A 57397-nucleotide genomic window follows, 5' to 3' on the forward strand; every position below is an offset into this window, starting at 1 on the left:
CTGAGTTCGGCCCGCTCAGGCCTACGGACCCCCGGAAATGCTCAGTCTGCTACAGGCTGTGATGTTTCTGAATGCCAATCACAGAACTATTCCGAGGCCCCATGCGATTAATTGATCTCCCAGGCCGCACGCCACACACTCACCACACGCCCCACCAGGCCGAATGACGCCAACACAAGGCAAAGCACCGCGAGTTGAACAACCAAGGATCTAGGCCAGCGCGGCCCCCTCCCTGTCGGCACAGAGAGGGGGCCGCATTCTTACGGGCTCAACCGCCGCCACAGTCCGTCAGTACAGGTACGAGCCCACGACCCAGCCGACATAACCGCCCGGCAGACCACCCGCTGAACCGCCGCTCAAGGCCACCCGATACCAGGACTGTCCGCCGCTGTCCTGCTTCAGCCCGATCAGCTTCATCCGGTCACCCGTGTAGAGCTGACCCAGGACCCCGTAGTTGGTACTCGGGCCCGTACGCATCCGCAGCCCGTTGACCGTGGCCCGCACGTGCTCACCGCGCGTCAAGCGCCCGTCCGCCAGACCGTTGTCGGCAGTGTTGTGCGGAGCCACAGCGGCACCACTGGAGCCGTTCGGCCCCGGAAGGGGCATTGCGGACGCTCCCGCCGCCCCGACGGTACCCAGCCCCAACACAGCCGCACCAGCAACGACCAGCGCGCGCAGACCCTTGCGGTTTCCCATCATCTGACTGCCTCTCGGTTCGCAACATGACGAGCAGCCACCGACGCGTTCACCGGTTGACCACTCATCCGAATGTGTCATCAGAATGGAGCAGCCGCGACGCGCGGTCAACCACTTATCCGAATGAGTGGCCCGGAAAGGCAATGCGTCGTCCTGCGGCCACGGGCAGAGGGACGCATACGCAGGGGTACAGGCATTCCGTGGCCTATCGGGCAAACCCCAGGCGGGAGTAGCCTTTGGCGTAGTCCGTGGGATGACTGCTGCCGTCAGCGCGGCAACGGCGTACCGGCGACCTCATGGGCCCGGAGTGGGCTCCTCCGCCAGCGGCTGCCCAGCGGGACTCTGCACCCGCCACATGGCACCGCGAGAGACGCCGCCCCCTTTTCGGGGGCTCTCCCTTGGCTTCGCCTGCTCTCGACGGTGCACGGCATCCGGGACCTTCCATGCACGGCTACTTCGCCGACGATTCTCTGATCATCGTGCCGTCGGGCGCCTCCCAAGGTGTGCGCCTGTTCGGGGAAGTCCTCGGCACGCACAAAGGCGCACTGGCCTTGGCCCTGACCGACCAGCGCCGCACCGCGCAAGAGATCACCATCGATCTAACCGGCGTGCACTACCTCGCCAACAGTGCCCTGGAGATCCTCGTAGCTCTCGCCAACAACCTCCAACCGCCCCAATGCCTACTCATCCGCGCCACCCCCGAACTGGCGATGCGAGAAAGACTCACCGCACGCGGATGGGACCTCATCGAAACCCTGCAACTGATCGACGGATAGTCACGCGCTCCGCGATCAAGACCAGCAGTTCAGCAACCCACAGCGGCGCCTGCCGAGCAGACGCAACCCCGTGCAACTCCAGGGTCCGGGGAGTTACACGGGGTTGCGCGGTCGGTGTCGCTACGTCCCCTCCCCGGCCACCGACAGCCGAGGAGGGTGTCTCACTGCCTTGTATGACCCGCTCCGGCCGTTGTCCTCGGTCGCGTGGGAGGAGCGACCGGAGCGGGCTTCATCCGCGCCTGCCGAAGGGACCAACCACAGCAGGGCGGAGCTTCAAAGGTGACCTGACATGGCCAGACCGATCACGGTGAGCAAGGAAGCAACACACGCCACCGTGAGGATGCCTCCCCAGAAGGCCCCATCTGAGGTGATCTTCCATCGCCGTAAGTCCCCGCCCCTCATGCGCTCCACCGCGCAGTCGTCGAGGGGGTGTGCGCCTCAAGGCGGTGTTCCGAGATCGCCGCGTACACGTCGACCGTCGACTGACGCCGCACGATGATCCGTTCGCGCTCCAGGTTGAGTTCGCCGCACCTGCTGCAGCCAGGAACAGGCTTCACCGCGTCGTCAGAGGTCATCTTGGCAACGGCCCTTACGGCAATGTCCCAGTCGTGCATGCCCCTACCGTCAGCACGGGTGCATTGACGAGCATCGGCCCGCCACGAATAGCCAGCCGGACGGGAGAGGGTCAGCGTCTCGTCCGCCTCGCCGATCTCCCTGACTTCCGCAATCGTGCCGCGACTGTGGTCCCGCACGATGTCACCAATGCTGTGCCCGAAGGCTCCGTCCCTGTCCTCTGCCACCATCACTACCTCGTAGGGGGTTGGTATTCGCTCCTCGCAGTTACAGCGTTGCCCTGCGCCGCTACGCTCAACAGCCATCAGGTGTTGACAGACGCGGCTGTCACGTGTGACAACACCCCATGTCACAGGGAGGATTGGGGTCGGTGGCTGTACTCGAAGAGCAAGACGAGACCGACAGCATGCTGAAGTTCTTCGGGGATGAACTACAACGTCTCCGAGCGGAACAGGGCCACTCTCAACAGGCGCTGGCTACGGCGTGCTTTTGCAACCGAACCCTGGTCAACAAGATCGAGAACGCCAAGCGGGTCCCATCCAAGAATTTCGCTCTACATGCAGATGAGTTCTTCCAAACCGGAGGGCACTTCGAGCGACTTTGGCCGCTGGTCATCAAGTACGCGTATCCGAGTTGGTTCCGGCCGTACGTTGAGCTGGAGAAAGCAGCGGCCATCATCCGATCGTTCGAGACCATGGTCATCCCTGGTCTTCTACAGACTCGGCCCTACGCTCACGCCATCCTCGCCGCTGGACGCAGTAACGATGTAGACGGGCTCCTTGATGCGCGCTTAGAACGGCAAGCAATCCTTGAGCGAGATACACCGCCTGAGCTGTGGGTGATCATGGACGAGAACGCAGTGAGGCGCAGGGTAGGAGACGGGTCCGTGATGCGAGACCAGTTGCAGCATCTACTCGACCTGGCGGAGCGCCCATCCGTCGTTATCCAGATCGTTCCGTTGTCGGCAGGTGCCCACGCAGGTATCGGCGGCCCGTTCCACTCGCTAGCCTTCGCCGAGGGCAACCCGGTTGTGCACGTAGACGGCTTCCTGAGGGGCCAACTCCTAGCTGACCCATCAGAGGTCAGAGCAGCGGGCCGGGCCTATGATCTGCTCATGGGTGCTGCCCTCGACGTTCGCAAGTCGGTAGACCTCATCGCCGATGTCATGAAGGAAGTAGGAACGTGATCCGCGCAAACAGCCTGCCGGAGCTGGCATGGCGTAAGAGTTCGTACAGCAGCGACAACGGCGGCGCTTGCATCGAGGTCGCCAACGGAATGGCCAGCGTTGTACCCGTCCGCGATAGCAAGGCCCCGGACGGACCCGCCCTGGTCCTGTCAGACACGGCCTGGAGCGTCTTCGTCGACTGGGCCAAGTCCTGACCACACCGTGAAGCCCCCGCTGTGACGGGGGCTTCACCATGTGAGGGCTGCGACATAGGAGTTCCCAGCTCAAGCCGCCAGCTCAATACGGAACCGCAGAACACACGGCGGAACGGTTCCTGACGCGACGATTGTGAACATCGCGCTCCCGCACATTCAGGACGCTCTCAAATTCTCCACCACCGACCTCACTTGGGTCGTCAGCGCGTACACCCTCACCTTCGGTGGCCTGCTGCTTCTCGGTGGCCGCGCCGGTGACATCCTCGGCCGCCGCCGGGTCTTCATGACCGGCATCCTGGTCTTCACCCTCGCCTCGCTCCTGGGTGGATTCGCCCAGGAGCCCTGGCAGCTGCTGGCGGCGCGCGCCCTTCAGGGCGTAGGTGGCGCGATCGCGTCGCCCACCTCCCTGGCACTCATCACCACGACGTTCCCCGAAGGTCCCGAGCGCAACCGCGCGTTCGGTGTCTTCGCGGCCGTCTCCGCGGGCGGCGGTGCCATCGGCCTGCTGACCGGCGGCATGCTCACGGAGTGGCTCGACTGGCGCTGGGTGCTGTTCGTGAACGTACCCATCGGCATCCTGATCGCCTTCCTCGCCCCGCTCTACATCAGCGAGTCCGAGCGCCATCCAGGCCGCTTCGACATCGCGGGCGCCCTCACGTCGACCCTCGGCATGGCCTCGCTGGTCTACGGATTCATCCGGGCGGCCGAGGACGGCTGGAGCGACAGCATCACCCTGGGGTCGTTCGGCGCGGCCACCGTGCTGCTCCTGGCCTTCGCGCTGATCGAGAGCCGGGCGAAGGAACCGATCACTCCGCTGAGGATGTTCGCGGACCGCAACCGCTCGGGCTCGTATGTGATCATGCTGAGCCTGGCCGCCGCGATGTTCGGCATGTTCTTCTTCATCGTGCTCTTCGTCCAGAACGTGCTGGGCTACACACCGATCGAGGCAGGCCTCGCCTTCCTCCCGGTCACGGTCGCCATCGTGGCGGGCGCCGGCATTTCCCAACGGCTGCTTCCGGTCCTTGGCCCCAAGCCGTTCATGGTGACCGGCTCGGCCCTCGTCGCCGTCGGCCTGGGCTGGCAGACCTTTGTCAGCCCGGAGAGTACGTACGTGAGCGGAGTGCTCGGCCCGATGCTGCTGTTCGGCTTCGGCATGGGTCTGAACTTCGTGACCCTTACATTGACGGCCGTCTCCGGAGTCGCCCCGCACGAGGCGGGCGCGGCATCAGGCCTGCTCAACGCGACGCAGCAGGTGGGTGGTTCACTCGGCCTCTCCATCCTGACCACGGTGTTCGGCACGGCGAGCCGGAACGAGGGCAAGGAACAGATGGCGGACTTCATGGCGAACGGATCGCCGGAACAGAAGGCCGAATTCGCCAAGACCGGCGAGTTGCCAGCGCCCTGGGGACACGAAGTGCTGTCCCAGGGGATCTCTACGGCCTTCATACCCGCCGTCGCGATGGCCCTGCTCGCCCTGGTCACCGCCGTGGTCCTGGTCCGGGTGCGCAAGAGCGACATGGACGCGCTGTCCGGCACGGCGAGCGCGGCCGGTCCCGCGGGCGGCTAACGAGGCGACGACGGGGAACGGACGTGCCGGGCCGTCCACCTCGGGCGAGGCGGCGGCCCGGCACTCGCCCGCAGTGTCGGCCCGCCACTCACCCGCAGTGGACGACCCCGGCCCGCCACTCGCCCGCAGTGCACAGCCACACCCGCGCCCTCGCGAAGCCGGCCACGCCACGCCACCGCCACGCCACCGGCTCGCGAAAGGCGCACGGCCGGCTCGCGAGAGCGCACCTCAGCGGTGTGAGGCCTCCTGGCCGGCACGGTTGCAGTCCGCCACGGTTGCCTCGGACGGCCGTTCCTCGATGATCTCCCTGGCTCGCGCCTCCCCCAGGCTGGTGGCGTACCAAGGGGCTCGCTCGGACCCGAGGCCGTTCGCGATGCCTTCAAGGGCGCAGGAGCGCAAGGGCTCCGGCAGTCCGTCGACGGCCGGTGCGGCATCCGCGGACAGGCCGCGCGCGTACTCCAGGTCGAACTTCCCGGTGTCCTCGTAGCGCTGGACATTGCGCTCGGCGATGAGTCCGTCGGGCGAGAGGAGCCCGAAGGCCAGCACTCCGGCCGCCGCACTCGCGGCGACGGCGCGCGGCAGCCACCGGGCGCCCCACACCCCCGCCGCCATGATCAGCACGATGACCAGGCCGAGCCAGAGCTCCACGGCCACGACCGACACCCTCAGCCGGGTCAGGCCGTAGGCGTCCACGTACATGTCCATGCGCCGCACCGCCGACGCCACGACGACGAGCGTGAGGGCGCAGAGCGTGCCGAGCACGGCCCGCACCAGACCGCGGTCGCGTGACCCGTCACGCGGCGCCCAGCGCAGGGCGAGGATGATGACGACCAGGGTGAGCAGGGTGGCGAGCAGCAGCTGCCAGAAGCCCTGGCGCGCATACGCGGCGTACGAGAGGTCGGTCTTCTCCAGGACCGCGTCGTACCCACCGAAGAGCACGGCCAGCTGCACCACGTTGAACGCGGCGAACAGCAGGTTCAGGACGATCAGCGGCAGCGCCCACTCGACGCGGCCCCGCTCCCGGCCAGGCCCCACGACGAGGCGGTCCCAGCGCACGGGCGCGGCAGCGGTGTGCGCGGCGGCGAGCGCTCCGACGACACCTGCCGCGAAGAGCAGCACACGCCACGGCCCGTCCGAAACGGAAGCATCGGGCATCAGATCGCCCAGCAGCCCCGCGAAGGCGGCGTCGGCCCCGGCAAACAGCGCGCCGAAGACCAGCAGCAGCACGGCGGTCACCGCGACCGCCCGCAGGACGGGCCCGCTCCTGGACCCGCTCGCGCGGCCCCGCACCCCGCGCCAGCCCCAGCCAAGGCCGGAGAGCACGGCGTCGAAGAGACCGAGCGGGCCGAGCAGGAGGCCCGGCCAGGTGCGGCAGCCGTGCAGCGCGAGCGAGCCGAGCGCGACGGCGGAGACGATGGCGAGGAACGAGGGCCAGCCCGCGTCCCGCAGCGCGGGCACGGCCAGCAGCGCGAGGCCACCGATCGCCCAGGCCAGGGTCCAGGGCCGCGGCCTGCGACCGGCCTGTTGTGCGGCGAAGTACGCGGCGAGCGCGGCGGGCACGGCGACGATCAGCAGATTGAGCGCGAGCCCGTCGCCGAGCAGCAGCATGCTCAACAGGCCGGTTGCGAGCACCGCGACGAGCGTGCCTGTCCGGACCGGGGCGGGCGGATCGGCCCGAAGGTCGGCCAGGAACGGCTCGTGCTTGTACGCGCCCGCCGGGTACGCCCAGTCGACGCGAGGCTGCGGGCTCCCCTCCGCGGCACGCTGCCGGGGCACTGCGTCCTCGGGCTCCTCGAACCCCTCGGGCTCGTCGAACTCGGACTTCTCAGGCGCCGCAGGTGCCTCGGCGTCGCTGTCTGCTCGTGGATCTGCCACATCTGATGGCTCTGGCGTGGACGGTGTATCGGACACGGGACCCCCTCCCGGCCGGTCCGCACGTGCAGCGGACGGCACGCACGCGTGGCGGGGCCGCCGGGCGACCGGCATCTCGTTGAGGACACGCAAGTCATGATCAACTCGCGGCCTGGCGGTAAGAGTAGCCGCGAGACAGCGGACGGCCCCCGCATCGGCCATGCTGTGGCATGACCGTGACAGTCACACCGGAACCCCGGAGTCAGTCCGCCGCGACCGGCACCCAGGCGGGCAACACCTCGGTCCGCTCCAGCCACTCCGCGGAGGGCGCACCACCCGCGCCGGAAGCGACCACTCCGCCCACGATGGCGCAGGTCGTGTCCATGTCGCCGCCCACCTGAGCGGTGGACCAGATGGCCCGCTCATAGTCACCGAGGCCACGGGCGGCCGACCACAGCGCGAACGGCACCGTGTCATGAGCGGTCGTACGACGCCCGCAGCCGAGCACCGCGGCGACCGTCGCGGCGTCTCCGTAGTCGAGCATGTCCCGGGCCCGGCGCAGCCCCGCCCCCACGGCGCTGCGGGGCACCAGGTCGATGACACCGTCGAGCAGCGCCTTCGGCGCGGGTGGCCCCGCCGGGTCGGCAGCCAGGGCCGAGGCGGCGGCCACCGCCATGGCCCCCACGACCGCCTCACGGTGCTGATGCGTGGGGTACGCGGAGATCTCCGCCTGGTGCGTCGCCTGCTCCGGATCGTCCGCGTACCAGGCGCCCAGCGGCGCGATCCGCATGGCCGCTCCGTTGCCCCAGGAGCCCTGCCCCTTGAACAGCGCTGAGGCCAGCTCCCGCCAGTCCCCGCCCTCCCGGACCTGCCTGAGCAGCCGGTTCACGGCGGGGCCGTAGCCACGGTCGAAGTCATGGTGCTCGGCGAAGGACAGGGCGAGCGCGTCCTGGTCGATCCGGTCCTGGCGGACCAGGACCGCGAACACGGAGCAGGCCATCTCGGTGTCGTCGGTCCACTGCCAGGGGCCTGGGGGCGCTTCCCGTCGCTTCAGCAGCGGGTAGTTCGCGGGCACGAAGAACTGAGAGCCCAGCGCGTCCCCCACCGCCAGTCCACGCAGGCTGGCCAGAGCGCGGGCCAGGCGCCGGTCGGGAGAGGAGTCAGCGGTCATCGCTCTGCCACTCTATCCGGTGACGCCGTACGGTTCGGGTTCGCGCCAGCGTTCGAACGGCCGGTCCAGTGTGTACTTGCCGTCGTCGCCGAGCACCAGCGTCCGCATCTCGCCGTTGCCGGGGTTGGACAGCGACTCGAAGTCCGCCACCGACCAGTGGAACCAGCGCATGCAGAAAAGCCGCATGGTCAGGCCGTGGGTGACCAGGAGGACGTTCGGCGGATGGTCCGGGGCCTCGAAGCTCCGGTACAGGCTCTCCAGGAACGCCCCCACCCTGTCGTAGACGTCGGCCCCCGACTCGCCCTGGGCGAAGCGGTAGAAGAAGTGTCCGTACGCGTCGCGGTACGCCTTCTGCAGCTTGACGTCGTCCCTGTCCTGCCAGTTCCCCCAGTCCTGCTCCCGCAGCCGCGGCTCCTCGCGCACCCGCACGAGGTCGGGGTCGAGCCGCAGGGCCCGGAAGGTCTCGTGGGTGCGGCGATAGGGCGAGACGTACACACTCACCCGCTCAAGGCCGACGGCGTCCCGTAGCTGCCCGCCCGTCTCGTCCGCCTGCCGCCACCCCTTCTCGGTGAGCGCAAGCGCGTGGTCGGGTTCGCGTTCGTACACGGTGTCGTCGGCGTTTCCGGCCGACTCGCCGTGCCGGACAAGGAAGATGCGCCGCGGACGTGCCATATGGAAACCCTAGATCGGCCCTTCCCAGGCGGCTCAACCGGTCGGCCGTCCGGGCTCCATCCGGCGTATACGGCCGCCACCCACGGTTGCGCCACGGCAGGTCATCCCGCGCGACGTCACACCGTCCACGACGGCTCCAGTTCCACGATGTCACCGGCCAGCGCCGCGACATCGGCCTCGGTCTGGGCGCGCAGCGAGAGGCGCTCCACCCGCTCCCTGCGGTACTTGCCGTGCTCGGCGGCCGACAGCCACATCGAGAGGACGAGGAACTCGTGCCCGGGCGCCTCTCCGAAGAGTCCGCGCACCATCCCCGGGGAGCCCGCCATCGCCGGGTTCCAGACCTTCTCCTGCATCAGCGCGAAGTGCTCCACCCGCGCCTCACGGACCCGGCAGTGCGCCACCCGCACCACGTCGGCGTCCGCGAAGCGCGGCTCGAAGCCCGTCTTCACGTCGAAACGGTGGTCGAAGAGCTTGATCTGGATGTCTTTGAAGGTGCCTGACTGCGTGGCGGCGAGCCGGTCATGGGAGCGCGCCATGAAGGAGTCGTAGAAGGCCCGGCTCTCCCAGAAGCCGAAAACGTGCGCCACGCCCGGCCGCTCACGGCTCCACCCTCCACCCTGTCCCCGGAACCCCGGCTCCCCCAGAAGCCCCGCCCACTTTCGCTGTCCCCGCTCGAACCCCCGTCGGTCCACCACGGTGCAGCGAATCCACTTGACCAGCACCGCGCCATCGTACGGCGCCGAGCGTGGCCCGGGTCACGCTCCGGCGTAGTGCGCCCGGATCAGCTCGGCGCAATCATCGGCGTTCAGTTCAATACCGAACTCCCGGACGAGGACCTCCCCCAACTCAGCGGCGGATACGTCGCGTTCGTCCGATGTGCCGTCCGGCCGCGTCACCGTCAAGTGCTCGCCGACCAAGGTGCGGCGCACCTCCGGAGCGGCCCTCTGGAGCACGGGGCGGCGGATGAACGACGACCTGGGGTGGGTCGATGTGTAGTGGTTCATCACTACGTAGTCGACGGGAAGCCGTTCTTCCAGGGTGTATTCGTAGAGATCGAACCAGCCGTCCGCGTGCTCGGTCCGCAACACCCGTGCACCGTTTGCTTCCTGGACGATCCCGAACCGCCACTCTCCTTGTCGCACGTCTTGCCGTACGTCTTCTTGTACGTCGCCCACGCCCCCCATGAGGATCGGTTCGAGCAGCCCTTCGGCGCCGAAACCGACGTCACAGTGCCACTGCCGCCCGTCCGCCTCGACCCTCAGGAGCATGTGCGTCACCGCGCGACGCGACGATGCACCCGCCCTGACCCGCGCGCCAAGTCCCGTGACGGCGAAGCCGATCCGTTCCAGAACTGCCGCGAACAGGAGGTTCTGCTCATAGCAGTAGCCACCTCTCCGCTGTCGCACCAGCTTGTCCTGCAGTGCGGTCAGGTCCAGCGGCACGGGCCGGCCGAGCATCATCTCCAGGTTCTCGAAGGGGATCTCCGCCACATGCGCCCGGTGGAGCGCACGGAGTGTGTCGAAGTCGGGCTTCGTCTCTCCTCGGTGACCGATCCTGGCCAAGTAGGCCTCGATGTCCAGTTCTTCCCCGCTCCATGTCATGGGTCCAATGATCGTCGCGCCCGCGTGGGTGTGCCACCGGAAACGCCCGGGGTGGGTCCAACGGCCCTGCCGACCACGAAACTTCAGCGATGTCAGTCATCCGTCGTAGCGTGTCTGTAGGGCGTGCCGTGTGGACATGTCTTGTGCGTGAGCGTCAGCCGGGACCAGCAGGAGGGGGAATTCCGTGAGCAGTGTCAGCAAGGGGATCAAGAAGGTCGAGGTGGGGCTCAAATGGGATCCGAGTCCTGTCGGCACGCCGCCGCATGATCTCGACATCATCGCCGCGACCTATACCGCGGACGCCCCGTACGACAGCCCGGTGTACCTGGTGCACTTCGACAGCCGCGCCCCCGACGGGACGATCACCCTCAACAGGGACAGCAAGACAGGGCAGGGCTTCGGTTTCGACGAGGTCATGACCCTGGAGCTCGACCGGCTCGCGGCGACGTACGCGCGCGTGGTGGTCGGTGTGGCCATACAGCCTCACGAGGGGCACAAGGTGTTCGGCGACATCCCGAACACCGCGGTGCGCATCCGCGAAGGACACAGGGACCTCGCGCAGAGCGACCTCTCCGCGGTCTCCGGGCACACAGCCGCGACGATCGTCGAGTTCACCCGGGGCGAGTCGGGCGCATGGTCCTTCCGCGAGTTCCTCCACGGGTTCGAGGCCGACCCGACATCCTTCGCGGCCGTGATGGGGACCGAGATCTGAGAACCGACGCACCGTCACGTACGGCGCGAAGGACGGCTCACGAGAAACGCCAAGGGCGGCGGACCGATTTCTCGGTGCCACCGCCCTTGGCGTTCAGGCCTCACTCCTGGTCAGTGCCCGGAGCTCCGGCCGGTGCGGCAATCAGCTGCAACCGCTGGTCGAGCCGCAGCCCTCGCAGATGTAGCAGGAGCCGGCACGCTGCATCTTCGTCCCGCAGGAGAAGCACAGCGGCGCGTCGGCCTGGATGCCCAGCTGCATCTCCACGAGCTCGGCGCTGGTGTGCGCCTGCTGCGGAGCCGGCTTCTCGGCCTCGACCTTCGGCACGGCGACCGACTTCAGGACCTCGGGCTGCCGCGGGGCCGACTGGGCCAGACCCTCGACGTCGACCTCGGACTCGTCCATGGAGGGCTCGTACGAACCGGTCTCCAGGTGACGCTGACGCTCCTCGGCCGAGTGGATGCCGAGCGCGGAGCGCGTCTCGAAGGGCAGGAAGTCCAGCGCCAGGCGGCGGAAGATGTAGTCGACGATCGACTGCGCCATCCGCACGTCCGGGTCGTCCGTCATGCCTGCCGGCTCGAAGCGCATGTTCGTGAACTTCGAGACGTAGGTCTCCAGCGGAACGCCGTACTGCAGGCCCACGGAGACGGCGATCGAGAAGGCGTCCATCATGCCCGCGAGGGTCGAACCCTGCTTGGACATCTTCAGGAAGACCTCGCCGAGACCGTCGTCCGGGTAGGAGTTGGCGGTCATGTAGCCCTCGGCGCCACCCACGGTGAAGGAGGTGGTGATCCCCGGGCGGCCCTTGGGAAGGCGCTTGCGGACGGGGCGGTACTCGACCACCTTCTCGACCGCGGCACGGATCGTGTCCTCGGCCTTCTCGGTGACCTCGGCGTTCCCGTCGCCCTTCTTCTTGGCGGAGAGGGGCTGGCCGACCTTGCAGTTGTCGCGGTAGATGGCGAGCGCCTTGACGCCCATCTTCCAGGCCTCGTAATAGACCTCTTCGACGTCCTCGACGGTGGCCGTCTCCGGGAGGTTGACCGTCTTGGAGAGCGCGCCGGAGATCCACGGCTGGATGGCCGCCATCATCCGGACGTGACCCATCGCGGAGATGGAGCGCTCGCCCATCGCGCAGTCGAAGACCTCGTAGTGCTCGGTCTTGAGACCCGGGGCGTCGATCACATTGCCGTTCTCGGCGATGTGGGCGACGATCGCCTCGATCTGCTCCTCCTGGTAACCCAGGCGACGCAGGGCCTGCGGCACGGTGCCGTTGACGATCTGCATCGAGCCGCCGCCGACGAGCTTCTTGAACTTGACCAGGGCGAGGTCGGGCTCCAGGCCCGTGGTGTCGCAGGACATCGCGAGACCGATGGTGCCGGTCGGGGCGATGACGGACGCCTGAGAGTTACGGAAACCGTTCTTCTCACCGAGGCGGAGCACGTCCTGCCAGGCCTCCGTGGCGGCGGCCCAGATCGGCGTGTCCAGGTCGTCCACACGGGGCGCCGTGGCGTTGGCGTCGGAGTGCTGCTTCATGACGCGCTTGTGCGGCGTGGCGTTCTTGGCGTAGCCGTCGTAGGGGCCGACGACCGCGGCGAGCTCGGCCGAGCGCTTGTACGACGTGCCCGTCATCAGCGAGGTGATGGCGCCGGCCAGGGAGCGGCCACCGTCCGAGTCGTACGCGTGGCCGGTGGCCATCAGCAGGGCGCCGAGGTTGGCGTAACCGATGCCCAGCTGGCGGAAGGCGCGGGTGTTCTCGCCGATCTTCTGCGTCGGGAAGTCCGCGAAGCAGATCGAGATGTCCATCGCGGTGATGACCAGCTCGACGACCTTCGAGAAGCGCTCGGCGTCGAAGGACTGCGTCCCCAGGCCGTCGTCCTTGAGGAACTTCATCAGGTTCAGCGAGGCGAGGTTGCAGGACGTGTTGTCCAGGTGCATGTACTCGCTGCACGGGTTCGAGCCGTTGATCCGGCCGGACTCCGGGCAGGTGTGCCAGGCGTTGATGGTGTCGTCGTACTGGATGCCGGGGTCGGCGCAGGCCCAGGCGGCCTCGGCCATCTTGCGGAAGAGCGACTTGGCGTCGACCTCCTCGATGACGTCACCCGTCATGCGGGACGTGAGGCCGAACTTGCCGCCCTCCTCGACCGCCTTCATGAACGTGTCGTTCACGCGGACCGAGTTGTTGGCGTTCTGGTACTGGACGGACGTGATGTCGTCGCCGCCCAGGTCCATGTCGAAGCCCGCGTCACGCAGGGCGCGGATCTTCTCCTCTTCCTTCACCTTGGTCTCGATGAAGCCCTCGATGTCGGGGTGGTCGACGTCGAGGATGACCATCTTGGCCGCGCGGCGCGTGGCGCCACCCGACTTGATCGTTCCTGCGGACGCGTCGGCACCGCGCATGAAGGAGACCGGACCCGAGGCGTTGCCGCCGGAGGAGAGGAGTTCCTTGGAGGAACGGATGCGGGAGAGGTTCAGGCCGGCGCCGGAGCCGCCCTTGAAGATCATCCCCTCTTCCTTGTACCAGTCGAGGATCGAGTCCATGGAGTCGTCCACGGCCAGGATGAAGCAGGCGGAGACCTGCTGCGGCTGGGGCGTGCCGACGTTGAACCAGACCGGCGAGTTGAAGCTGAAGATCTGGTGCAGGAGGGCGTACGCCAGCTCGTGCTCGAAGATCTCGGCGTCGGCGGGCGAGGCGAAGTAGCTGTAGTCCTCGCCTGCCTTCCGGTACGTCTTCACGATGCGGTCGATCAGCTGCTTGAGGCCGGTCTCGCGCTGCGGGGTGCCAACGGCCCCGCGGAAGTACTTGCTGGTGACGATGTTGACCGCGTTCACCGACCAGAAGTCGGGGAACTCGACGCCACGCTGCTCGAAGTTGACCGAGCCGTCGCGCCAGTTGGTCATGACGACGTCTCGGCGCTCCCAGACCACCTCGTCGTACGGATGCACGCCGGGCGTCGTATGGATGCGCTCGATACGCAGACCCTTGCTGGCCTTGGATCCCTTGGCGCGGGAACCTCGTGCCGGGCCGCTCGTCGTCTCGGTCATGCCGCCTCCCTGTATCAGGCTAAAACGCCCTGAAGTGCCACGTTCTTCCCGTGACACGATGTTGTCTGGTGCCGCGAAAACCCGCGAAGGTCACCGCAACAGGTCTGTGTGTGCCGCCGTCGGCCGTTCAGCCGGTCAGTCGGCGGCAGTGGCGGGCACCGGGACTTCGACAGTCCCTCCGGGCCCGCAGTCTTTCGCGCCGTGCTCGCCGCCGGCGCCCTGCGGCTCATCGTCGAGCCGCTTTTCCCGCTGGTCCCTCAGCTCCCCGATGGCAGCCTCGAAGTCCTCAAGTGAGTCGAACGCCCGATACACGGACGCGAAGCGCAGGTAGGCCACGAGGTCCAGCTCCTGCAGCGGACCGAGTATGGCCAGACCCACGTCGTGCGTGGTCAGTTCCGCGCTTCCGGTGGCCCGCACCGCCTCTTCGACCCGCTGGCCGAGCTGGGCGAGGGCATCCTCGGTCACCGGCCGCCCCTGGCACGCCTTGCGTACGCCGTTGATCACCTTCGTACGGCTGAAAGGCTCCGTCACGCCGCTGCGCTTGACCACCATCAGCGAACACGTCTCCACCGTCGTGAAACGGCGGGAGCAGTCGGGACACTGACGGCGCCTGCGGATCGACGTGCCGTCGTCGGTGGTGCGACTGTCGACTACGCGACTGTCGGGGTGCCTGCAGAAGGGGCAGTGCATGGAACTCCCAACCCTCCTTCATGACACGACTCATAGGCCTCAACAGGCCCATGGGGCCCTCGAAGCAGCCCCAAGCATAGGCGATGCCCGAGGCCTGAAAAGACCGGGGACCACAACTTCTGGGCCGCGGTCGCAATCCAACCACTAGATCTGGGGTTTGGCCGTAAATTCGACCCCATCGCGTGTCGCACACCCACGGCCCGCCGTGAAGGTTACGAGCCCGCCCCGCGCGCCGCACGAGAAGGGGGCGGTGCCGGGTTGACCGGACGATGAGTGGCAGTATGGGAGCCCCACCGAGGGGGCCACGACCCCGGCGGTGAAGCGTACCGTAATGAACCGAAATGCCATTCGGCTCGAACGTTAGCCATACACCCAGACGCATGATCCCGGCAGGCATTCTGCGATTTTTCACTCGAACGTGTGTTTGGCGCAACCTTTCGAAAGCAACTACCGTTGGCTAACTAGGGAGAACATCTCGAGAGGGGCCGACAGACGTGACCACCACCGCAGACAGCGCCACCATCACTGCCCAGGACCGCCAGAGCCGACTCGAGCCGGTGCATGCCATGAATGACGCAAGCACGAACCAGGAGGGCCCCAAGCCCACACGCTCCCTACCGGGCCGACCTCCTGGTATCCGCGCCGACAGCTCGGGGCTCACCGACCGGCAGCGCCGGGTCATCGAGGTCATCAGGGACTCCGTGCAGCGGCGGGGCTACCCGCCGTCGATGCGGGAGATCGGGCAGGCGGTGGGCCTCTCCAGCACCTCGTCGGTGGCCCATCAGCTGATGGCCCTGGAGCGCAAGGGCTTCCTGCGCCGCGACCCGCACCGTCCGCGTGCGTACGAGGTGCGCGGCTCGGACCAGCCGAGCAGCCAGCCCACGGACACGGCAGGCAAGCCCGCCGCTTCGTACGTCCCGCTGGTCGGCCGCATCGCGGCCGGTGGTCCGATCCTCGCCGAGGAGTCGGTGGAGGACGTCTTCCCGCTCCCCAGGCAGCTGGTCGGCGACGGTGAGCTGTTCGTCCTCAAGGTCGTCGGTGACTCGATGATCGAGGCCGCGATCTGCGACGGCGACTGGGTGACGGTGCGCCGCCAGCCCGTCGCGGAGAACGGCGACATCGTCGCCGCCATGCTCGACGGCGAAGCGACGGTCAAGCGGTTCAAGCGCGAAGACGGACACGTGTGGCTACTGCCTCACAACTCCGCGTATCAGCCCATCCCCGGTGACGAGGCGACGATCCTCGGCAAGGTGGTGGCGGTGCTGCGGCGGGTGTGAGCCTCCGCCCCTGACCGGGCCCCGGAACCAACTGCGCCGGTTCCGGGGCCCTGCTGCGTCCGGGGGCGGTACGCGGGCCACGCTCGCCCGCGCCCAAGCCCTACTCCTCGGCGGCCTGCTCCTCGGCGGCCTCGTCCTCAGCGGCAGCCTTGGGTGCGGCCTTGGCCGCCGCGTCGATCGCGGACAAGGAGCGGCGCACCTGATTGCGGTCCGTCGTGTACCAGAAGTCGGGAAGCGAGGCCCGCAGATAGCTGCCGTAGCGCGCGGTCGCGAGCCGCGGGTCCAGGACGGCGACCACTCCACGGTCCTCTGACGCCCGCACGAGCCGTCCCGCGCCCTGCGCCATCAGGAGCGCCGCGTGCGTCGCGGCGATGGCCATGAAGCCGTTGCCTCCGTTGTCGTCCACCGCCTTCTGGCGGGCGCTCATCAGCGGGTCGTCGGGACGCGGGAACGGGATCTTGTCCATGACCACCAACTGGCAGCTGACGCCCGGCACATCGACGCCCTGCCACAGCGAAAGCGTCCCGAACAGACAGGTCTGCTCGTCCGCCGCGAAGTTCTTGATCAGCTCGCCCAGCGTCTCCTCGCCCTGCAGCAGGATGGGCACGTCGAGCCGGCCGCGGAGCTCCTCGGCGGCGTTCTGAGCGGCGCGCATGGACGAGAACAGGCCGAGCGTGCGGCCGCCCGCCGCCTCGATCAGCTCCGCCAGCTCGTCGATCATGTCGCTGCGCGTGCCCTCACGGCCCGGCCTGGCCAGGTGCTGGGCGACGTACAGAATCCCCTGCTTGCGATAGTCGAAGGGCGAGCCGACGTCGAGGCCCTTCCACACCGGGGCGTCTTCGGACTCGGTGCCCTCGGGAGCGAGCCCCAAGGACGCCCCCACTCCGTTGAAGTCGCCGCCGAGCTTGAGGGTGGCCGACGTGAGGACCACGGAGCGGTCGCTGAAGAGCTTCTCGCGGAGCAGGCCCGAAACGGACATGGGCGCCACGCGCAGCGAGGCTCCGAAGCGGTCGTGGCGCTCGTACCAGACGACGTCCCACTCGGAGCCGTTCGCGATGCGCTCCGCCACGTCGTGGATCGACTCGACGGAGGCGAGAGCCTGTTTGCGTACGGCGTCCTCGTCCTGGACCGACTTGTCGCGGGTGGAGCCGAGCGCCGAGATGACCGTGCGGGCGGCGTCACGCAGGGCCATCAGTGCATACCCGAGGTCCTCGGGGACCTCCTCGATGCGGCCGGGCAGTGCCAGCTCCATCACCCGTTCGAAGCTCTCGGACGCGGTCTGGAGCTGATCGGCCGCCTTCTCGTTGACGAGTTTGGCGGCTCGGCGCACAGCGCGGTTGACCTGCCCCGGGGTGAGCTCTCCGGTGGCGACGCCGGTGACCCGGGAGACCAGCTCATGGGCCTCGTCCACGATCAGCACCTCGTGCTGGGGCAGGACCGGGGCGCCCTCGATGGCATCGATCGCAAGGAGCGCGTGGTTGGTGACCACGACCTCGGAGAGCTTGGCCCGCTCACGCGCCGCCTCGGCGAAGCACTCCGCTCCGTACGCGCACTTCGTCGCCCCCAGGCACTCCCTGGAGGAGACGGACACCTGCGACCATGCGCGGTCGGAGACCCCGGGCGTGAGGGCGTCCCGGTCGCCCGTCTCGGTCTCGTCCGCCCAGTCGCGCATTCGCAGCAGGTCCTGGCCGAGCTTGCTGGTGGGGGCGGCGGCCTCGAACTGGTCGAAGAGGCCGGGGCCCTCCTCCTCTTCCTGCGGCACTCCCTCGTGGAGACGGTGCAGGCACAGGTAGTTCGAGCGGCCCTTGAGCATGGCGAACTGGGGGCGGCGGCGCAGCAGCGGATGCAGGGCGTCCACCGTGCGCGGCAGGTCACGCTCCACGAGCTGGCGTTGCAGTGCCAGCGTGGCCGTCGCGACCACGACGCGCTCGCCGTGCGCGAGAGCGGGCACCAGATAGCCGAGGGACTTGCCCGTGCCGGTACCGGCCTGGATCAGCAGGTGGGAGCCGTCGTCGATCGCCTCTGCGACGGTCTCGGCCATGGTCACCTGGCCAGGGCGCTCTGTGCCGCCGACGGCGGTGACGGCGGCGTGCAGGAGCTCGGGAAGGGAGGGCTTTGTCATAGCGCGACTACCCTACGGGTCTCCACTGACAATCCCTCGATCAAGGCCGGTGGAGGGGGTTCGGGACGCTCCCGTGGACGGCGGCGTGCGGACGCTCGGGGCGGTCACGGTATCCGTCGAGATGAAGCCGGTTCCGGTTCAGGCAGAGCCGCTCGATGCGCGGGGTCAGCAGGTCGAACATCTCGTACCGCTCCTTGAGCTGCGGCGCGCGCGCCTGATGGCGGAGGATCTCGGCGCGGACGAGGGACCAGAAGTCGCTCTCCGGGATGCCCAGCTGCTCGTGGCAGAGCGGGGCGAGATAGCGGAAGACGCCCACGAAGAGCCCGGAGTGGATGAACTGCGTGAGGAAGTCGGGGCGTTCGGTGAGCAGTACGTCGCGGACGTCGTCCGGCATCGACGCATGCTCCGGAAGGGCCTCGGCGCTGACGTTGATGTCATCGACGAAGTCCTTCACCGCGAGCCGGACGGGCACGTCCTCGTCGTCGAAGACGACGATGGCGTTCTCCCCGTGAGGGGAGAACACGGTGCCGTACCGGTAGAGGAACTGCAGGAGCGGAGGCAGCAGCGCCGCGAAGAGGTGCCGCAGCCAGACCTCGGGGGCCAGGCCTGAGCGCTCGACCAGCTCGGCGACGAAGGCCTTGCCCTGCGGGTCGGTGTGCAACAAGGAGGCGAGCGTGCGGGCGCGCTCATCGGGAGCGAGATACCGGGTGATCGGTTCGCGCCAGATCGCGCCGAGCAGTTCCTTGTACTGGTAAGGGACCTCGGGGAGGTCGTCGTACAGCGGGTGGGCGACGGTCACCGACGCGACCTCGCCGAGCAGGATCACCCGGCATTCGTCACGCAGGAAGGGGTCCGCTTCGCGCAGGGCGTGCATCCAGGCGGTGACGGCGGGGGCGGCCAGGGTGCGCTCGGTCGGGAGTCCGCGCCACACCAGGGTGTTGAGGACCGACAGCGGCAGCTTGACGGTGTGCCGGTCGGGACGGGACACGTTCAGGAACGTACGAATGGACTGCTGGGGCAGCCGCAGATCTCCGTCGGTGGTGAGGGGCACGATCGTTCCCGCGGCGACGGAAGGGGCGAAGAGGGGCAGGACGACGTCGTCCCACTGCCACGGGTGGACCGGCAAGTAGAGATAGGCGTGCGGGTCTAGGCCGCGTGCCCTGAGTATGTCCGCGAAGGACTCCCGGGTGGCGGGGGTGAGCTCACGTGCGTACAGCCGCTCCGCCGTGTCCAGGCCGCCGACGCCTCGGTAGGCGGCGAGGTCGGTGTGGACCGCGATCCAGGGAAGCCGCGCGGTGCGACGGGCCTCGGGCGCCCAGCGCGCGGCGTCGCTCGCGGAGAAGCCGATGCGGCCCTTGTTGAGGACGAGCCAAGGGTGGCCGGTCTGATGCCCTTCGAGTTCCGCGTAGCCGAGGTCGGCGAGCTGCGATGCGCTGAGGGCGGTCTGGTCGAGCCGGGCGTCGGCGGAGAGTGTGACGGTCAGCTCCCGGATGAGGTGGCCGAGCGTGGCGCCGTCGATTCCCAGGGTGCGGCGGGCCCGGGTGAGGAAGCGGAGGGGGTCGCTGAAGGGGAGCGGCGGCCCTTCGCCCTCGGCCAGGGCCAGGCTGGCCGGGTCGACGTGCCAGCTGCCGTACGAGCCGCGGCGGGCACGGAAGAGGAGGCGGGCCGCTCTCGACCGCCCGGGTTCGCTGTGCCCGCTGCCTTCGCTCTCTTCGCAATCGTCATGGTCACCGCCATCGAGGACGAGGCTGTAGCTGTCCGTGTCGCCCGGTCCGGCGGGGGCGGGCTTGATGATCTCCTCGTAGGCGAACTCGCCGACCATTTTGGCGAGGAGGCGGCGCCCGCCGCTCGCCCACCTGTCCGGGGTCAGCTCGGGCGGGTCGTAGAGAGCGGACGGTTCGCGGGACGTCGGGGGGACGGACGGATTCGGCACGGGGACTCCTGAGGAGGGAACCGGATCAGGTCGAGCGGTGTACCAAGAGTGAGCGGGTCAGAGCACTGCGCGCAGGGCCCGGTCACGGACCATGAGCGCCGCGCGTTTGTCGGGGAGATCCACCTCGGCGGCGAATCGGAAACCGGCGCTGAGGAACGCGGAGACGGAGGGGGTGTTGCGCAGGTCGGGTTCTGCGATGACGCGTGCGCATGCGGCGCGGTGATCGAGCACAAGGTCGGCGACGGCTCTCAGCAGAGAGGTGCCGAGCCCCCGGCCGCGGTCGGCGACACCGCCGATGAGGAGGTGAAGACCGGTGTCGTGCGGGCGGGCCGGGTAGTGGCGGGCGAGGGCGTCGAGGTCCGCACGGTAGACCTCCCAGTAGCTCATCGGTGTGCCGTCCAGAACGCCGAGGCACGGGACGCTGCGTCCGTCTCCGTCGATCTGGTCGCGCAGATGCGTCTGTGTGACGTCATCGGCTCCGGCCAGTTCCCAGAACGCCGCCACGGCGGGGTCGTTCATCCACCGGCTGATGAGAGGGAGGTCGCGTTCGACGCGTACAGGTACGAGTTGGAAGACACCGGCAGAGGTGGTCGCAGGGCCCCAGTCGGCGACGTTGTCGAGCAGATCGTCGGCTGACGAGGCGGCCGACGGTGCCGGGGCACGGTCGGCCGTGCGCGCGCCGGCACCGGCACGCCCCACGCCTGCGCCTGCGCCTGCGCCCACACCCTGCGCGACTTGCACGCCCTGCACGGCCTCTGCATCAGCCGTGCCGCTCGTGCCGAACAGGGCGATGAGCTCGTCCGGGAGGCGCAGGTCCAGGGTGTCTTGGACGTCTGCCTTGTCGGCGTGGGAGGACTCGGTGGCGGACTCAGGGGTCGTCTCGGTTCCTGCGTCGGCGCTCGTGTCGGGGGGAGGCGGAGGCACGGCGTCGCTCCTCTCAGAAAGGGTCAGAAAGGTGGGTCATGTTCCTCAGGAATGAAGGGGGTTGGCGATGGAGACGTAGACGGACTGGGTGTCGACCGGGCCCACGAGCTCGTCGAGCCCGCGAAGCCGGGTCAGCAGGTTGGCCTTGCAGCGCAGCACCGGTGAGTCGAGAAGCAGGGCGGGCAGCGGCGAACGCAGAGGAGCGGGACCGGAGACGACGTCGCCGAGGAAGCGGCGGAACCCCGCGAGCAACAGCTGCTCGTCGGCCAGGCGTTGGGCGCCGAGCGCTCCGATGAGGCCGAGGACGTTGTTGATGCCGAGGTAGTAGGCGAACCGCTCGTCTGCCACCTCGTCGGACACGAACGTGTCGCTGTGGTCGCCGATTCCGGGGAGCCGTCGCTCGAGTTCGGTGCGGCGGGACTCACGGAAGTAGTAGCCCTGGTTGTCGCGGTAGCGGCCGCCCACCGGCCAGCCGTCGGCGTCGAGCAGCAGGAGCGTGTTCTGCTGGTGGGCCTCCAGGGCGACACCTGCCTCGCTGTCCAGCCAGAGCACAGGGCGTACGACGTTCTCCAGGTAGCGCAGGAACCACTCCGTGGCGACGGCTCCCCGGGGGCGGCCCGTCCGTCCGGCCAGGCGGGTGACGATCTCGCCGAGCCGGGAGCGCATCGGGGCGCGGTCATGCCCGGTGGAGTGCGGTGACGGCCAGGGCGAGACGAGTCCGGCGATGCAGGTGACGTCGTCGCCGGGGCCGAAGGGGTTGTGCCGGATCATGACGTCGAGTCCGGTGACGGGCGCGCCGTCGGGGCCGTTCACGGCGAGCCAGGCCGGGTCGCGGATCACGTCGAAGCCCGGGTGAGCTGCCTGCCACTGCTCGGCGAGACCGCTGCGCAGCAGCCGGTGGACCTCGACGCCGCGGTGGAGTTCCTTGCGGAGGTTCTCACGACGGGAGTTGGTGATGCGCAGGCCGAGGGAGAGCTTCAGCATGGCTGGGGCGCCGGAGCGGTAAAGGGTGCGCACGGAGGAGGTCGGGTACCACGGTGCTCCGTGAGGGCCGAGGTCCTGGAGGAGTCCGGCTTCCAGGAGCGCGGCGGTCGCGGGGCGGTGCCTGAGCTCACGCATCTGCCAGGGGTGCAGGGGCAGCGCGGCGCTGCCTTCCGGCAGTGGCAGGTCGTGGCCTGCGAGGCGGGCGGTGAGCTGCTCGGCCGGGAGGGTGCGGCCCCGCTCGGTCCAGGCCGAGTCCGCGGCGAGCACGGAGGGGTCGACGGCGAGCCAGTGCAGCGCGAAGGCGCCGCGCAACTCCGGGGAGTAGAGGCGGGATTCGGTGTCGGAGAGTCCCTCGCGGCTCTTCGGGGTGGGGTGCAGGGGGTGGCCGAGGAGCAGGGACTGTTCGGCGGCGAGGAAGAGGTCGGGTTCGTCGCCGGGGTTGTTCCTGCGGTCGGCGATGAAGGTGGCGGTGCGCCGCACCGAGTCGGCGACGCGGCCGACGAGGTCCCCTCCCTCGACCCGCTCGCCGTCGCTGCCGGGGCCTGCGTCGGCACGGGCGTCGGTGCCGGAGTCGGTACTGGCGTCGGTGCCGGAGTCGGTACTGGCGTCGGTGCGGCCGTGCTCGCGTTGTGCGTCAGCCTCTCCCTGCCCGTCTGCCCGCTCCTCCGACTGTCCCTCCCCCTGGCCGTCCGGATCGGCGGCTTGGCTCGGTCGGCCCGTTTCGCGGCCGAGGAGGGCGGCGACGGTGACGGCGTCGGCCGGGGGTGCGGTCCGGGGGCCGTCCTCCAGGTACGGGAGGCCGAAGCGGTGCCAGCCGGTGGCCGACCAGTAGTACACGGGGACGAGGAGAGCCGTGCCGCTGGCGTCGAGCGGGATGCGCAGGGCGCCGTGCTCGGGGGCAGGGAAGTCGTTCTCGCGCACCCAGCAGCGCAGGAGGTTCTCGATGGCCGCCACCTGGGCGGCGGTGTGCGGATCGGGGTGCTCCAGGAGGTCGGCGGTCGCGCCGCGCAGCTGCTCGGTCCGACCGCCTCCCTTCTGCCGGGGAACCGTACCGGGCTCCGCCACCAGCGAGGATTGCTTGCCGCACGCGCCTGGGACGTGGGGGTGGGGTGGGCCTTCGGATGCGGGGGTGGCGTTCAAGAGGACTTCCTTGTGAGGTCGTTCGGGCTCCAGGGCGACGGGCCGGAGCTGTGCTGATGTCTCTTGGCCGCCCGCGGGACGGCCCGGGTCCGGCGTGGCTATCCGTGGTGCGGACGCTCTGCCGCGGAGATCGCGTCGGCGAGGCGGTCCAGGATCGCGGCCGCTTGCTCGTCCGTGATCGTGAGAGGAGGAAGGAGGCGTACGACGCTGGAGTGCCGTCCGCCCAGCTCGACGATGAGTCCGCGGCGCAGGCATTCCCGTTGCACCGCGGCAGCGAGTTCGGGTGCCGGGGGAAGCGGCCGCGGGAAGCGGTCGAGGGTCAGAGGGCGGGCGGCTCCGGCAGCTCCCGCGACTCCGGCAGCTCCGGCAGCTCCGGCAGCTCCGGCAGGCAGAGGGTGACCGGCCGAAGCGCCACCCGAAGTGCCCCCCGATGCGCCCGTGCTGCCTGCCCTGCCCGTGCTGCCCGCCGACGGAACCGGCACGTGGTCCACCGACCGCGGGCCCGGCACGGGCTGGGCCGCGGCGGCCGGGTCCACGAGTTCGACGCCGATCATCAGGCCTCTGCCGCGGACGTCGCCGATGCAGGGATGTTCGGCGGCCAGGGAGCGCAGCTGGGTGAGCATACGGGTGCCAAGGACTCCAGCGCGTTCCGCGAGGCCGTTCTCACGGACGTACTCAAGGGTGGCCGCGCCCGCCGCCATGGCGAGCTGGTTGCCGCGGAAGGTGCCCGCGTGGGCGCCGGGCGGCCAGACGTCGAGGTCGTCGCGGTAGACCACGACGGCCAGTGGGAGGCTGCCGCCGATGGCCTTGGAGAGCACCATCACGTCCGGGACGACGCCGCTGTGCTCGACGGCCCAGAAGGTGCCGGTGCGCCCGACGCCGGTCTGGACCTCGTCCGCGATGAGCGGGATCGTGCGGGCGGCGGTGATCTCGCGCATCCGGCGCAGCCAGTCGTCGGGGGCGGGGATCACGCCGCCCTCACCCTGCACCGGTTCGAGGATCATCCCGGCCGGTAGCGGCACACCCGACTTGGGGTCGTCGAGGAGGCTCTCGGTCCAGCGGGCCGCGAGTTCGGCGCCGTCCGCACCGCCGATGCCGAACGGGCAGCGGTAGTCCTGCGGGTAGGGCAGGCGCGCGACGCGTACGTCCTGTGCGCCGCCGGACACGTCGAGCGCCCCTGCCGTCATCCCGTGGTAGGCGCCGGTGAAGGCGAGCATGCCGTCGCGCCCGGTCGCCGTACGCACGAGTTTGAGCGCGGCCTCCACCGCGTCCGTGCCTGCGGGGCCGCAGAACTGGATCCGGGCGCGGTCCGCGAGCGCGGGGGGCAGTGTGCGGAACAGCTCGGTGGTGAAAGCGTCCTTGACCGGTGTGGCCAGGTCGAGGACGTGCAGCGGTGCCCCCGATTCAAGGACCTTTCTGATCGCTTCGAGCACGACCGGATGGTTGTGCCCGAGGGCCAGGGTCCCCGCGCCCGAGAGGCAGTCGAGGTAGCGCTGCCCGTCGGCGCCCTCGATCGTCAGGCCGCGCGCCCGCACGGGCACGATCGGCAGGGCGCGCGCATAGGTGCGCGCCGCCGACTCGCGCGCCGACTGGCGTCGCAGGATCCCCTCGTGTGCTGCGGAGTGCGCCGCGGAAATCGCCGCGGGCGCCGGCTCGGTCACGGCCACGACTGTTGGTCCTCCCGCTGGGAACGGGCGCTTCCCCCTCGATCCGGGCCAGCGCGCCTTCGAGTTGACAGGGGAGTTGAGCGCAGGCCGCCAGTCCCCCGTACGTACCAACGACGAGGGCTGCGGAGGAACACGGGTCGTCGGAAGATCCTTGCCGTGGCGGAACCGTTGCCGGTCCAGGGCCTGGTCACCACCGCCCGGCAGAAGTCCGGGCTCGACGGTCGCCGCCCGGCTGAAGCGGGGGTAGGCGAGCACGGTGGACGCATCCCGCGCTCGTCTCGGTCGGCAGCGTCGCCGAGTGAGCGCCGGTGAACCGGATGCCGAGGACGGGCGCCGCGATGAGCAGCATGATGGAGAAGGCGGGATTGAGCGTGCCCGTGGAGACGTTCATGAACGAGCGCTTCGCGACGGAGGGCTCCGCCATCACGCGCGAGGCCTTCTGCACGGACTGGTCGAGTAACGACGGGTCGAGCAATTCATAGGGACGTGGCCATGACGGAGACGTCAAATCGGCTGCTCTCCGGACAATTGCCAGGTCAGCAAGGTCGTAGCGAAACCGTTGCCGTTCCGTCGGCAGTCCCCCACGGCACCGGCATAGTGTGAGGTGCCGTTCCACCGCGGCAGGGTGTGCGGCGCCACGCGAACTCGGCGCTCAAAGCACCGTGCGGCACGCGGTGTCCGGCACGTGAACCATCTCGAAGCCCAGGGGGAATCTCTCTATGCGACCCATACGCCCGCTCAAGACCGCCAGTCGTGGGAGGAGCGCGCGCGGCAGAACCTCCCCTGTGGCGGCCGCTGTCGCGATCGGCGCGGCGCTCGTTCTGACCGCGACGGCCTGCGGCCCGAGCGAGGACAACGCGGGCGACGAACCCTCCGCGTCCCAGCCCGCCGACGACGGCAACGGCAACGGCAAGGTCAAGATTCCGCAGGACATCCAGGACCGGCTCAAGGAGCACGGCATCGACCTGGACAAGTGGAAGGACGGGGCCTGGAAGAACTGGGACAAGGACGACTGGCTCCGCGAGGCCGGTGACTACGTCAACCCGATCATCGAGGGCCTGTGGGACTCGGACCGTATGCGGGACGCGGACAAGAACCCCGACCGCGGTGTCGACGACAACGACATCTCCGGTGACCAGGGCGTGACCGACCCGACGCCCGAGCCGGTGGAGGCGGCGGCCCTGAAGACGCCGTACGACGCCAGCGCTCCCGCCTCGGGCAAGCTGTTCTTCGACGGCCCCGAAGGCTCGATGGTCTGCTCGGCCACGGTCGTCGAGGACCCGGCGCACCCGGGCAAGTCCAACATGGTGTGGACCGCGGGCCACTGCGTGCACGCGGGCGCGAAGGGCGGCTGGTACCGCAACATCGCCTTCGTCCCCTCGTACAACAACAGCGGCAAGTCGGCCGACGAGCTGCAGAACGCCCCCAAGGAAGAAGTCGCTCCGCACGGCGTCTGGTGGGGCGACTGGGCCCAGACCTCCGACCAGTGGATCGAGCAGGGCGGCCCGACGGGCGGCACGGGCGCGCCGTACGACTTCGCGGCCATCCACGTGACGCCCGAGAAGGGCAGCGAGGGCAAGTCCCTGGAGGAGCAGGTCGGTTCGGCTCTCCCGGTGGACTTCAACGCCCCGGCCGTGCCCCAGATCGCCGACATGACGGCGACCGGCTACCCGGCGGCTCCGCCGTTCGACGGCCAGAAGGCGTTCCAGTGCGCCGACAAGCCGGGCCGGCTCTCGATCAGCAAGCCCGACCCGACGATGTACCGCATCGGCTGCACGATGACCGGTGGTTCGTCCGGCGGCGGCTGGGTCGCCGAGGGCTCGGACGGCAAGCCCGCCCTGGTGTCCAACACCTCCATCGGCCCGGTGACGGCCGGCTGGCTCGCCGGTCCGCGGCTCGGCAAGGAAGCCAAGGGCATCTACGGCGCGGTCAGCAAGAAGTTCGCCGACAAGTAGCCGGTCGGCAGCCGACCGGCAGGCGTCTGATGTACGACGGCGGGGTCGCCGCAAACCTTCACGACCCCGCCGTCATTCGTCCCCAATCACACAGGCATAGTGGGGTGTTGCGTTCGGCGGGGCGCTCGTGGAGCTGCCAGGCCGACACATGACAAGTACATGGCAAATGCAGCAATCACACGTTCAATTCGGGGGTTACAGCACCATGCGTTCCACTCGTGCGCCCTTCGCGCGCAGTCGCGGGCGACGTCTCGCACTCGCCGCCACCGGGCTCGCCGCGACCCTGGCACTCACCGCCACGGCCTGCGGTCCGAGCGACGACAAGGCAAGCGACAAGGCTGATTCCGGCACTTCCCAGGGCGCGGACAAGGGTTCCGACACCGGCACTGACACCGGCTCCGATGCCAAGCTGCCCGGCGACATCGCCGACAAGCTGAAGGACCACGGCATCGACCCGGACAAGTGGAAGGACGGGGCCTGGAAGAACTGGGACAAGGACGACTGGCTCCGCGAGTCCAAGGACTTCGTCAACCCGGTCATCGAAGGGCTCTGGAAGCCCGAGCGGATGAAGAAGGCCAAGGACCCGAACAAGACGATCGCGGCGAAGGACGCCCCCTCCGATCAGGGCGCGACCGACCCCGAGCCGTCGCCGGTCCAGGCCAAGCGCGAGAAGACGCCGTACCACGAGAACGCCGCCCCGGTCGGCAAGATCTTCTTCGACTCCCCCGAGGGCTCGATGGTCTGCTCCGGCACGGTCGTGAAGGACCCGCGCAACCCGGGCAAGTCCAACCTCGTGTGGACCGCGGGCCACTGCGTGCACGCCGGTTCCGCCGGTGGCTGGTACCGCAACATCACCTTCGTGCCGGCCTACAACGACCTCGGCAAGTCCGAGGCCGAGCTGAGCAACGCCGCCCCGCAGGAAGTCGCCCCCTACGGCCAGTACTGGGCCGACTGGGTCTCGACCTCCGCCGAGTGGATCGACGAGGGCGCCGCTTCGGGCGGTGCCGGTGCGCCGTACGACTACGCCGTGATGCACGTGAAGCCGGAGCAGGGCTCCAAGTCCCTCGAGGAGACGGTCGGCAACGCGCTGGACGTCGACTTCTCGACTCCGTCGGCGCAGAGCGTGAGCTCGATGGGCGCCTGGGGCTACCCCGCCGCTCCCCCGTTCGACGGCCAGATCATGCACAAGTGCGTCGACAAGCCGGGCCGTCTCTCGCTGACCTCCACCCAGCCGACGATGTACCGCATCGGCTGCACCATGACCGGTGGTTCGTCCGGCGGCGGCTGGTTCCGGATGGTGGGCGACAAGACCCGCCTGGTCTCGAACACCTCGATCGGCCCGGCCGAGAACACCTGGCTGGCAGGACCGCAGCTGGGCAAGGGCGCCAAGCAGGTCTACGACATGATGAGCGAGAAGTACGGCTCCAAGTAGCCGCACGGCGGGCGACCCCCGCACCTCGCACATGACGCGGCGAAGGCCCGCCCCCACGAAAGGGGGCGGGCCTTCGTCATGCGGAGAACCGAACCGCACGGACCGAACCGCGCGCAACCGAACCGCGCCTGTCCGGGCCTGCGTTCAGCCCGCGACCGGGACGTACGGCGCGAGATCCGCCGCCAGTTCCGCGTGCACCTTCGCCTTGAGCAGCGTGCCCTCGGCCGTGTGCTCCTCGGAGAGCACATCGCCCTCCGCGTGCGCCCGCGAGATGAGCTGGCCCTGCGTGTACGGCACGAGGGCCTCGATCTCGACCTCGGGCCGCGGCAGTTCGGCGTCGATCAGCGCGAGCAGCTCTTCGATGCCCGCGCCCGTGCGCGCGGAGACAGCGATCGCGTGCTTCTCGTTGCGCAGCAGCCGCTGGAGGACCAGCGGATCGGCCGCGTCCGCCTTGTTCACGATCACGATCTCGGGCACGTCGGTCGCGCCCACATCGCGGATCACCTCGCGCACGGCGGCCAGCTGCTCCTCCGGCACCGGGTGCGAACCGTCCACCACGTGCAGGATCAGGTCGGACTCGCCGACCTCTTCCATCGTGGAGCGGAATGCCTCGACGAGGTGGTGCGGCAGATGCCGTACGAACCCGACGGTGTCGGCCAGGGTGTAGATCCGGCCGCTCGGCGTCTCGGCCCGGCGCACGGTCGGGTCGAGGGTGGCGAACAGGGAGTTCTCCACCAGGACGCCCGCGCCCGTGAGGCGGTTGAGCAGGGAGGACTTGCCCGCGTTCGTGTAACCGGCGATCGCGACCGAGGGCACCTTGTTGCGCTTGCGCTCCTGGCGCTTGATCTCGCGGCCGGTCTTCATCTCCGCGATCTCCCGGCGCATCTTCGCCATCTTCTCGCGGATCCGACGCCGGTCCGTCTCGATCTTGGTCTCACCGGGACCACGCGTCGCCATGCCACCGCCACCGCTGGATCCGCCGCCGCCCATCTGACGGGAGAGCGACTGACCCCAGCCACGGAGGCGCGGGAGCATGTACTGCATCTGGGCAAGGGCGACCTGCGCCTTGCCCTCTCGGGACTTGGCGTGCTGGGCAAAGATGTCGAGGATCAGGGCGGTCCTGTCGACCACCTTGACCTTGACGACGTCCTCGAGGTGAATCAGCTGGCCAGGGCTCAGCTCACCGTCACAGACGACGGTGTCGGCCCCGGTCTCGAGGACGATGTCACGCAGCTCGAGGGCCTTGCCGGATCCGATGTACGTCGCCGGGTCGGGCTTGTCGCGGCGCTGAATGACGCCGTCGAGCACGAGCGCACCCGCCGTCTCGGCGAGGGCGGCCAGCTCGGCGACCGAGTTCTCCGCGTCCTGCACTGTGCCCGAGGTCCACACGCCGACGAGGACCACTCGCTCCAGACGGAGCTGGCGGTACTCGACTTCGGTGACGTCCTCGAGCTCGGTGGAGAGGCCGGCGACGCGGCGCAGGGCCGCGCGCTCGGAGCGGTCGAACTGTTCGCCGTCCCGCTCTCCGTCGATCTCGTGGCTCCAGGCGACGTCCTCTTCCATCAGGGCATCGGCCCGAAGACCTTCGGGGTAGTTCTGCGCGAGGCTCTGCGCGTCCTGGGAAGGGGAAGAAGAGGAGGTCATTGGATCCTTACGTCGATGGGATTCGTCATAGTGCTCAACGCTCGGGGCCGCCCCGAGATTCCCCGGGCCGGCCGGCAGGGGCCCTGACATCACCCCGAGGGGTTTGCCCGGACCCGCAGCGGCGCCGACCTGAAGATGGTTGCACGGAACGGCCCGTCTCGTCACGTGGGTTATTTCCCCGCGGGAGCGGCCTTACGCCAGTCCGGGTGCCCCGGCATCGGCGGCGTCTTCGCGCCGTACAGCCAGGCGTCGAAGAAACCGCTCAGATCGCGGCCCGCGGTCGACGAGGCGAGCCGCACGAAGTCCGCGGTCGTCGCGTTCCCGTCACGGTAGGTGTGCACCCAGTCCCGCTCCAGGCGGTCGAAGTCCCGCTGCCCGATCTCCTGGCGCAGCGCGTAGAGCACCAGAGCGCTGCCGTCGTACACGACCGGCCGGAAGATGCTGATCTTCTGGCCCGGCGCGGGCCCCTTCGGCGCGGCCGGCGGTCCGCCCGCCTGCCGCCAGCCGTCCGACTGCCGGTAGGCCTCACGCATCCGCTTCTGGAGCGGCTTCTTCGACTTCTCCTCGGCGAAGAGCGCCTCGTACCAGGTGGCGTGCCCTTCGTTGAGCCAGAGATCGGACCAGGAGCTCGGGCTCACGCTGTCGCCGAACCACTGGTGCGCCAGCTCATGGACCATGATCGAGTCCACGTACCACTCGGGGAACTCGGGCCGCTTGAACAGGTCGCGTTCGAAGAGCGAGAGGGTCTGCGTCTCGAGCTCGAAGCCGGTCTGCGCCTGGGCGATCAGCAGGCCGTACGTCTCGAAGGGGTAGCGGCCGACCTTCCCCTCCATCCAGTCGATCTGGTCCGGCGTCTTCTTCAGCCAGCGCTCCATCGCCTTGCGGTCCTTGGTGGGCACCACATCGCGTACGGGGAGGCCGTTCGGCCCGTGGCGGTGCACCACGGTGGAGCGTCCGATGGAGACCTGCGCCAGTTCCGTCGCCATGGGGTGGCGGGTGCGGAAGGCCCGGGTCGTGGTGGCCCCCCTGTGCGCCGTGGCGACGGGCAGGCCGTTGGCGACGGCGGTGAGCCCCTTCGGGGTGGTGATGCGGAACGTGAACTGTGCCTTGTCGGCGGGGTGGTCGTTGGACGGGAACACGCGGTGCCCGGCGTCGGCCTGGTTGGCCATGGCGAGCCCGTCCGCCGTGGGCACCCAGCCGCCGTCCTGGTCCTTCGTGGGCCTGGGATCACTGGTGTGCCGGACGGTGATCCGCATCCGCTCGCCCCGGTCCACCGGCCGCGACGGCGTGACGACCAGGTCCTCACCGGTGGATTCGAAGCGGGCGGGGGCGCCGTTGACGGCCACGGAGCGGACCTTGCCGTGCGCGAAGTCGAGGTTGACCCGCTTCAGCGGCGCGGTCGCGCGGGCGTCGATCACCGTCACGGCGTCGAGCGGCTTCTTGTTGTCGCCGCGGTACGTGAGGTCGATGTCGTACGCCATGACGTCGTACCCGGGATTGCCCAGGTGCGGGAAGAGCCGGTCGCCGATGCCGAGCGGTCTGGCCGGTGACGGTGCCGTCGCGGCGAGGAGGGTGGCGGAGGTGGCCGCGGCCAGGAGCGCGGTCGCGATGCGAAGAGTCTTCGGCCGCGAGGCCTTGACCCGGGGGGTGAGCAGCATGAACTACCGCTATCAGCGCGGAGCTTCCGCACCGGTGTCGGCGCGCGCCATGCCACTCGAACGAGTCGTCAGGAGGCGGCCAGGGCGACGCCGACGCCCCATGGCACGCTGCTACGAAGTCGCCGCCGCAGGATGCTGGGCACGGCTGACGTCGTACACCCCGGGCACCGCGCGCATCGCGCGCATCAGCCCCGGGAGGTGGGCCGCGTCCGGGAGTTGCAGCGTGTACGTGTGGCGCACGCGCTGCTGGGTCGGCGGTTCGACGGTCGCCGACATGATCTCGACGCCCTCCAGGGCGATGGCTTCAGTGAGGTCGGCGAGGAGATGCGCCCGCCCGAACGACTCGGCGATCAGCGTGACCCGGCACTCGGCGCTGTCTCCCCAGCGCACTCCCACCTCGGCGCGCCCCACTTCCTTCATGCGCCCGACGGCGGGGCACTCGACGCGGTGGACGGTGACGACGCCGCCGCGCACGGCGAAGGCGGTCACCTCGTCGGGCGGCACGGGCGTACAACAGCCCGCGAGGCGGACGCTCGCGCCTTCCCTGTCCACGACGGCGTTGGCCGCCGCGGGGCGCGGGAAGTCGGAGGTCTGCGGCGGGGGCGAGGGCTTCTCCGGGGTCGATGCCGCGGGAGCCGACGCGGGCGTGGGGTGGGTGGTGAGCCAGCGCCGGATGGCGATGCGGGCGCCGGGGGTGCGCGCGTGGTCGAGCCACTCTCGGGAGGGCCCGGACGCCGCGTCCTGCCCCATGAGCAGCTGGACCGTGTCGCCGTCCCGCAGGACCGTGCTCAGCGTCGCCAGGCGGCCGTTGACACGTGCACCGATACAGGCGTGGGCGTCCTCGCCGTACTGCGCGTACGCGGCGTCCACGCAGCTCGCGCCCGCGGGCAGCCCGAGCGTGCCGCCGTCGGGGCGGAAGACGGCGATCTCGCGGTCCTGGGCGAGGTCTTCGCGGAGCGTGGACCAGAACGTGTCCGGGTCGGGGGCCGCTTCCTGCCAGTCGAGCAGGCGGGAGAGCCAGCCGGGCCGGGTCGGGTCCGCGCGCTCGCCCTCGAAGGCGTCCGCGGAAGGGGCGTCCGGACCGGCGTCGGACTGCTCCTCCGAAGGAGGAGCGTACGGATTGCGCAGCGCGACGACGCCGGCCTCGGCGACCTTGTGCATCTGGTGCGTACGGATGAGGACTTCGGCGACCTCTCCGTCCGGCCGGGCCACGGCCGTGTGCAGCGACTGGTAGAGGTTGAACTTCGGTACGGCGATGAAGTCCTTGAACTCCGAGACCACCGGCGTGAAGCACGTGTGCAGCTCGCCGAGGACGCCGTAGCAGTCCGCGTCCTCGTTCACCAGGACCAGGAGGCGCCCGAAGTCCGCCGCGCGCATCTCGCCGCGTTTGCGGTGCACCCGGTGGACGGAGACGAAGTGCCGTGGCCTGATGAGGACTTCCGCGGCGATGCCCGCCTCGCGCAGCACCGCGCGGACGTCGTCCGCCGTCCCTTCCAGGGGGTCTCCGCCGCCCACGGCGTTGGCCGCGATCAGCTCCTGGACCTGGGAGTACTCCTCCGGGTGGAGGATCGCGAAGACGAGGTCCTCCAGCTCGGTCTTGAGGGCCTGCACGCCGAGGCGTTCGGCGAGCGGAATGAGCACGTCCCGCGTCACCTTGGCGATCCGTGCCTGCTTCTCGGGGCGCATGACGCCGAGCGTGCGCATGTTGTGCAGGCGGTCGGCCAGCTTGATCGACATGACGCGTACGTCATTGCCGGTGGCCACCAGCATCTTGCGGAACGTCTCGGGCTCCGCGGCCGCTCCGTAGTCGACCTTCTCCAGCTTCGTGACGCCGTCGACCAGATAGCAGACGTCGTCGCCGAATTCCGTGCGCACCTGATCGAGCGTCACATCCGTGTCCTCGACGGTGTCGTGGAGCAGGGACGCGGTCAGGGTCGTGGTCTCGGCGCCCAGCTGGGCGAGGATCAGGGTCACCGCGAGCGGATGTGTGATGTACGGCTCACCGCTCTTGCGCATCTGGCCGCGGTGCGAGGACTCCGCGAGGACCCACGCACGCCGCAGCGGCTCCAGATCCGCGTCGGGATAGTGGGCGCGATGGGCTTCCGCCACATGGCCGATCGCGTCCGGCAGCCGGTCCCGGGTGGCGGGCCCCATCAGGGCCGCGCGGCCGAGCCTGCGCAGGTCGAGCCGCGGACGGCCGCGCCTGCGCTGCGCACCGGGCGTCACGGGGCCAGGCATCGCGGGGTTTGTGGCCTCCGCACTCATGGGCACCTCCGGCTGCTCCGACCGGCGGTGAGCGGACGACGGCGTGCTCCGTCCGGGCCGGTGCTTGATGCTACCGAGCCCATCACGCGCCGCTGACCGCCTCTCGCCGAGCGTGAAACGGATCACCCATTCGAGCGACAGTTCACGGGTTTACAGTTTCGAGCCATTCCGCGTCGATCTCGCCTTCGGCGACGATCACCGCGGGACCCGTCATCTCGATCTCTCCGTCGGGCCGCTCGGTGATCACCAGGCTCCCACCAGGCAGATCGACGGTGTACGTCACCGGCGAACCGGTGGCAGCAGGGTCCGCCCCGTCCCTGCGGGCCGCCGCGACGGCGACGGCGCACGCGCCCGTGCCGCACGAGCGGGTCTCGCCCGAGCCGCGCTCATGCACGCGCATGGCGACGTGGCGCGGGCCGCGGTCGACGACGAACTCGACGTTCACGCCGTCCGGGTAGGCCGCGGCGGGGCTGAAGGGCGGCGGGTCGTACAGGTTGCCCGCGTCGGCCAGGTCGGCCACGAAGGCGACCGCGTGCGGGTTTCCCATGTTCACGTTGCGCGCGGGCCAGTGCCGGTCGGCCACGGACACGGTGACGTCCCCTTCGGGGAGGAGCGCCTTGCCCATGCCGACGGTGATGTCGCCGCCGGCCGCGGCCTTGGCGATGTGCACGGTCTTCACGCCGCCCCGGGTGGCGATGGCCAGATCACCCTCGCCCACCAGTCCGGCGCGCTGGAGGTAACGGGCGAAGACGCGCACGCCGTTGCCGCACATCTCGGCGATCGAACCGTCGCCGTTGCGGTAGTCCATGAACCACTCGGCCTCGGCGGCCAGATGGCGCACCTCCGGGTGCACCGCGGACCGTACGACATGGAGCAGGCCGTCGCCCCCGATACCCGCGCGGCGGTCGCACAGGGCGGCCACGGCGGCCGGGGACAGCTCAAGGGCGTTGTCGGGGTCCGGGACGATCACGAAGTCGTTCTCGGTCCCGTGCCCCTTGAGGAAGGCGATCCGCGTGCTCATTCCTCGATCGTACGGGGTAGCCACGACACTCGGTTCGTACGGTGCCCACCAGGGCCCTGACCTCGTACGACGCCGTCAGCGAAGGCGTGCGACGCGCCACACGGCGAGGAAGGCGACGGCCAGGAACACCAGGGCGTACGCGGAGACGATCCGCCAGTCCGGGCGGCCTCCGGAACCGCGCTCCGGCAGCCCCGGCCAGGTGTGCCCCACGCGGCGCGCGGCCATCATGCCCCAGCCTGCGGCGCACGAGCTGATCAGGAGCCCGAGCATGGCGACGACGGCGCCACCGTCACCGAAGTCGAAGGCCAGCGGGAAGGCGAACATCAGCGATCCGGCGGCGGCGAGTATGACGATCGGCGCGAGCTGCCAGATGCGCAGACGGCGCTGCGGGCGCAGTTCGACCTCGACCTCGGCGACGGCCATGTCGTCCGCGCCGGGGCCGTCAGCGGTCACGCCGTCCGGTGGCCCGTCAGGGCCGTCCGGAGTCAGCTCGCCGCCGTCATGCGCGGTGTCACGAGGGCCGGCCTCCATCGCCATCCGCCCTCCCACTTCGGACTCCACTGGTCGATCGATGACCGATGATGGCACGGCGCCAGGGGCCGGGATGACCGCCGGAGCGTCCCGATGCCATCACGTGATCAGGCTGTGACCGGTCGTTCGACCAACGCCAGTGCCCGCCCTGGGAGTTCCCCTCGATCGGCCATGGCGCCACTGAGCCAGTGCACCCGGGGATCGCGGCGGAACCACGAGTCCTGACGGCGTGCGAAGCGCTTGGTCGCGCGCACGGTCTCCGCACGCGCCTCGTCGTCGGTGCACTCCCCCGCGAGCGCCGCGAGCACCTGCTGGTACCCGAGCGCACGCGACGCCGTACGCCCCTCGCGGAGCCCCACGGCCTCCAGCGCACGCACCTCGTCGACGAGGCCCGCGTCCCACATGCGGTCCACGCGCGTGGCGATGCGATCGTCGAGTTCGGGGCGGCCGACGTCCACGCCGATCTGGACGGTGTCGTAGACCGAGTCGTGGCCGGGGAGGTTGGCGGTGAAGGGCTTGCCGGTGATCTCGATGACCTCAAGGGCGCGGACGATCCGGCGGCCGTTGCTGGGCAGGATGGCCTGGGCCGCTCCGGGGTCGGCGGCGGCCAGGCGGGTGTGGAGCGCGCCGGGGCCCTGGAGCGCGAGCTCTTCCTCCAGGCGGGCCCGGACCACGGGATCCGTGCCGGGGAACTCCAGATGGTCGACGGCCCCCCTGACGTAGAGCCCGGAGCCGCCGACCAGGATCGGCCAGCGCCCTTCGGCGAGGAGGCGGTCGACCTCGGCTCGCGCGAGCTTCTGGTACTCGGCGACGCTCGCCGCCTCCGTGACGTCCCAGATGTCGAGGAGGTGGTGCGGCACTCCGTCGCGCTCTTCGAGCGTCAGCTTGGCGGTCCCGATGTCCATCCCTCTGTAGAGCTGCATGGAGTCGGCGTTGACGACTTCGCCGCCGAGACGCTGGGCGAGGAAAACGCCCAGATCGGACTTTCCTGCCGCGGTCGGCCCGACGACGGCGATGACCCGCGGTGCGGGAGCTGCTCTACTCACCGCCCCAGTCTCGCAAACCCTGCGACCACTTCCCGAACGAGCTACGTGACGCCACAGGCCCGGGGTCGTTGCCTGTTGCGAGGTTCCGGCCGCCGGTTTCGAGGATCGGCGACCCGGGCGGCGCAACAGGGCGCACCGGGCGGCGCGGGATTTCGCCCACACGAGTACCGTATGGAGTAGATATGGGCGTTTTTGCACGGTTCCGCCGGAAGTCCAAGGACACGGAAGAAGCGTCAACAACCGAGGCGGCAGCCGGCACCCTGACGGCCGAGCCGGAAGCGGCAGGGGAGCCCCCCGAGGCCGGGGCCGGCACGGAAGAGGCCAAGGCCGAAGCTGCCGCCGAGGACAAGGCCGAGGCCGGCACGGAGACCGACGAAGCCAAGGCCGAAGCTGCCGCCGACGCCGAGACCGAGGGCAAGACGGAGAACACCGAAGAGGCTGCCGCGGAGAACGTGGACATCCCAAAGCAGCAGTCCGCGGAGAAGGCCGCCGACAACGACGAGGCCGACGAGGGCGCCCGCAAGTGACTCTCCCGGCGAGGGAAGGTAACCGATGGGCTTCCTGCAGAGCCTGAAAGACAAGCTCGCCCCGGCGAAGGACAAGGTCGCGGGCCTCGCGCAGCAGCACGGGGACAAGATCGACCAAGGTCTCGACAAGGCCGCCAAGGTGGTCGACGACAAGACCAAGGGCAAGTACAGCGACAAGATCCAGACGGGGACGGGCAAGGCGAAGGATGCCGTGGACCGCCTCGCCGGGACGCCTGACGAGGGCACGGGCAAGGGCGGCGGCACCGCCCCTCCGACGCCCCCTCCGGCTCCCTGAAGCACCGGCTGAACGACACCGGCGGACGGCCGTGGAGCACCACAGGCTCCACGGCCGTCGCCGTGCGTCGGCCACGTGCGCGGTGCGGTCCGGCCAGGACCGCTGGGACCGCCAGAGCCTCTGGGACTGCCAGAACCTCCGGGACTGTCTGGGCCGCTAGGACCAGGCGGCCACGAAATACCCGACGCCGTACGGAGCGTCCTCGTAGAGCAGCTCGCCGCTCAGGCCCGCGCCTTCGGCCGCGCCCGCGAGCACCTGCCACGGCGCCCGGCCCGCCGCTTTCAGTTCGTACGCCAGCTCCTCGTCCACCGCCTTGAGCGCCGCCACGTCCGCGGCCCTCAGCGCACGGGCGATCTCCGCGTCGAACCCCGCGGCCCGCTCGTCGAGATACCCCGGCGCCTTCAGCGTGCGGCACGCGCTGGCGTCGCCCATCACCAGCAGGGCCACCCGGTCGGCCCGCGCCGCGATCTCCCCTCCGACTTGAATACACCGCTCGGCCGCCAGAGGTTCCCCCACCCCGAGTCCTTCCAGCGGGGCCGCCGACCACTCCGTACGGTCGAGCAGCCAGGCGGCGACGGCGAGCGAGGTCGGAAGCCTGCCCTCCGTAGCCTCGCCGCCGGAGCGTCCCAGGCGTACGTCGAGGTCCACGCCGAAGCCGCGGAACGACCCACCGGTGCCCTGCGGATGCGGGCCGCGGCCGCTCTGCTCGGCCGGGCCGACCACGACGAGCCGGTCGGGCCGCGAGGCGGCGAGCACCCCGATGGCGTCCGTGCACGCGGCGCGCGCGGCGTCCAGTTCGGGGGCGGCGCCCGCTGCGACCTCGGGGACGAGCAGGGGCGGGCAGGGGCAGACGGCTGCGGCGACAAGCATGATCCGCAGCGTAATGCCCGCTAATACGTGATCGGGCCCGAGTCCCACTCCAGCTCGCAGATCGAGAAGCGGTACGGGAAGGAGCCCCCGGACGAGCCGTCGCCGATCACCATCCAGCCGTCGGACGTGCGGTAGCGCCGCATCCGTACGGGGTAGCGCGGGTGCTTGGGGCGGTACAGGCGGACGAACTCCGCGAACCGCTCCACCGCCTCCTCGTGCGTGCCGTCAACCGTGGCCATCGTCTCGAACAGATGCCACGCCCCCGGCCCCGGAGGGTTCTCCATCATCAGCGCCCAGCGCGCCATCAGCCCGTCCCCCGTGTGTCTGTCGCTCCCCCGTCGTCCGCCGCCGCCCCGGTCAGCCGAGCGCGCACCCGCCGGTGGTGGCCACCGGAAGCGGCTCGGGCGCGCCTACCTGCGGCAGTCCGAGCATCACGCCTGCGGGCTTGGCGGCCGGCTCGGTGTTGCGCTTCTCCCAGGCGTCACCCGCGCGCGTGGGGCGCACGTTCAGGACGGCGCCCTCGGCGAGCAGGTGGTGCGGCGCCGCGTAGGTGATCTCCACCGTCACGACGTCACCGGGGCGGACCTCGGCGTCCGGCTTGGTGAAGTGCACCAGGCGGTTGTCGGGGGCGCGCCCGGAGAGGCGGTGGGTGGCGCCGTCCTTGCGGCCCTCGCCCTCGGCGACCATCAGGTCGAGGGTCCTGCCGACCTGCTTCTTGTTCTCGTCCCAGGCGATCTCCTCCTGGAGAGCGGACAGACGCATGTAGCGCGCCTGCACGACCTCCTTGGGGATCTGCCCCTCCATGGTCGCCGCAGGCGTACCGGGACGCTTGGAGTACTGGAAGGTGAAGGCGTTGGCGAAGCGCGCCTCGCGGACCACGTGCATCGTCTGCTCGAAGTCCTCCTCGGTCTCCCCGGGGAAGCCGACGATGATGTCGGTGGTGATCGCGGCCTCGGGCATGGCGGCACGGACCTTCTCGATGATCCCGAGGAAGCGGTCCTGGCGGTACGAGCGGCGCATCGCCTTGAGGACCGGGTCCGAGCCCGACTGGAGCGGCATGTGCAGCTGCGGCATCACGTTCGGGGTCTCGGCCATGGCGGCGATCACGTCGTCCGTGAAGTCGCGCGGGTGCGGGGACGTGAAGCGCACGCGCTCCAGGCCCTCGATCTTCCCGCAGGCCCGCAGGAGCTTGCTGAAGGCCTCGCGGTCCCCGATGTCCGAGCCGTACGCGTTCACGTTCTGGCCGAGCAGCGTGATCTCGGAGACGCCCTCGCCGACGAGCGCCTCGATCTCGGCGAGGATGTCGCCGGTCCTGCGGTCCTTCTCCTTACCGCGCAGGGCGGGCACGATGCAGAACGTGCAGGTGTTGTTGCAGCCCACGGAGATGGAGACCCACGCCGCGTACGCGCTCTCGCGGCGCGTGGGCAGCGTCGAGGGGAACGCCTCCAGGGACTCGGCGATCTCCACCTGCGCCTCTTCCTGGACGCGGGCCCGCTCCAGGAGCACCGGCAGCTTGCCGATGTTGTGCGTGCCGAAGACGACGTCCACCCAGGGCGCCTTCTTGACGATGGTGTCGCGGTCCTTCTGCGCCAGGCAGCCGCCGACGGCGATCTGCATGCCGGGCCGCTTGGTCTTCATCGGAGCCAGGCGGCCGAGGTTCCCGTACAGACGGTTGTCGGCGTTCTCCCGTACGGCGCACGTGTTGAAGACCACCACATCGGCGTCGCCGTCCGAGCCCTCGGGCGCGCGTTCGTATCCGGCGCCCTCAAGGAGACCGGAGAGGCGCTCCGAATCGTGGACGTTCATCTGGCACCCGTAGGTGCGCACCTCGTACGTTCCCTTGACGCCCACTGCCTGTCCCCGGTCTCCGCTGCTCATGTGACAAGGGTAGGCGGTCGGGGAAGTGTCCCCGCCGGGAGCTCGGCCCTGGCCATGACAGCGAGTGGCCTGGCAGGATCGCGCGCATGCTCCAGGCACTCCCCCACCTCAGCAGGCGCCGCGCACTCCAGGGTGCGGCGGCCGCCCTCGTGGTCTTCGGACTCCTGATGTGGTGGCTCGTCCCGGTGGCCGACGACTCCCCGAAGGGCCGGATGACGTTCAGTACGGGCGTGAAGAACGCGGTGTACGAGCGGTACGGCAAGCTCCTGCGGACCGCGGCCTCCCATGACATGCCGGACGTCGACATGGAGCTGCTCAACAGCGAGGGGTCGCAGCAGAACGTCGAGCGGGTGGCCACGGGGAAGGCCGATTTCACCATCGCCGCCGCCGACGCCGTCGAGAAGTACCGCCTGGAGGGGCGCACGGGCGCGGAGCGGCTGCGGGGCTGTGCGCGGCTGTACGACGACTACGTACAGCTCGTCGTCCGACGCTCGTCGGACATCGACAAGCCTCAGGAGCTGCGGGGCAAGAAGGTGGCCGTCGGGCAGCCGCGCTCGGGCGTGCGGCTGATAGCGGACCGGGTGCTCAAGGCCGCGGGCCTCGATCTGAGGAAGGACCTGACACCGGTGGACTCCGGCATCGACACGGCGCCCGATCTCCTCAAGAAGGGCGACATCGACGCGTTCTTCTGGTCGGGCGGGCTGCCGACCACCACCGTGCGGACGTTCTCCGAGGAGTTCGACATCCGTCTCGTGCCGCTCGGCACCCTCGTGGACGCGCTGCACAAGCAGGGCGGAGCCTCCCGCTACTACCGGGCTGCCGTAATGCCCGCCGACGCCTATCCCGCCGCCCAGCAGAACGACGCCGTACCGACCCTGGCCGTGGCGAACCTCCTGGTCACCACGGACCGGGCGGACCCGAAGCTGACCGAGGGACTGACCCGCACGGTGATCGACAGCCGTGACCACATCGGTGACAAGGTGCACGCGGCCCAGCTGGTGGACCTGCGGACGGCGCTCTACACGGATCCGCTCGCCCTGCACAAGGGCGCGCGCCGCTACTACCAGTCGGTCAAGCCGTAGCCGTCGGCCCGCAGCCGTCCCGCTCCGGGCCCTGTCAGGCCGTGGACCCGGGTTCCCCGCGCGGGACGCTGACGGTCACCCGCAGTCCGTGCGGCTCGTGCTGCGCGTACGTGATGGAGCCCCCGCCCGCGGTGAGCAGGGCCCGCGAGATCGACAGGCCAAGGCCCGAGCCCTTCACGTTCTGATGGCGGTTGCTGCGCCAGAAGCGGTCGCCGATGCGGGCGAGTTCGTCCTCCGTGAGGCCGGGGCCGCCGTCCGTGATCACAATGGTCGTCCGCTCGCCGCTCCAGGAGACCTCCACGCGCACCTCCTCGCCCTCGGGCGTGAACTTGAGGGCGTTGTCGACCACCGCGTCCAGGGCGCTGGACAGGGCGACCGGGTCGGCCCAGCCGGTGGTCGCGGGGCAGGTGTCCGTCAGCCGCACCCCGCGCTCCTCGGCGAGCGGCCGCCAGGCCCCGACCCGTTCGGCCATGAGCGCACCGATGTCGGTGAGCTGCAGATCGGCGGCCGCGTGCTCGGCCAGCGCGAGGCCGAGGAGGTCGTCGAGAACCTGGGCGAGGCGCTTGCCCTCGGTGCGCACGGAGGCGATCTCCTCGTTCCCCTCGGGCAGTTCGAGGGCGAGCAGCTCGATGCGGAGCAGCAGGGCGGAGAGCGGGTTGCGCAGCTGGTGCGAGGCGTCGGCGACGAAGGCCCGCTGCTGCTCGAGCACGTCCTGGACGTTGTCGGCCATCTCGTTGAACGACCGGGCGAGACGTCGGAGTTCCGGTGGTCCGCCCGCGGCCGCCACCCGCGACTTCAGGCGCCCGGTCGCGATGTCGTGCGTGGTCGCGTCCAGGACCCGTACCGGGCGCAGCACCCAGCCGGTGAGGCGCAGTGCGGCACCGACGGCGAGCAGCATCGCGGCCGACTCACCGGCGCCGATGAGCAGCCATCCCTGCAGCGTCTTCGAACGCATGCGCCCTGTGGGCGACTCGGTGACGACGACGGCGATGACGTCCCCGTCCCTGATCACCGGAGAGGCGACGACGAGCCGGCCGCGCTGCCAGGGCCACACCTGACGCGGATCGTGGCTTCCACGGGACCTGAGGGCCTCCTCGAAGGCCTCCCGCACCTCGGCGCCCCTGGGGGGCAGGAACCAGCTTCCGGGCGCGTGAGCCATGGGCTCACGGTCCCGGAAGAAGACGCCCGCCTTGATCCCGTAGACCTCGTGGTAGTAGTCGAGTTCGGTCTGGAGGGTTTCGCGCCGTTCGTCCTTGTCCCGCAGCCGTGATCCCGTGGGACGTCTCGTGACGAACTGCGCGAGCGACGCGAACCGCGCCGTGTCGTCGATCCGGTCGACGACCACCTTCTGCTGCTGCGCCGCCGCCACGCTCACCGCGAGCGGGAAGCCGAGCGCGAGCAGCACACCCGCCATGAGGACGATGAGCAGCGGGAGGAGGCGAGAGCGCACCTGACCTCGCTACTCGCTACGCGGCCGGGGCGACGAGCCGGTAGCCCACGCCCCGCACGGTCTCGATCAGGGCCGGCATGTGCAACTTGGAGCGCAGGGAAGCGACATGCACCTCAAGGGTGCGCCCCGTCCCCTCCCAGCTGGTGCGCCACACCTCGCTGATGATCTGCTCCCGGCGGAACACCACGCCGGGCCGCTGCGCGAGGAGGGCGAGCAGGTCGAACTCCTTGCGGGTCAGCTGGACCGTCGAACCGTCCACGCTGACCTGGCGGGTGGGCAGTTCGATGCGTACGGAGCCGAGGCGCAGCTCGCTGTCCGCGGGTCCCTCGGCGGCGCCGGACGGGGGCCGCCGGATGACCGCGTGGATGCGGGCGATGAGCTCACCGGTGTCGTACGGCTTCACCACGTAGTCATCGGCCCCGAGATTCAGGCCGTGGATCCGGGAGCGCACATCGGCACGCGCCGTCACCATGATCACGGGCGTCGACCCGCGCTTGCGGATCTTTCCGCACACTTCGTAGCCGTCCTGATCGGGCAGCCCCAGATCGAGGAGCACGACTCCGAAGGGCGCCGTTTTGCCGGGCAGCAGGGCCTGCAGCGCTTCCTCGCCGCTGCGGGCGTGCACGACGTCGAAACCGTGCCTGGCCAGGACCGCGGACAGGGCGGCGGCCACGTGATCGTCGTCCTCGACGAGGAGCAGTCTCATACGGGCCCCCTCCGGTTCATCGGTCGTTCCGTTCGCGCTCGCCGTTGGCCGGTATGCGCGCGTGCACAGGCACCAAGGCATCCACGCCGATGGATAAGGACCGCGTCAAGAGGGTTCGGGTCACGGGCACGTTCCGTTATGCAGCCGGTACGCGGCGGGGCGTCCCCTTCACACGGAGTGTCCGGTTGCGGCCGGATCGTTATGCTCAATTTCCCCTCAGATGTAATGACGCTGGTCGCACCGGGTTATTACTGTCCTCCCAACCGAGGAGGATGGAGCAACAAGCCGTGACCGAAGTATCGGTGACCAAGGACGCCATACCGCCCGGGGCGGACGACCTGGTCGTGCTGAAGAACGTCAACAAGCACTTCGGCGCTCTGCACGTCCTCCAGGACATCGACCTGACCATCACCCGCGGTGAGGTCGTCGTCGTGATCGGCCCCTCCGGGTCGGGCAAGTCGACACTGTGCCGCGCCATCAACCGCCTGGAGACGGTCGAGTCGGGAGACATCTCGATCGACGGCAAGCCGCTGCCCCAGGAGGGCAAGGAGCTCGCCCGTCTCCGTGCGGACGTGGGCATGGTCTTCCAGTCCTTCAACCTTTTCGCGCACAAGACCGTGCTCGAGAACGTGATGCTGGGCCAGATCAAGGTGCGCAAGACGTCCAAGGCGGAAGCAGAGACAAAGGCACGCGGTCTCCTGGACCGCGTGGGTGTCGCCTCGCAGGCCGACAAGTACCCCGCGCAGCTCTCCGGCGGCCAGCAGCAACGCGTCGCGATCGCCCGCGCGCTGGCCATGGACCCGAAGGTGATGCTCTTCGACGAGCCCACTTCGGCGCTCGACCCGGAGATGATCAACGAGGTCCTGGAGGTCATGCAGCAGCTCGCGCGTGACGGCATGACCATGGTCGTGGTCACGCACGAGATGGGCTTCGCCCGGTCCGCGGCCAACCGCGTCGTCTTCATGGCCGACGGCCGGATCGTCGAAGAGGCCGTGCCGGACCAGTTCTTCAGCAACCCGCGCAGCGACCGGGCCAAGGACTTCCTGTCGAAGATCCTTCACCACTGACGCGTCGCTCTCCCCTGCGTCTCAACCCTCTTCTGCCGAAACAAAGGATGTTCACCATGAAGGCTCGCAAAGTCACCGCGGCGGCCGCCGTAGTCCTCGCGCTCTCCGTCTCCGCCACGGCTTGCGGCTCGGACGACAAGGACGACAAGGGTTCCGGTGGTGGCAAGAAGATCACCATCGGCATCAAGTTCGACCAGCCGGGTGTCGGCCTGAAGACGCCGGACGGCTACACCGGCTTCGACGTCGATGTCGCGACCTACGTCGCCAAGGAGCTCGGCTACGAGGCCGGAGACATCGAGTGGAAGGAAACCCCCAGCGCGGACCGCGAGACCGCCCTGCAGCGCGGTGACGTGAAGTTCATCGCGGCGTCGTACTCCATCAACGACGAGCGCAAGGAGAAGGTCGACTTCGCGGGCCCGTACCTCCTTGCCCACCAGGACCTTCTGGTCCGCTCCGATGACAAGATCACCAAGGGCACGGACCTCAACGGCAAGAAGCTCTGCTCGGTCACCGGCTCCACCTCGGCGCAGAACGTCAAGAAGGAAATCGCCCCGAAGGCCCAGCTGCGCGAGTACGGCACGTACTCCGAGTGCATCGACGGACTGGGCAGCGGCGCCGTCGACGCGCTGACCACGGACGACTCGATCCTCGCCGGCTACGCGGCGCAGGAGCAGTACAAGGGCAAGTACAAGCTCGCCGGCCTGAAGCTGACCAACGAGAACTACGGCATCGGCATCAAGAAGGGCGACTCCAAGCTCGAGGACCAGATCAACAAGGCGCTCGAGAAGATGGTCAAGGACAAGTCCTGGGACGCGGCCGTCAAGAAGAACTTCGGCCCGGCCAACTACAAGAACGAGCCCGCCCCGAAGATCGGCGACATCGTCAAGTGACCTCGTGCGAGCGGCTCCTGAAGCCGGTCCACTGACAGGGCACACGCCGGTACGCCGCCGCCCGAGCGCGGCGGCGTACCTCGCCATCACCACATGCGAGAGCGCGGGAGATCGTGTTCGACTTTCTTGAAGACTACGACTTGCTCGAGGCCTTCTGGATGACGGTGAAGCTCACCGTCTTCGCAGGCATCGGTTCCTTGGTCTGGGGCACTCTGCTGGCCGCCATGCGGGTCAGCCCGGTTCCGGTCATGCGCTGGTTCGGTACCGCATACGTCAACATCGTGCGGAACATCCCGCTGACCGTCATCATCGTGTTCAGCTCGCTCGGGCTCGCCGACGTCTTCGGCATCACCCTGGGCGCGGCCGACGACGTCGACGTCATGAGCTTCCGTCTCGCGGTGCTCGGACTCGGCGCCTACACGGCGGCGTTCGTGTGCGAGGCGGTGCGCTCCGGCATCAACACGGTGCCGGTGGGCCAGGCGGAAGCCGCACGCGCCCTCGGGCTGAGCTTCAGCCAGGTCCTCGGTCTCATCGTGCTGCCGCAGGCCTTCCGCTCGGTGATCGGCCCCCTCACCAACGTACTGATCGCCCTGACCAAGAACACCACGGTCGCAGCGGCCATCGGTGTGGCGGAAGCGGCTCTGCTGATGAAGGAAATGATCGAGAATGAGGCGCAGTTGTTCCTCATCACCGCGATATTCGCCTTCGGGTTCGTGGTGCTGACCCTGCCGACGGGCCTCATACTCGGGTGGCTCGGCAAGCGCATGGCGGTGAAGCGATGACCTCCGTCCTCTACGACGCTCCCGGGCCACGCGCCAAACGGCGCAATGTCCTTCTCTCCCTGCTCTTCCTTGTTCTGATGCTGCTGGGCCTCTGGTGGGCCTGGACCATGATGTCCGACAAGGGGCAGCTGGAATGGGCCAAGTGGGAGCCCTGGCTCGCCGACTCCGAGTCATGGACGACCTATCTGCTGCCAGGACTCGCGAACACGCTGAAGGCCGCCGGCCTCGCCATGGTGATCGCCCTTCCGCTGGGCGCGCTCTTCGGTATCGCACGGCTCTCCGACCACCGGTGGATCAGGGTTCCCGCCGGTGTGGTCGTCGAGTTCTTCCGGGCGATCCCGGTGCTGATCCTGATGGTCTTCGCCAACCAGTTCTACTCGGCGTCCACGAACATCAGCGTCGACTCACGCCCGATGTACGCGGTCGTCACCGGCCTGGTGCTCTACAACGCCTCGGTGCTCGCCGAGATCGTGCGAGCGGGCATCCTGTCGCTGCCCAAGGGCCAGACAGAGGCGGCCAAGGCGATCGGCCTGCGCAAGGGCCAGACGATGACGAGCGTGCTGCTGCCGCAGTCCGTGACCGCGATGCTTCCGGCGCTCATCAGCCAGCTCGTCGTCATCGTCAAGGACACCGCACTCGGTGGCGCGATGCTCAGCTTCGCCGAGCTGCTCAGCGCGCGGAAGACGGCGGCGTCGTACTACGCGAGCGTCATCCCCAGCTTCATCGTGGTCGCGGTGGTCTACATCGTGCTGAACCTGATTCTCACCAGCCTGGCTTCCTGGCTCGAACGCCGTATGCGGCGGTCCAAGAAGAGCACGGGTGCCGTGGTGGGCCCCGAGGCGCTCGAGAATCTGGAGACGATCGGCCCCAAGACGATCCGTATGGACCACGGTGAGAACACCGGGGGCGGCGGCGGGGGCGGCGGCTAGCAGCGGCCATCGGGTCAACAGGCAGGACAGAAGACGGAGGCAGCGGCCAAGAAGCCGCTGCCTCCTTCATTTGCGGCGCCTCCTCCCGACGTCGTCACTTGACGCAAGCACCGGCAATGGGTTGCATACGTTCTGTGATCGTGCACCGGGCTCCAACTGCCAGTTTCTGTACGTACGTCCAGCGCTCCCGGGCCCTCGCGGCAGGAGGGGACGCACTGTGGACCCGGTGATCGTCGTCGGCGCGGGCCCCGTGGGGCTCGCGCTCGCCCTGGCTCTCGCGCGTCACTCCGTCCCCACCGTCGTACTCGACGAAGGGCCAGGCAAGGACGAGCAGCGGGCCGCGCGGACCGTCATCCTGCGGGATGACACCGCGGCCCTCATGGAGCGGCTCACCGGTCACTCGTTCGGCGACCAGGAGTCCGGTGCGCGGTGGGGCGGCTGGCGATCCCTGCGGCGCAAGCAGCTGATGCGGGAGCTCACGTTCAGTGATGAGGTGCCGGCCCCGTTGCACGTGGCCCAGCACGTCCTGACCGGTGCACTGCGCGCGGCCATCGCCGAGGAGCGTCTCGTCAAGGTCGCCGTGGAGAGCAAGCTCGACTCCCTGGAGCAGGACGCGGGCGGGCTGACTGCCCACACGCGCGGGCCCAAGGACACCTGGTGGCGCGGCAGTTATCTGGTGGGCTGCGACGGGCCGCGGTCGACGGTGCGCAAGCTTCTGGACATCCGCTTCCCGGGACGTACGGCCGTCGAGCGGCACGCCGTGGCCGCGCTGCGCACGGAACTTCCCAGGCCCGGTGAAGCGTTGTTGCACCGGATGCCTCCGTGGCGCCACGGAGGCGCCGAGGTGACGGGCCGTCCGCTCGCCGGCGGGGTGTGGCGGCTCGACTGGCTGCTGCCGCCACGCGGCGAGCTCGTGACGCCCGACGCCCTCGTGGTGCGCATCCGCGAGACCCTCGCGGGCTGGTGCGGGGGCTCCACACCCCCGTACGAACTGCTCGACACGGGCGTACACACCGTCCACCACCGCCTGGCCCGCCGCTGGCGCGTCGGCCGTGCCTTCCTCGCGGGCGACGCCGCGCATCTGCTCGGCGCGCTCGGCACCCAGGGGCTCGACGAAGGGCTGCGGGACGTGGACAACCTCGCCTGGAAGCTGGCGCTTGCCTGGCACCACGGCGCGCGGGACGCCCTGCTCGACAGCTATCAGGCCGAGCGCCGGGCCGGTGTCGCTGCGCGTCTGCGCGCCGCCGACCAGTCGCTGCCGATACTGCGGGGCGGCGGAGGCCTGCGCTCGTACGTGCCGGGGTCGGCGCGCGGGCACGACATGCTCCTCACCGACGGCCATGTGGGACGGGGGCCGCTCGGCGCGCCCGGATCGTATGCGGAGTCGCCGCTGGCGCCCGCGCCCTCCGAGTCCGAGGTGGCGGTCGGCACGGAGCCGGGAGCACCGGTGGCCGATGTGCCGGTGACGGCACCCGACGGCTCCCTCGTGCGGCTGCGGGACCGGCTCGGCCTGGGGCAGCTGCTCGTCGTCCTTGTCGCGCCCGGCACGGTGGTGTGGGAGCGGCGGCACTGGGTGACGGCCGGGATCATGCCCCGGCTCGCCGCCGCCGTCACGGCGCTGCCGCACCCTGCGGAGCTGCTCGTCGCGGAGAGTTACCCCGGGGCCGCCGCGCACTCGGTGCTGCTCATCCGACCCGACGGCCACCTGGTCACCGCGCTCGGCGGGGTGCGGCCCGCCGAGCTGTATACGGCGGCCGAGGCGGCTCTCGGCGGGGCGGCACCGAAGCGGCGCACGGACAGCAGGGAGACCGCGGAGAAGGCGGAGAGCACGGCGGGCGCGAGCAGGCCGACCACACAGTGAGCATGGGTTGACCGGCACGCAGCGTCATGGTCTACTCCGAAACGTGACCGACACCGATGTACGCCTGTGGCGGAGGGTCCATATGGACCTCGTCCGCTATGCGGGCTGCGTGTGTCGCCCGTCCTTCTGAATTCGCCTTTCCCTTCGCGCGCGCTCTTCTCAGCTTCTCGGCGCGTGCTTCCGCGAACTCCCAGGACGGTGCCTGTGTCTGCCTCCGCGTCTCCTTCTGTCTCCACCACGCCTGCCGCCACCACGCATGCCTCCACGGCGGTGTCCGCGCCCACCGCCGCCGAGCTGCTCGATTTCGTACGTCGCAGTGCCGCCGACCCCGAGCTCATCGCGTCGCTTCCGCTCGACCCCGAGGGGCGCACCTGGGTGCGCCTCGAAGGGCCCGGCGGCAGCGAGGCCTGGCTGATCGGCTGGCCGCCGGGCAGCGGCACCGGCTGGCACGACCACGCGGAGTCGGTCGGCGCCTTCCTCACCGCCGCCGGCACCCTCAAGGAGAACTCGCTCGCCGCCCGGCTGCCCACCGACGGCTGGAAGACCCTTGAGCTGTCCGAAGGGGTCGACCGGGAACGGGAGTTGACGTCCGGCAAGGGCAGGGCGTTCGGCCAGAACCACGTGCATGAGGTTCTGAACGAGTCCACGAGCGAGCACGCCGTCTCCGTGCACGCCTACTATCCGCCGCTGCCGCGCATCCGCCGCTACAGCCGTACGGGCCCGGTCCTGCGCCTCGAGTCCGTGGAGCGCCCGGAGGACTGGCAGTGAGTGAGCATCCCGCAGACGTACGCCCCGTGGGCATCGACGAGTTGCTCGAACGTGTAAGGCTCGACCTCGACCGGGTCACTCCGAAGGAGGCGCGCGACACCGCCGCCGCGGGGGGACTTCTGGTCGACATCCGGTACGCCGCCCTGCGCGAGCGCGACGGACTGATCCCCGGCGCCCTCGTCGTCGAGCGCAATGAGCTGGAGTGGCGCCTCGACCCGCAGGGCAGCCACCGTGCCGCGGAGGCCGTCAGCCATGACCTGCGGGTCGTCGTGATCTGCAACGAGGGCTACGCGTCGAGCCTGGCAGCCGTCTCTCTGCGGCAGTTGGGGCTGCGGCACGCGACCGACCTCATCGGCGGGTTCCAGGCGTGGAAGGCCGCCGGGCTTCCTGTCACGGCGTGAGCACGCGCGCGTGGGTGCCCCTTACCGGATCCGGTAAGGGGCACCCACCATTGCGTACTGCCTCTTACTCCTAGTGCGTACTGCCCCTTACTCCTTGGCTGTCGCCACCGTGACAGGGCGCGGCCTCAGCGCGACCCGGCCCGGGAGCGCGGTCGCGGCGAGGGCGAGCAGAGCCGCGACGGCCACCACGGAGACGTAGACCAGGGGTGTGATCGAGGGCGCGGCGCTGCCGGTCATGCCGACGCTGAAGGCGGTCAGGACGGCGAGCGCGATGCCGCTGCCGATGGCCGTGCCGATGAACAGGACGGACAGGGCTTCGGTGCGGAGCATGCGCAGGACCTGGCGGCGGCTCGCGCCCGCGAGGCGCAGCATCGCGAACTCACGGATGCGCTCGGAGACGGACATCGCGAGGGTGTTGACGACGGCGATCGCGGTGAAGGCCAGGATGAGGCCCATGGCGAGGTAGTTCACCTCGGCGTTCGCCTGCTGGCGCTCGGCCTGGAGGTTGTCGGCGGCGGCCGGGGCGAGCACTCGCACACCCGGGAACTTCGCGACGCCTGCCGCGAGTTGTTCCTGTGAACGGTCGCTCTTGATCAGGACCGTGGCGGCGAGCGGGTTGTCGACGTGGCGGGCGACCAGGTCGTGCGCCATGGTCAGATCCCCGAACCCGAGCCCGCGCGCGTACACGGCGCTGACCTTGAGCGCGGTCTTCGTGCCGTCGCCGAGCGTGAGCTTCAGAGTGCTGCCGGGCTTCAGGCCGAGCTGATCGGCGGCCAGTTCGCTGACGGCGACGCTGTCCTTGCCGAAGCCCTTCAGGGATCCGGCGGTGACGTCCGGGTCCCAGGTGCGGGTGAGTCCGGCCGTGCTGACGCCCTGCGCCGGGTACTTGTCGAGTCCCACGCGCACGGTGGTGCGGACGACTTCGGTGGCGGCCTCGACGCCTTCGGTCGTACGCAGCTTCTGCGCGGCCTGGGCCGGGACGCCGGGCCCCTGCGCCGCCAGGACCCAGTCGGCGCGGATGCCGTCGCGGGCCTGCGCGCGGGCCGCGTCGCCGAGGGTGGGCTGGACGAACAGGACGGTGCAGGTCATGCCGGTGAGGAGGGCGAGCGGGGTGACGGCTGCCGCCATCCGGGCCGCGTTGCCGCGGAGGTTGGCGTGCGCGAGACGGCCGCCGGGACCGGAGAGCCGCAGCGGTCCGCGGAGTATGGCGGCCGCCGCCCTGACCACGAGCGGGCCGAGGAGCGCGACGGCGGAGGACAGGACCACAACGGCCAGGAACGTCACGGGAGTCGACGCGGGCTCGGTGCGCAGCACGCTGAGCACGGCGACCAGTACGGCGCCTCCGGCGAGCACGACGAGACCCACGACGATGCGGCTCCACGGCGGCCTGGCGCGCTCGACACGTGCTTCGGCGAGGGCCTCGGCCGGGCGGATACGGGCGATGCGGCGCGCCGAGAGACGGGCCGCGGCCCAGGCTCCGAGCAGCGTCGCGGCCACGGCGGCGAAGAGCGGGAAGACGCTCACGGTCCGCTCCAGGGTGGCGGGGACCGCGCCCAGGTCCACGAACTTGCCGTGCAGCCAGCCGCCGAGCGGGATTCCGGCGAGCGAGCCGGTGACGCCCGCGGCCGCTCCGACGATCAGTGCCTCGCGGCCGAGGAGCCCCCGGATCTGTTTCGGGGTGGCGGCGATGGCGCGGAGCAGGGCGAGTTCGCGGTGGCGCTGCTGCACGGAGAGGGCGAAGGTGCCGACGACCACGAGGATGGCGACGAGGAGGGAGGTGCCGCCCATGGCTCCGCCCATGCTGACCAGCTTGACGCGGGCGCCCGCCGCGTCGAGGAACTCCACGGGGCCACGGTCGTCGCCTGTGCTGACCTGCGCCTTCGTACCGGCGAGAGCCTCTGTGACCGCCTTCTTGAGGTCATCCGTCGCGGTGCCCCTGGCCGGCATGACGCCGAGGGTGGTGATCCGTCCGGGGTGGGCGGCGAGCCGCTCTGCCTCTCCCGCGGAGAAGAAGAGGGACGTCTGGTGGGCGAGGGCGCCTTCGGCGGGGGACGCGACACCGGTGATGCGGTAGGAGCGCGGGGCCTGGGTCGACTGGACGGTGAGACGGTCGCCGGTGCTGAGGTGGGCACGTCCGGCGAAGTCGCGGTCGATGACGAGGTCGCCGGCGGCGCGCGGGGCCTTGCCCTCGACGAGCCGGAAGGGGGTCAGCGCGGCCGACTCCCAGGCGTGGCCGTACGCGGGCCTGTCGGTGAGATCACCGGCTGCGGGGGTCAACGGCGCGGCGAGGAAGGTGAGTTCGGGCACGACCGTGCCGACGCCGGGCACGTCCTTGAGCTTGTGCGCGATGCCGTCCGGCAGCCAGGCCCGCTCGGCGATCGGCTTGGCCTTGTGCTTGACCTTGGTCTTGCCCTTCTTGTGCTTGACGGTGGTCTGGTGGACGTTCTGGTCGGCGGAGACGACGACGGGGGCCGCGGCGTAGCGCTCGGTCTGGATGGTGCCTCGCAGGCCGGTCTCCAGGAGGGTGCCGCAGGCCGTGATGAGCGCGGCGGCACACATCAATGCCAGGAAGGCGCCGAGGAATCCGCCTTTGCGGTCTCGGACTGTCTGCAGTGCGTAGCGCAGCATCATGATGTCGCCTCGGGCTCGGTGGAGTGGGAGTGCAGAGGGGTGGGAGCTTCGGTCGACGCAGGCGCTTGGGTCGGCGCAAGACCTTCGGTCGACGCAGGCGCGGGGAATGCCAGGAGCCGCGTGAGCACGGTGCGGGCGTCGGCCGGCGTCTCGGCGTCGGGTCGCTTGTAACGGTTGAGCAGGGCGATGTACTCCTCGAAGAACTCGCGGAGTTCGGGGAGCGTCAGCCGGATCGTGCCGCGCGAGTACGGAAACGCGTCGGCCCACTCGTCGGGTTCGGCAGCGCTGTCGCCTGCCGCACCTGCGTCTCGCCGCAGCTGCTCGAAGAGCTCCAGGTCTGCGGCGTACGAGCGGTGGTTCAACTCGTCCATGACGAGCCGCGTCTCGGCGTTCTGCTTGCTGCGCGGCGGGAAACGCCGGTCGCCGGGGACCGCACGCCACCAGCGTTCACGTCCGTGGCCCGCGCCCGCGGTCTCCTCGACGAAGCCGTAGCGGGCGAGCTCGCGCAGGTGGTAGCTGGTGGCCCCGGTGTTGAGGCCGAGCGCCCTGGCGAGCGTCGCGGAGGTGGCCGGGCCGTGCACGGTGAGGTGCTGCAGCATCTGCTGGCGCCGGGGCTGTGCGAGCGCCTTGAGGACGCGGAGGTCGCTCAGCTCCTCGGGGGCGCCATCGGTCGTGCCGGGTTCCTTTGCCATGCGTACACAGTCGCCTGTGCACAGGTTCCTTTGCAGTGCGGTGGACCGGCGTCTTCAGCGGGGGGTTAACCCCACCCCTGAGGCGGAGAGGGGGAGTTGCCCTTGTGTTGCGCGCCCCTTTGATCCTCCCTGATGCGCCCCTGCTGTGCCCCCTTCTGCTGTGCCCCCTCCGAAGCAAGCCGCCGCGGAACGCGAGAGGGCCGGGCCGCGGTTCGCACCGCGTTGCCCGGCCCGGACCTGGGCCCCACCCCCGCGAGGGCCCTGGTCAGCTCATCCCCCGTCGTACCCCAAGTCCCCCGTGTCCTCGCCCTCTTCCTCGAGTGCCTGCCGGACGATCCGCAGGGCCAGGCCTTCCGAGTAGCCCTTGCGGGCGAGCATGCCCGCGAGGCGGCGCAGTCGCTTGTCGCGGTCGAGGCCCCGCGTCGCGCGGAGCTTGCGGGCGACGAGCTCGCGTGCGGTCGCCTCCTCCTGCTCCGAGTCGAGCTGTCCGACGGCCTCCTCGATCAACGTCGCGTCCACGCCCTTCGTGCGCAGCTCCTGCGCGAGCGCTCGTCGGGCCAGACCCCGGCCGTGGTGCCGGGACTCCACCCACGCGCCCGCGAAGGCGCCGTCGTTGATCAGACCGACCTCTTCGAAGCGGGTCAGCACTTCGTCCGCCACGTCGTCCGGGATCTCCCGCTTGCGCAGCGCGTCCGCCAGCTGTTTGCGCGTGCGCGGGGTCCCGGTGAGCAGGCGCAGACAGATCGCTCGCGCCTTCTCACCCGGATCCGTCGGCGGCTCCCCCTTCTTCTCGGCCCTCGACGAGGAAGGGGGGCCGCTGTCCTGTGAACCGTCGCCCCGGCCTTCGCCGAAGCCGCCACGCCGTCGGCGACCCCTCCGGCCGCCGCCCCCGCGGAAGCCGGTGCCGTCACCCTCCTGGTCGGCGCCGCCCTGATCCGCACCGTCCGCGAAGCCTCGGCCCGCGGGGTCGGTGTGGTGCTCGGGGGTGATCTGGTCCGCCCAGTCCGTGCGCCGCGTCATGGATCAGCTCTTGGCCGCGGCGGCCTTGGGCTTGGTGGCCTTGGTCGCCGGTGCGGGCACGGTCTTGGCGGCGTCCTCTGCCGCGTCCCCCGCGTCCTTGGCCGGCTCGGCGGCGGACTCCTCCGTCTTCGGCTTCACGCCGACGCCCAGCTTCTCCTTGATCTTCTTCTCGATCTCGTCGGCGAGATCGGGGTTGTCCTTCAGGAAGTTGCGGGCGTTCTCCTTGCCCTGGCCGAGCTGGTCGCCCTCGTACGTGTACCAGGCGCCCGCCTTGCGGACGAAGCCGTTCTCCACGCCCATGTCGATCAGGCCGCCCTCGCGGCTGATGCCCTGGCCGTAGAGGATGTCGAACTCGGCCTGCTTGAAGGGCGGCGCGACCTTGTTCTTGACGACCTTGACGCGGGTGCGGTTGCCGACCGCGTCGGTGCCGTCCTTCAGCGTCTCGATGCGCCGGATGTCGAGCCGCACGGAGGCGTAGAACTTCAGCGCGCGGCCACCGGTCGTGGTCTCCGGAGAGCCGAACATCACGCCGATCTTCTCGCGCAGCTGGTTGATGAAGATCGCGGTGGTCTTGGACTGGTTGAGCGCGCTGGTGATCTTCCGGAGCGCCTGGCTCATCAGGCGGGCCTGCAGACCCACGTGCGAGTCGCCCATCTCGCCCTCGATTTCCGCGCGCGGCACCAGGGCCGCGACGGAGTCGATGACGATCAGGTCGAGCGCGCCGGAGCGGACCAGCATGTCGACGATCTCCAGAGCCTGCTCGCCGTTGTCCGGCTGGGACAGGATCAGGTTGTCGATGTCGACGCCCAGCTTCTTCGCGTACTCGGGGTCGAGTGCGTGCTCGGCGTCCACGAAGGCGACGGCGCCGCCCGCGCGCTGTGCGTTCGCCACGGCGTGCAGCGTCAGGGTCGTCTTACCGGAGGACTCCGGGCCGTACACCTCCACCACGCGGCCGCGCGGGATGCCGCCGACGCCGAGCGCGACGTCGAGCGCGGTCGATCCCGTGGGGATGACCTCGATGGGGTCGTTCGGCCGCTCGCCCATGCGCATCACTGCGCCCTTGCCGAATTGCCGTTCAATCTGTGCGAGCGCGGCTTCGAGCGCCTTCTCGCGGTCGGTTCCTGCCATGGGTTCCACCCGATTTGCTTGTGTCGATCGCTTCACGTCAATGACGCTAGCGCCTGCCACTGACAATCCGCCCCGACGCCCGTCCGGCCTGTGGATAACTCGAGGCGATCGCCCCGCCGAAATCCGCCGGGGCCCCAGGGATCCCCCCGCGAAAACCCCGGGAAAACGCCGCCAGGCAACCCATAAGAATGGATGTTCGATTTTGGTGTCAAGCGCACCACGCGGCTCCACCGAGGGTACGGAAGGGTCCGGTCCGCCGGGCGCACCTCGCCCCCGCGACCCGCCGCGTCGCGCTCCCGCACCCGCTCCTGCACCCGGGGTACTCCCCCGGGCGTACCCGCATCGCCTTCGGCCGGGCGACGACCGGCCCACGTCTTCCCGCCAGGCCTCGGGCCTCGCGCACCTGCTGGTCTTCGCGGTCGACGGCGGACCGTGGGAGGGGCCCGTCTCCTTCAGGCGTGGCGACGGGTGCCCTCGCACCTCAACAGGGAGAGCGGCTTCGACTCCGCGGTGTCCATGTCTCTCGCGGTGGGCGGCGGAATCCTCGTCGTCCTGCTGTCGGCGTTCACGGTCGCCTCGTGCCGGCACCGGCACCGGCACCGGCACCGGCCCACGGGACCCACCGGCATGCCGCTCGCCCTCCGGTCCGGCTTCGCCGTACTGCTCGTCGCCCTCGCGTCGGGTGCTACGCGGTCGCTGTTCTCGGCGCCGGCATCTGGGGCGTCGTCACCTACTGACGGCCGTCCGAGCCCGGCTCCGGGCCGGGCCCCTGTGCGGAACCGGGCCCCGAACCCGCGGCCTCCTCCGCCGCGACCTCGGCCTCCGACGCCCCGCCCGGCCGGTTCGGCCCGCGCAGAGCACGCCGCACGCGCGTGAGGAGGGACGCTCCGCCCTTGCGCCGGTGCCCGTGGACGCGCGGGTCGTCCGTGACGTCGTACCGCTTCACGTACGCCCCCAGGAAGGCCTGCAGGGTCGCGATCGCCGGGATGGAGATCAGGGCGCCGACCGCGCCGAGGAGCGCCGTGCCCGCGATGACCGACCCGAAGGCGACCGCCGGATGGATGTCCACGCTCTTGGCGGTGAGCTTGGGCTGCAGGACGTAGTTCTCGAACTGCTGGTAGACCACCACGAAGATCAGCACCCACAGCGCGTACCAGGGGTCGACCGTGAAGGCGATCAGCATCGGCAGGGCGCCCGCCAGATACGTGCCGATGGTGGGGATGAACTGCGAGACCAGGCCGACCCACACCGCGAGCACGGGCGCGTACGGCACGCCGAGGGCCTGCAGCAGGATGTAGTGCGCGACTCCGGAGATCAGCGCCATCAGACCGCGCGAGTAGAGATAGCCGCCGGTCTTGTCGACCGCGATCTCCCAGGCACGGAGCACCTCGGCCTGCCGCGCGGGCGGCAGCACCGAGCAGAGCGCGCGCCGCAGCCGCGGTCCGTCGGCCGCGAAGTAGAACGAGAACAGCAGGACCGTCAGGAGCTGGAAGAGGCCGCCGAGGACCTGCGCCGACACGTCCAGGACACCGCTCGCGCTGTTCTGCACGTACTTCTGCAGCCAGTCCGAGTGGACCAGGCTGTCCTGGATCTCGACCCGGGACAGCTCCGTGTGGAACGTCTGGTTGATCCAGCTGATGACGTCGTCGAGGTACTCCGGGAAGTCCTCGACCATGTCCACGATCTGGCCCGCCAGCATCGAGCCCATGAGCGTGATGAAGCCCGCGCTCGCGATCAGGACGCCGAGGAAGACCAGGAAGGTGGCGAAGCCCCTGCGCAGCCCGCGCGCGGCCATCCAGCTCACCGCGGGCTCGACCGCGAGCGCCAGGAAGAACGCGATCAGAATGTTGATCAACAGGCCGGTCAGCTGGTGGAAGGCCCAACTGCCCAGCTGGAAACAGGCGATGAGCGCGAGGGCCAGCACCATGGCACGCGGCAGCCAGCGCGGCATGCTGGCGGCCCGCCCGGGCCCGGCCCCGCCCGGGGGCTGTGCGGGCGGCGTGGTGCCGAGCGGAGCTACGTCCTGGGTGACCTGCGCGGTCTCGTCTGTCGATGACACGGAGCCAGTCTCGCCCACGCCACCGACATTCAGC

The 57397-nt window shown here is 69.8% G+C and carries 49 protein-coding genes and 2 pseudogenes; 21 read left to right on the forward strand and 30 right to left on the reverse strand.

Going from position 1 to position 57397, the window contains the following annotated elements:
- Positions 1–288: 288 nt before the first annotated feature.
- On the reverse strand, positions 289–606 hold the full coding sequence (locus tag ABZ833_RS41825; protein ID WP_361058589.1) for an SH3 domain-containing protein: 318 nt from the start codon (positions 604–606) through the stop codon (positions 289–291).
- A gap of 533 nt (positions 607–1139) precedes the next feature.
- Between ABZ833_RS41825 and ABZ833_RS41830 the strand changes: the two genes are divergently transcribed.
- A complete protein-coding gene (locus tag ABZ833_RS41830; protein ID WP_361058591.1) occupies positions 1140–1472 on the forward strand; it encodes a hypothetical protein in 333 nt (110 codons plus the stop codon).
- A 398-nt stretch (positions 1473–1870) separates the two neighbouring features.
- On the opposite strand, the gene ABZ833_RS41835 is transcribed toward ABZ833_RS41830, so the two are convergent.
- On the reverse strand, positions 1871–2275 hold the full coding sequence (locus ABZ833_RS41835) for a hypothetical protein (protein WP_361058593.1): 405 nt from the start codon (positions 2273–2275) through the stop codon (positions 1871–1873).
- Positions 2276–2415: 140 nt separating this feature from the next.
- On the opposite strand from ABZ833_RS41835, the gene ABZ833_RS41840 reads away from it, so the two are divergent.
- The 3 genes and pseudogenes from ABZ833_RS41840 to ABZ833_RS41850 form a co-directional block, all read left to right on the forward strand.
- Positions 2416–3231 carry a helix-turn-helix transcriptional regulator gene (locus ABZ833_RS41840; RefSeq protein ID WP_361058595.1) on the forward strand — a complete coding sequence of 272 codons (816 nt, stop codon included), beginning with the start codon at positions 2416–2418 and terminating at the stop codon, positions 3229–3231.
- Positions 3228–3425 carry a DUF397 domain-containing protein gene (locus ABZ833_RS41845; RefSeq protein ID WP_361058597.1) on the forward strand — a complete coding sequence of 66 codons (198 nt, stop codon included), beginning with the start codon at positions 3228–3230 and terminating at the stop codon, positions 3423–3425. Before ABZ833_RS41840 ends, ABZ833_RS41845 begins: the two co-directional genes overlap by 4 nt.
- Positions 3426–3546: 121 nt before the next feature.
- Positions 3547–4992, forward strand: a pseudogene (locus tag ABZ833_RS41850) (MFS transporter); the annotation flags it as partial.
- Positions 4993–5220: 228 nt separating this feature from the next.
- Here ABZ833_RS41850 and ABZ833_RS41855 read toward each other — a convergent pair.
- From ABZ833_RS41855 to ABZ833_RS41875, 5 genes are all read right to left on the reverse strand, one after another.
- Entirely contained in the window at positions 5221–6867 is a 1647-nt protein-coding gene (locus tag ABZ833_RS41855) for a DUF4173 domain-containing protein (RefSeq protein ID WP_361058599.1), read from the reverse strand.
- A gap of 238 nt (positions 6868–7105) precedes the next feature.
- On the reverse strand, positions 7106–8014 hold the full coding sequence (locus tag ABZ833_RS41860; RefSeq protein WP_361058600.1) for an ADP-ribosylglycohydrolase family protein: 909 nt from the start codon (positions 8012–8014) through the stop codon (positions 7106–7108).
- Between the two features lie 12 nt (positions 8015–8026).
- Positions 8027–8686, reverse strand: coding sequence for a histidine phosphatase family protein (locus tag ABZ833_RS41865; RefSeq protein WP_361058602.1), 660 nt, complete (start codon positions 8684–8686; stop codon positions 8027–8029).
- 116 nt (positions 8687–8802) lie between these two features.
- Positions 8803–9408 (reverse strand): YdbC family protein, encoded by a 606-nt coding sequence (locus ABZ833_RS41870; RefSeq protein ID WP_249587319.1) that lies wholly within the window; start codon positions 9406–9408, stop codon positions 8803–8805.
- Positions 9409–9441: 33 nt separating this feature from the next.
- On the reverse strand, positions 9442–10287 hold the full coding sequence (locus ABZ833_RS41875; protein ID WP_361058604.1) for an arylamine N-acetyltransferase: 846 nt from the start codon (positions 10285–10287) through the stop codon (positions 9442–9444).
- A 184-nt stretch (positions 10288–10471) separates the two neighbouring features.
- Here ABZ833_RS41875 and ABZ833_RS41880 point away from each other — a divergent pair, with 184 nt between their 5' ends.
- Positions 10472–10999: a TerD family protein gene (locus tag ABZ833_RS41880; RefSeq protein WP_361058606.1), complete on the forward strand. Its 528-nt coding sequence runs from the start codon at positions 10472–10474 to the stop codon at positions 10997–10999.
- 141 nt (positions 11000–11140) lie between these two features.
- On the opposite strand, the gene ABZ833_RS41885 is transcribed toward ABZ833_RS41880, so the two are convergent.
- Positions 11141–14038: a vitamin B12-dependent ribonucleotide reductase gene (locus ABZ833_RS41885; RefSeq protein WP_361058608.1), complete on the reverse strand. Its 2898-nt coding sequence runs from the start codon at positions 14036–14038 to the stop codon at positions 11141–11143.
- Between the two features lie 135 nt (positions 14039–14173).
- Positions 14174–14728 carry a transcriptional regulator NrdR gene (gene nrdR, locus ABZ833_RS41890; RefSeq protein ID WP_249587323.1) on the reverse strand — a complete coding sequence of 185 codons (555 nt, stop codon included), beginning with the start codon at positions 14726–14728 and terminating at the stop codon, positions 14174–14176.
- Between the two features lie 494 nt (positions 14729–15222).
- Here nrdR and lexA point away from each other — a divergent pair, with 494 nt between their 5' ends.
- On the forward strand, positions 15223–16005 hold the full coding sequence (lexA, locus tag ABZ833_RS41895) for a transcriptional repressor LexA (RefSeq protein WP_249587324.1): 783 nt from the start codon (positions 15223–15225) through the stop codon (positions 16003–16005).
- Between the two features lie 100 nt (positions 16006–16105).
- Here the strand turns inward: lexA and ABZ833_RS41900 are convergent, their stop codons facing one another.
- From ABZ833_RS41900 to ABZ833_RS41920, 5 genes are all read right to left on the reverse strand, one after another.
- On the reverse strand, positions 16106–18127 hold the full coding sequence (locus tag ABZ833_RS41900) for an ATP-dependent DNA helicase (protein WP_361058611.1): 2022 nt from the start codon (positions 18125–18127) through the stop codon (positions 16106–16108).
- A gap of 40 nt (positions 18128–18167) precedes the next feature.
- The gene (locus ABZ833_RS41905) at positions 18168–20060 is read right to left on the reverse strand and encodes an IucA/IucC family siderophore biosynthesis protein (RefSeq protein ID WP_361058613.1); all 1893 of its coding nucleotides are present in this window, start codon (positions 20058–20060) and stop codon (positions 18168–18170) included.
- A 57-nt stretch (positions 20061–20117) separates the two neighbouring features.
- Positions 20118–20879 carry a GNAT family N-acetyltransferase gene (locus ABZ833_RS41910; RefSeq protein WP_361058705.1) on the reverse strand — a complete coding sequence of 254 codons (762 nt, stop codon included), beginning with the start codon at positions 20877–20879 and terminating at the stop codon, positions 20118–20120.
- A gap of 150 nt (positions 20880–21029) precedes the next feature.
- Positions 21030–22979, reverse strand: a complete 1950-nt coding sequence (locus ABZ833_RS41915) for an IucA/IucC family protein (protein WP_361058707.1) — start codon at positions 22977–22979, stop codon at positions 21030–21032.
- Positions 22980–23206: 227 nt separating this feature from the next.
- Positions 23207–24769, reverse strand: a complete 1563-nt coding sequence (locus tag ABZ833_RS41920; protein ID WP_361058615.1) for a diaminobutyrate--2-oxoglutarate transaminase family protein — start codon at positions 24767–24769, stop codon at positions 23207–23209.
- Between the two features lie 344 nt (positions 24770–25113).
- Here ABZ833_RS41920 and ABZ833_RS41925 point away from each other — a divergent pair, with 344 nt between their 5' ends.
- From ABZ833_RS41925 to ABZ833_RS41935, 3 genes are all read left to right on the forward strand, one after another.
- Positions 25114–25257 (forward strand): hypothetical protein, encoded by a 144-nt coding sequence (locus tag ABZ833_RS41925; protein WP_361058617.1) that lies wholly within the window; start codon positions 25114–25116, stop codon positions 25255–25257.
- 237 nt (positions 25258–25494) lie between these two features.
- The gene (locus ABZ833_RS41930) at positions 25495–26730 is read left to right on the forward strand and encodes a hypothetical protein (RefSeq protein ID WP_361058619.1); all 1236 of its coding nucleotides are present in this window, start codon (positions 25495–25497) and stop codon (positions 26728–26730) included.
- A gap of 205 nt (positions 26731–26935) precedes the next feature.
- Complete coding sequence (locus tag ABZ833_RS41935) at positions 26936–28162, forward strand: hypothetical protein (RefSeq protein WP_361058621.1); 1227 nt, start codon at positions 26936–26938, stop codon at positions 28160–28162.
- Between the two features lie 144 nt (positions 28163–28306).
- On the opposite strand, the gene hflX is transcribed toward ABZ833_RS41935, so the two are convergent.
- The 6 genes from hflX to miaA all read right to left on the reverse strand — a co-directional run bounded on the left by hflX (position 28307) and on the right by miaA (position 36327).
- A complete protein-coding gene (hflX, locus tag ABZ833_RS41940; RefSeq protein WP_361058623.1) occupies positions 28307–29806 on the reverse strand; it encodes a GTPase HflX in 1500 nt (499 codons plus the stop codon).
- A 170-nt stretch (positions 29807–29976) separates the two neighbouring features.
- Entirely contained in the window at positions 29977–31464 is a 1488-nt protein-coding gene (locus ABZ833_RS41945; protein ID WP_361058625.1) for a M1 family metallopeptidase, read from the reverse strand.
- A gap of 111 nt (positions 31465–31575) precedes the next feature.
- The gene (locus ABZ833_RS41950; protein WP_361058627.1) at positions 31576–33729 is read right to left on the reverse strand and encodes an HD domain-containing protein; all 2154 of its coding nucleotides are present in this window, start codon (positions 33727–33729) and stop codon (positions 31576–31578) included.
- Positions 33730–33871: 142 nt separating this feature from the next.
- Positions 33872–34750 (reverse strand): diaminopimelate epimerase, encoded by an 879-nt coding sequence (gene dapF, locus ABZ833_RS41955; RefSeq protein ID WP_361058629.1) that lies wholly within the window; start codon positions 34748–34750, stop codon positions 33872–33874.
- Between the two features lie 75 nt (positions 34751–34825).
- Positions 34826–35287: a hypothetical protein gene (locus ABZ833_RS41960; protein WP_361058631.1), complete on the reverse strand. Its 462-nt coding sequence runs from the start codon at positions 35285–35287 to the stop codon at positions 34826–34828.
- Positions 35288–35388: 101 nt separating this feature from the next.
- Positions 35389–36327, reverse strand: a complete 939-nt coding sequence (gene miaA, locus ABZ833_RS41965; RefSeq protein WP_361058633.1) for a tRNA (adenosine(37)-N6)-dimethylallyltransferase MiaA — start codon at positions 36325–36327, stop codon at positions 35389–35391.
- A gap of 182 nt (positions 36328–36509) precedes the next feature.
- Here miaA and ABZ833_RS41970 point away from each other — a divergent pair, with 182 nt between their 5' ends.
- Entirely contained in the window at positions 36510–36854 is a 345-nt protein-coding gene (locus ABZ833_RS41970) for a hypothetical protein (RefSeq protein WP_361058634.1), read from the forward strand.
- 25 nt (positions 36855–36879) lie between these two features.
- Positions 36880–37149, forward strand: a complete 270-nt coding sequence (locus ABZ833_RS41975) for an antitoxin (RefSeq protein WP_249587337.1) — start codon at positions 36880–36882, stop codon at positions 37147–37149.
- A 156-nt stretch (positions 37150–37305) separates the two neighbouring features.
- Here the strand turns inward: ABZ833_RS41975 and ABZ833_RS41980 are convergent, their stop codons facing one another.
- The 3 genes from ABZ833_RS41980 to miaB are packed head-to-tail and all read right to left on the reverse strand — an operon-like array spanning position 37306 to position 39897.
- Positions 37306–38019: a class III extradiol dioxygenase subunit B-like domain-containing protein gene (locus tag ABZ833_RS41980; RefSeq protein WP_361058636.1), complete on the reverse strand. Its 714-nt coding sequence runs from the start codon at positions 38017–38019 to the stop codon at positions 37306–37308.
- A 20-nt stretch (positions 38020–38039) separates the two neighbouring features.
- Entirely contained in the window at positions 38040–38324 is a 285-nt protein-coding gene (locus ABZ833_RS41985; protein WP_361058638.1) for a hypothetical protein, read from the reverse strand.
- A gap of 52 nt (positions 38325–38376) precedes the next feature.
- Complete coding sequence (miaB, locus tag ABZ833_RS41990; protein ID WP_361058640.1) at positions 38377–39897, reverse strand: tRNA (N6-isopentenyl adenosine(37)-C2)-methylthiotransferase MiaB; 1521 nt, start codon at positions 39895–39897, stop codon at positions 38377–38379.
- A gap of 86 nt (positions 39898–39983) precedes the next feature.
- On the opposite strand from miaB, the gene ABZ833_RS41995 reads away from it, so the two are divergent.
- Positions 39984–40979, forward strand: a complete 996-nt coding sequence (locus ABZ833_RS41995; RefSeq protein WP_361058642.1) for a TAXI family TRAP transporter solute-binding subunit — start codon at positions 39984–39986, stop codon at positions 40977–40979.
- A 34-nt stretch (positions 40980–41013) separates the two neighbouring features.
- Here the strand turns inward: ABZ833_RS41995 and ABZ833_RS42000 are convergent, their stop codons facing one another.
- Entirely contained in the window at positions 41014–42429 is a 1416-nt protein-coding gene (locus tag ABZ833_RS42000; protein WP_361058644.1) for a HAMP domain-containing sensor histidine kinase, read from the reverse strand.
- Between the two features lie 16 nt (positions 42430–42445).
- Positions 42446–43135 carry a response regulator transcription factor gene (locus tag ABZ833_RS42005; RefSeq protein WP_361058646.1) on the reverse strand — a complete coding sequence of 230 codons (690 nt, stop codon included), beginning with the start codon at positions 43133–43135 and terminating at the stop codon, positions 42446–42448.
- A 287-nt stretch (positions 43136–43422) separates the two neighbouring features.
- On the opposite strand from ABZ833_RS42005, the gene ABZ833_RS42010 reads away from it, so the two are divergent.
- The 8 genes from ABZ833_RS42010 to ABZ833_RS42045 all read left to right on the forward strand — a co-directional run bounded on the left by ABZ833_RS42010 (position 43423) and on the right by ABZ833_RS42045 (position 49833).
- Positions 43423–44202 carry an amino acid ABC transporter ATP-binding protein gene (locus tag ABZ833_RS42010; protein ID WP_160507590.1) on the forward strand — a complete coding sequence of 260 codons (780 nt, stop codon included), beginning with the start codon at positions 43423–43425 and terminating at the stop codon, positions 44200–44202.
- A 56-nt stretch (positions 44203–44258) separates the two neighbouring features.
- Positions 44259–45092 carry a glutamate ABC transporter substrate-binding protein gene (locus tag ABZ833_RS42015; RefSeq protein WP_361058648.1) on the forward strand — a complete coding sequence of 278 codons (834 nt, stop codon included), beginning with the start codon at positions 44259–44261 and terminating at the stop codon, positions 45090–45092.
- Positions 45093–45205: 113 nt separating this feature from the next.
- Positions 45206–45874 (forward strand): amino acid ABC transporter permease, encoded by a 669-nt coding sequence (locus ABZ833_RS42020; protein ID WP_361058650.1) that lies wholly within the window; start codon positions 45206–45208, stop codon positions 45872–45874.
- Positions 45871–46803, forward strand: a complete 933-nt coding sequence (locus tag ABZ833_RS42025) for an amino acid ABC transporter permease (RefSeq protein WP_361058652.1) — start codon at positions 45871–45873, stop codon at positions 46801–46803. The genes ABZ833_RS42020 and ABZ833_RS42025 overlap by 4 nt, the downstream gene beginning before the upstream one ends.
- 217 nt (positions 46804–47020) lie before the next feature.
- Entirely contained in the window at positions 47021–48664 is a 1644-nt protein-coding gene (locus ABZ833_RS42030) for an FAD-dependent monooxygenase (protein WP_361058654.1), read from the forward strand.
- 43 nt (positions 48665–48707) lie between these two features.
- Complete coding sequence (locus ABZ833_RS42035; RefSeq protein WP_361058708.1) at positions 48708–48794, forward strand: putative leader peptide; 87 nt, start codon at positions 48708–48710, stop codon at positions 48792–48794.
- Between the two features lie 68 nt (positions 48795–48862).
- On the forward strand, positions 48863–49432 hold the full coding sequence (locus tag ABZ833_RS42040) for a cysteine dioxygenase (protein WP_361058656.1): 570 nt from the start codon (positions 48863–48865) through the stop codon (positions 49430–49432).
- Positions 49429–49833: a rhodanese-like domain-containing protein gene (locus ABZ833_RS42045; protein WP_361058658.1), complete on the forward strand. Its 405-nt coding sequence runs from the start codon at positions 49429–49431 to the stop codon at positions 49831–49833. The genes ABZ833_RS42040 and ABZ833_RS42045 overlap by 4 nt, the downstream gene beginning before the upstream one ends.
- Positions 49834–49920: 87 nt before the next feature.
- Here the strand turns inward: ABZ833_RS42045 and ABZ833_RS42050 are convergent, their stop codons facing one another.
- From ABZ833_RS42050 to recA, 4 genes are all read right to left on the reverse strand, one after another.
- Positions 49921–52464 (reverse strand): FtsX-like permease family protein, encoded by a 2544-nt coding sequence (locus ABZ833_RS42050; protein ID WP_361058660.1) that lies wholly within the window; start codon positions 52462–52464, stop codon positions 49921–49923.
- A complete protein-coding gene (locus tag ABZ833_RS42055; RefSeq protein WP_361058662.1) occupies positions 52461–53156 on the reverse strand; it encodes a helix-turn-helix domain-containing protein in 696 nt (231 codons plus the stop codon). The genes ABZ833_RS42050 and ABZ833_RS42055 overlap by 4 nt, the downstream gene beginning before the upstream one ends.
- Before the next feature lie 270 nt (positions 53157–53426).
- Positions 53427–54176 carry a recombination regulator RecX gene (gene recX, locus ABZ833_RS42060; RefSeq protein WP_361058664.1) on the reverse strand — a complete coding sequence of 250 codons (750 nt, stop codon included), beginning with the start codon at positions 54174–54176 and terminating at the stop codon, positions 53427–53429.
- Positions 54177–54179: 3 nt separating this feature from the next.
- Positions 54180–55304, reverse strand: a complete 1125-nt coding sequence (recA, locus tag ABZ833_RS42065) for a recombinase RecA (RefSeq protein ID WP_249587350.1) — start codon at positions 55302–55304, stop codon at positions 54180–54182.
- A 403-nt stretch (positions 55305–55707) separates the two neighbouring features.
- Here recA and ABZ833_RS42070 point away from each other — a divergent pair.
- Positions 55708–55991: pseudogene (locus ABZ833_RS42070) on the forward strand (hypothetical protein); the annotation flags it as partial.
- 43 nt (positions 55992–56034) lie between these two features.
- On the opposite strand, the gene ABZ833_RS42075 reads toward ABZ833_RS42070, so the two are convergent.
- Positions 56035–57363: an AI-2E family transporter gene (locus ABZ833_RS42075; protein ID WP_361058667.1), complete on the reverse strand. Its 1329-nt coding sequence runs from the start codon at positions 57361–57363 to the stop codon at positions 56035–56037.
- Positions 57364–57397: the final 34 nt, after the last annotated feature.

Origin of the sequence: Streptomyces sp. NPDC047525, assembly GCF_040643025.1 — a bacterium.
In the GTDB taxonomy this organism is placed as follows: domain Bacteria; phylum Actinomycetota; class Actinomycetes; order Streptomycetales; family Streptomycetaceae; genus Streptomyces; species Streptomyces durmitorensis.

Excerpts from the sequence above, each read along its gene's own strand:
- ABZ833_RS41995 (WP_361058642.1), top strand. The coding sequence starts at position 39,984 with ATGCTCCAGGCACTCCCCCACCTCAGCAGGCGCCGCGCACTCCAGGGT.
- ABZ833_RS41950 (WP_361058627.1), bottom strand. The coding sequence starts at position 33,729 with ATGAGTGCGGAGGCCACAAACCCCGCGATGCCTGGCCCCGTGACGCCC.
- ABZ833_RS41865 (WP_361058602.1), bottom strand. The coding sequence starts at position 8,686 with ATGGCACGTCCGCGGCGCATCTTCCTTGTCCGGCACGGCGAGTCGGCC.
- ABZ833_RS41975 (WP_249587337.1), top strand. The coding sequence starts at position 36,880 with ATGGGCTTCCTGCAGAGCCTGAAAGACAAGCTCGCCCCGGCGAAGGAC.
- ABZ833_RS41875 (WP_361058604.1), bottom strand. The coding sequence starts at position 10,287 with ATGACATGGAGCGGGGAAGAACTGGACATCGAGGCCTACTTGGCCAGG.
- ABZ833_RS42025 (WP_361058652.1), top strand. The coding sequence starts at position 45,871 with ATGACCTCCGTCCTCTACGACGCTCCCGGGCCACGCGCCAAACGGCGC.
- recX (WP_361058664.1), bottom strand. The coding sequence starts at position 54,176 with ATGACGCGGCGCACGGACTGGGCGGACCAGATCACCCCCGAGCACCAC.
- ABZ833_RS41830 (WP_361058591.1), top strand. The coding sequence starts at position 1,140 with ATGCACGGCTACTTCGCCGACGATTCTCTGATCATCGTGCCGTCGGGC.
- ABZ833_RS41960 (WP_361058631.1), bottom strand. The coding sequence starts at position 35,287 with ATGGCGATGGAGGCCGGCCCTCGTGACACCGCGCATGACGGCGGCGAG.
- ABZ833_RS41885 (WP_361058608.1), bottom strand. The coding sequence starts at position 14,038 with ATGACCGAGACGACGAGCGGCCCGGCACGAGGTTCCCGCGCCAAGGGA.
- ABZ833_RS41935 (WP_361058621.1), top strand. The coding sequence starts at position 26,936 with ATGCGTTCCACTCGTGCGCCCTTCGCGCGCAGTCGCGGGCGACGTCTC.
- ABZ833_RS42050 (WP_361058660.1), bottom strand. The coding sequence starts at position 52,464 with ATGATGCTGCGCTACGCACTGCAGACAGTCCGAGACCGCAAAGGCGGA.
- ABZ833_RS41945 (WP_361058625.1), bottom strand. The coding sequence starts at position 31,464 with ATGCTGCTCACCCCCCGGGTCAAGGCCTCGCGGCCGAAGACTCTTCGC.
- hflX (WP_361058623.1), bottom strand. The coding sequence starts at position 29,806 with ATGACCTCCTCTTCTTCCCCTTCCCAGGACGCGCAGAGCCTCGCGCAG.
- dapF (WP_361058629.1), bottom strand. The coding sequence starts at position 34,750 with ATGAGCACGCGGATCGCCTTCCTCAAGGGGCACGGGACCGAGAACGAC.
- recA (WP_249587350.1), bottom strand. The coding sequence starts at position 55,304 with ATGGCAGGAACCGACCGCGAGAAGGCGCTCGAAGCCGCGCTCGCACAG.
- ABZ833_RS42015 (WP_361058648.1), top strand. The coding sequence starts at position 44,259 with ATGAAGGCTCGCAAAGTCACCGCGGCGGCCGCCGTAGTCCTCGCGCTC.
- ABZ833_RS42005 (WP_361058646.1), bottom strand. The coding sequence starts at position 43,135 with ATGAGACTGCTCCTCGTCGAGGACGACGATCACGTGGCCGCCGCCCTG.
- ABZ833_RS41980 (WP_361058636.1), bottom strand. The coding sequence starts at position 38,019 with ATGCTTGTCGCCGCAGCCGTCTGCCCCTGCCCGCCCCTGCTCGTCCCC.
- ABZ833_RS41825 (WP_361058589.1), bottom strand. The coding sequence starts at position 606 with ATGCCCCTTCCGGGGCCGAACGGCTCCAGTGGTGCCGCTGTGGCTCCG.
- ABZ833_RS41930 (WP_361058619.1), top strand. The coding sequence starts at position 25,495 with ATGCGACCCATACGCCCGCTCAAGACCGCCAGTCGTGGGAGGAGCGCG.
- miaB (WP_361058640.1), bottom strand. The coding sequence starts at position 39,897 with ATGAGCAGCGGAGACCGGGGACAGGCAGTGGGCGTCAAGGGAACGTAC.
- ABZ833_RS41970 (WP_361058634.1), top strand. The coding sequence starts at position 36,510 with ATGGGCGTTTTTGCACGGTTCCGCCGGAAGTCCAAGGACACGGAAGAA.
- ABZ833_RS41925 (WP_361058617.1), top strand. The coding sequence starts at position 25,114 with ATGAGCAGCATGATGGAGAAGGCGGGATTGAGCGTGCCCGTGGAGACG.
- ABZ833_RS42055 (WP_361058662.1), bottom strand. The coding sequence starts at position 53,156 with ATGGCAAAGGAACCCGGCACGACCGATGGCGCCCCCGAGGAGCTGAGC.
- nrdR (WP_249587323.1), bottom strand. The coding sequence starts at position 14,728 with ATGCACTGCCCCTTCTGCAGGCACCCCGACAGTCGCGTAGTCGACAGT.
- ABZ833_RS41985 (WP_361058638.1), bottom strand. The coding sequence starts at position 38,324 with ATGGCGCGCTGGGCGCTGATGATGGAGAACCCTCCGGGGCCGGGGGCG.
- ABZ833_RS41860 (WP_361058600.1), bottom strand. The coding sequence starts at position 8,014 with ATGACCGCTGACTCCTCTCCCGACCGGCGCCTGGCCCGCGCTCTGGCC.
- ABZ833_RS41900 (WP_361058611.1), bottom strand. The coding sequence starts at position 18,127 with ATGACAAAGCCCTCCCTTCCCGAGCTCCTGCACGCCGCCGTCACCGCC.
- ABZ833_RS41835 (WP_361058593.1), bottom strand. The coding sequence starts at position 2,275 with ATGGTGGCAGAGGACAGGGACGGAGCCTTCGGGCACAGCATTGGTGAC.